This window comes from Bradyrhizobium sp. 142, assembly GCF_023074015.1.
Classification (GTDB): Bacteria; Pseudomonadota; Alphaproteobacteria; order Rhizobiales; family Xanthobacteraceae; genus Bradyrhizobium.
On sequence record NZ_JADPKQ010000051.1, the window covers coordinates 1 to 57,462 of the forward strand.

48 protein-coding genes, 1 other RNA gene and 3 pseudogenes (1 of these 52 only partly in view) are annotated in these 57,462 nt (G+C 64.6%); 36 read left to right on the forward strand and 16 right to left on the reverse strand.

Translation table 11 applies throughout. The features are described from left to right. Positions 1-263 precede the first annotated feature (263 nt). On the reverse strand, positions 264-1,748 hold the full coding sequence (locus IVA82_RS05125; RefSeq protein WP_247385134.1) for a caspase family protein: 1,485 nt from the start codon (positions 1,746-1,748) through the stop codon (positions 264-266). A gap of 143 nt (positions 1,749-1,891) precedes the next feature. After that, positions 1,892-2,812: a LysR family transcriptional regulator gene (locus tag IVA82_RS05130; RefSeq protein WP_247385135.1), complete on the reverse strand. Its 921-nt coding sequence runs from the start codon at positions 2,810-2,812 to the stop codon at positions 1,892-1,894. 96 nt (positions 2,813-2,908) lie between these two features. Between IVA82_RS05130 and IVA82_RS05135 the strand changes: the two genes are divergently transcribed. The 4 genes from IVA82_RS05135 (at position 2,909) to IVA82_RS05150 (ending at position 7,649) form a co-directional block, all read left to right on the forward strand. After that, complete coding sequence (locus IVA82_RS05135) at positions 2,909-3,352, forward strand: DoxX family protein (protein ID WP_247385136.1); 444 nt, start codon at positions 2,909-2,911, stop codon at positions 3,350-3,352. Positions 3,353-3,737: 385 nt separating this feature from the next. After that, on the forward strand, positions 3,738-4,769 hold the full coding sequence (locus IVA82_RS05140) for a TRAP transporter substrate-binding protein (protein WP_247385137.1): 1,032 nt from the start codon (positions 3,738-3,740) through the stop codon (positions 4,767-4,769). A gap of 1 nt (position 4,770) precedes the next feature. After that, entirely contained in the window at positions 4,771-6,645 is a 1,875-nt protein-coding gene (locus IVA82_RS05145; protein WP_247385138.1) for a TRAP transporter large permease subunit, read from the forward strand. A gap of 26 nt (positions 6,646-6,671) precedes the next feature. Next, positions 6,672-7,649 carry a hydroxyacid dehydrogenase gene (locus IVA82_RS05150; RefSeq protein WP_247385139.1) on the forward strand — a complete coding sequence of 326 codons (978 nt, stop codon included), beginning with the start codon at positions 6,672-6,674 and terminating at the stop codon, positions 7,647-7,649. A gap of 311 nt (positions 7,650-7,960) precedes the next feature. On the opposite strand, the pseudogene IVA82_RS05155 reads toward IVA82_RS05150, so the two are convergent. Continuing rightward, positions 7,961-9,117: pseudogene (locus IVA82_RS05155) on the reverse strand (ABC transporter substrate-binding protein). Between the two features lie 340 nt (positions 9,118-9,457). On the opposite strand from IVA82_RS05155, the gene IVA82_RS05160 reads away from it, so the two are divergent. After that, entirely contained in the window at positions 9,458-11,836 is a 2,379-nt protein-coding gene (locus IVA82_RS05160) for an EAL domain-containing protein (RefSeq protein WP_247385249.1), read from the forward strand. An 86-nt stretch (positions 11,837-11,922) separates the two neighbouring features. After that, positions 11,923-13,224, forward strand: coding sequence for an MFS transporter (locus IVA82_RS05165; protein ID WP_247385140.1), 1,302 nt, complete (start codon positions 11,923-11,925; stop codon positions 13,222-13,224). 83 nt (positions 13,225-13,307) lie between these two features. On the opposite strand, the gene IVA82_RS05170 is transcribed toward IVA82_RS05165, so the two are convergent. Then, positions 13,308-13,919, reverse strand: a complete 612-nt coding sequence (locus tag IVA82_RS05170; RefSeq protein WP_247385142.1) for a TetR/AcrR family transcriptional regulator — start codon at positions 13,917-13,919, stop codon at positions 13,308-13,310. A gap of 132 nt (positions 13,920-14,051) precedes the next feature. On the opposite strand from IVA82_RS05170, the gene IVA82_RS05175 reads away from it, so the two are divergent. The 4 genes from IVA82_RS05175 (at position 14,052) to IVA82_RS05190 (ending at position 20,942) form a co-directional block, all read left to right on the forward strand. After that, on the forward strand, positions 14,052-15,284 hold the full coding sequence (locus IVA82_RS05175) for a cytochrome P450 (RefSeq protein WP_247385144.1): 1,233 nt from the start codon (positions 14,052-14,054) through the stop codon (positions 15,282-15,284). Positions 15,285-15,435: 151 nt separating this feature from the next. Continuing rightward, positions 15,436-19,071, forward strand: coding sequence for an AsmA-like C-terminal region-containing protein (locus IVA82_RS05180; RefSeq protein WP_247385145.1), 3,636 nt, complete (start codon positions 15,436-15,438; stop codon positions 19,069-19,071). Between the two features lie 422 nt (positions 19,072-19,493). Beyond that, the gene (locus IVA82_RS05185; protein WP_247385147.1) at positions 19,494-20,618 is read left to right on the forward strand and encodes a DUF2336 domain-containing protein; all 1,125 of its coding nucleotides are present in this window, start codon (positions 19,494-19,496) and stop codon (positions 20,616-20,618) included. Between the two features lie 60 nt (positions 20,619-20,678). Then, positions 20,679-20,942, forward strand: coding sequence for a hypothetical protein (locus IVA82_RS05190; protein WP_247385148.1), 264 nt, complete (start codon positions 20,679-20,681; stop codon positions 20,940-20,942). Between the two features lie 75 nt (positions 20,943-21,017). On the opposite strand, the gene IVA82_RS05195 is transcribed toward IVA82_RS05190, so the two are convergent. The 8 genes from IVA82_RS05195 to ssrA form a co-directional block, all read right to left on the reverse strand. Beyond that, entirely contained in the window at positions 21,018-21,515 is a 498-nt protein-coding gene (locus IVA82_RS05195; RefSeq protein ID WP_247385150.1) for a GNAT family N-acetyltransferase, read from the reverse strand. Between the two features lie 270 nt (positions 21,516-21,785). Continuing rightward, entirely contained in the window at positions 21,786-23,657 is a 1,872-nt protein-coding gene (locus IVA82_RS05200) for a ferrous iron transporter B (protein WP_247385152.1), read from the reverse strand. A 21-nt stretch (positions 23,658-23,678) separates the two neighbouring features. Next, entirely contained in the window at positions 23,679-23,954 is a 276-nt protein-coding gene (locus tag IVA82_RS05205) for a FeoA family protein (protein WP_247385153.1), read from the reverse strand. 115 nt (positions 23,955-24,069) lie between these two features. Beyond that, positions 24,070-24,321 (reverse strand): ribbon-helix-helix domain-containing protein, encoded by a 252-nt coding sequence (locus IVA82_RS05210; RefSeq protein WP_148740610.1) that lies wholly within the window; start codon positions 24,319-24,321, stop codon positions 24,070-24,072. Then, positions 24,318-24,506: a DUF4169 family protein gene (locus IVA82_RS05215; RefSeq protein WP_247385155.1), complete on the reverse strand. Its 189-nt coding sequence runs from the start codon at positions 24,504-24,506 to the stop codon at positions 24,318-24,320. The genes IVA82_RS05210 and IVA82_RS05215 overlap by 4 nt, the downstream gene beginning before the upstream one ends. A gap of 270 nt (positions 24,507-24,776) precedes the next feature. Next, complete coding sequence (fumC, locus tag IVA82_RS05220; protein ID WP_247385157.1) at positions 24,777-26,219, reverse strand: class II fumarate hydratase; 1,443 nt, start codon at positions 26,217-26,219, stop codon at positions 24,777-24,779. A 90-nt stretch (positions 26,220-26,309) separates the two neighbouring features. After that, complete coding sequence (locus IVA82_RS05225) at positions 26,310-26,828, reverse strand: ClpXP protease specificity-enhancing factor SspB (protein WP_247385159.1); 519 nt, start codon at positions 26,826-26,828, stop codon at positions 26,310-26,312. Between the two features lie 116 nt (positions 26,829-26,944). Beyond that, positions 26,945-27,321, reverse strand: a transfer-messenger RNA (tmRNA) gene (ssrA, locus tag IVA82_RS05230). Positions 27,322-27,404: 83 nt separating this feature from the next. On the opposite strand from ssrA, the pseudogene IVA82_RS05235 reads away from it, so the two are divergent. The 11 genes and pseudogenes from IVA82_RS05235 (at position 27,405) to IVA82_RS05285 (ending at position 37,124) form a co-directional block, all read left to right on the forward strand. Further along, positions 27,405-27,999 (forward strand): annotated as a pseudogene (locus tag IVA82_RS05235) (chromate transporter). Next, positions 27,996-28,526, forward strand: coding sequence for a chromate transporter (locus IVA82_RS05240; RefSeq protein WP_247385161.1), 531 nt, complete (start codon positions 27,996-27,998; stop codon positions 28,524-28,526). The pseudogene IVA82_RS05235 and the gene IVA82_RS05240 overlap by 4 nt, the downstream one beginning before the upstream one ends. 94 nt (positions 28,527-28,620) lie before the next feature. Continuing rightward, positions 28,621-29,382, forward strand: coding sequence for a tripartite tricarboxylate transporter TctB family protein (locus IVA82_RS05245; protein ID WP_247385163.1), 762 nt, complete (start codon positions 28,621-28,623; stop codon positions 29,380-29,382). Positions 29,383-29,389: 7 nt separating this feature from the next. Beyond that, positions 29,390-30,955: a tripartite tricarboxylate transporter permease gene (locus IVA82_RS05250; protein ID WP_247385164.1), complete on the forward strand. Its 1,566-nt coding sequence runs from the start codon at positions 29,390-29,392 to the stop codon at positions 30,953-30,955. Positions 30,956-31,187: 232 nt separating this feature from the next. Continuing rightward, positions 31,188-31,982 carry a thymidylate synthase gene (locus tag IVA82_RS05255; protein ID WP_247385166.1) on the forward strand — a complete coding sequence of 265 codons (795 nt, stop codon included), beginning with the start codon at positions 31,188-31,190 and terminating at the stop codon, positions 31,980-31,982. 5 nt (positions 31,983-31,987) lie between these two features. Further along, on the forward strand, positions 31,988-32,473 hold the full coding sequence (locus IVA82_RS05260) for a GNAT family N-acetyltransferase (RefSeq protein WP_247385168.1): 486 nt from the start codon (positions 31,988-31,990) through the stop codon (positions 32,471-32,473). After that, positions 32,473-32,982: a dihydrofolate reductase gene (locus IVA82_RS05265; RefSeq protein ID WP_247385251.1), complete on the forward strand. Its 510-nt coding sequence runs from the start codon at positions 32,473-32,475 to the stop codon at positions 32,980-32,982. The genes IVA82_RS05260 and IVA82_RS05265 overlap by 1 nt, the downstream gene beginning before the upstream one ends. 164 nt (positions 32,983-33,146) lie before the next feature. Continuing rightward, entirely contained in the window at positions 33,147-34,283 is a 1,137-nt protein-coding gene (gene hflK, locus IVA82_RS05270; RefSeq protein WP_247385170.1) for an FtsH protease activity modulator HflK, read from the forward strand. Continuing rightward, the gene (locus IVA82_RS05275) at positions 34,280-35,176 is read left to right on the forward strand and encodes a protease modulator HflC (protein WP_247385171.1); all 897 of its coding nucleotides are present in this window, start codon (positions 34,280-34,282) and stop codon (positions 35,174-35,176) included. The genes hflK and IVA82_RS05275 overlap by 4 nt, the downstream gene beginning before the upstream one ends. A 71-nt stretch (positions 35,177-35,247) precedes the next feature. After that, the gene (locus tag IVA82_RS05280) at positions 35,248-35,454 is read left to right on the forward strand and encodes a DUF2065 domain-containing protein (RefSeq protein ID WP_148740621.1); all 207 of its coding nucleotides are present in this window, start codon (positions 35,248-35,250) and stop codon (positions 35,452-35,454) included. A gap of 146 nt (positions 35,455-35,600) precedes the next feature. Further along, the gene (locus tag IVA82_RS05285) at positions 35,601-37,124 is read left to right on the forward strand and encodes a Do family serine endopeptidase (RefSeq protein WP_247385172.1); all 1,524 of its coding nucleotides are present in this window, start codon (positions 35,601-35,603) and stop codon (positions 37,122-37,124) included. Positions 37,125-37,243: 119 nt separating this feature from the next. Here the strand turns inward: IVA82_RS05285 and serB are convergent, their stop codons facing one another. Then, entirely contained in the window at positions 37,244-38,149 is a 906-nt protein-coding gene (gene serB, locus IVA82_RS05290) for a phosphoserine phosphatase SerB (protein ID WP_247385173.1), read from the reverse strand. An 11-nt stretch (positions 38,150-38,160) separates the two neighbouring features. On the opposite strand from serB, the gene miaA reads away from it, so the two are divergent. The 8 genes and pseudogenes from miaA (at position 38,161) to IVA82_RS05330 (ending at position 46,614) form a co-directional block, all read left to right on the forward strand. Next, on the forward strand, positions 38,161-39,117 hold the full coding sequence (miaA, locus tag IVA82_RS05295) for a tRNA (adenosine(37)-N6)-dimethylallyltransferase MiaA (protein WP_247385174.1): 957 nt from the start codon (positions 38,161-38,163) through the stop codon (positions 39,115-39,117). A 328-nt stretch (positions 39,118-39,445) separates the two neighbouring features. Then, on the forward strand, positions 39,446-41,221 hold the full coding sequence (locus IVA82_RS05300) for an acetolactate synthase 3 large subunit (RefSeq protein ID WP_247385175.1): 1,776 nt from the start codon (positions 39,446-39,448) through the stop codon (positions 41,219-41,221). A 73-nt stretch (positions 41,222-41,294) separates the two neighbouring features. Next, complete coding sequence (gene ilvN, locus IVA82_RS05305; protein WP_028156452.1) at positions 41,295-41,837, forward strand: acetolactate synthase small subunit; 543 nt, start codon at positions 41,295-41,297, stop codon at positions 41,835-41,837. A gap of 3 nt (positions 41,838-41,840) precedes the next feature. Next, complete coding sequence (locus tag IVA82_RS05310) at positions 41,841-42,536, forward strand: class I SAM-dependent methyltransferase (protein ID WP_247385176.1); 696 nt, start codon at positions 41,841-41,843, stop codon at positions 42,534-42,536. A gap of 49 nt (positions 42,537-42,585) precedes the next feature. Further along, complete coding sequence (locus IVA82_RS05315; protein WP_247385177.1) at positions 42,586-43,461, forward strand: EamA family transporter; 876 nt, start codon at positions 42,586-42,588, stop codon at positions 43,459-43,461. A 7-nt stretch (positions 43,462-43,468) separates the two neighbouring features. Beyond that, positions 43,469-44,071, forward strand: coding sequence for a LysE family translocator (locus tag IVA82_RS05320; protein ID WP_247385178.1), 603 nt, complete (start codon positions 43,469-43,471; stop codon positions 44,069-44,071). 133 nt (positions 44,072-44,204) lie between these two features. Further along, positions 44,205-45,224: a ketol-acid reductoisomerase gene (ilvC, locus tag IVA82_RS05325; RefSeq protein ID WP_148740630.1), complete on the forward strand. Its 1,020-nt coding sequence runs from the start codon at positions 44,205-44,207 to the stop codon at positions 45,222-45,224. Between the two features lie 539 nt (positions 45,225-45,763). Continuing rightward, a pseudogene (locus IVA82_RS05330) lies at positions 45,764-46,614 on the forward strand (SDR family oxidoreductase). 9 nt (positions 46,615-46,623) lie between these two features. Here the strand turns inward: IVA82_RS05330 and IVA82_RS05335 are convergent. Further along, positions 46,624-47,244, reverse strand: a complete 621-nt coding sequence (locus tag IVA82_RS05335; protein WP_247385180.1) for a hypothetical protein — start codon at positions 47,242-47,244, stop codon at positions 46,624-46,626. 107 nt (positions 47,245-47,351) lie between these two features. Here IVA82_RS05335 and IVA82_RS05340 point away from each other — a divergent pair, with 107 nt between their 5' ends. Continuing rightward, positions 47,352-48,005: a TetR/AcrR family transcriptional regulator gene (locus tag IVA82_RS05340; protein ID WP_247385182.1), complete on the forward strand. Its 654-nt coding sequence runs from the start codon at positions 47,352-47,354 to the stop codon at positions 48,003-48,005. Positions 48,006-48,197: 192 nt separating this feature from the next. Next, positions 48,198-49,910 (forward strand): sulfatase-like hydrolase/transferase, encoded by a 1,713-nt coding sequence (locus IVA82_RS05345; protein ID WP_247385183.1) that lies wholly within the window; start codon positions 48,198-48,200, stop codon positions 49,908-49,910. A 47-nt stretch (positions 49,911-49,957) separates the two neighbouring features. Here IVA82_RS05345 and IVA82_RS05350 read toward each other — a convergent pair whose 3' ends face one another. Beyond that, a complete protein-coding gene (locus tag IVA82_RS05350) occupies positions 49,958-51,517 on the reverse strand; it encodes a glycine betaine ABC transporter substrate-binding protein (protein WP_247385185.1) in 1,560 nt (519 codons plus the stop codon). After that, entirely contained in the window at positions 51,514-52,296 is a 783-nt protein-coding gene (locus IVA82_RS05355) for an ABC transporter ATP-binding protein (RefSeq protein WP_247385187.1), read from the reverse strand. Before IVA82_RS05355 ends, IVA82_RS05350 begins: the two co-directional genes overlap by 4 nt. 133 nt (positions 52,297-52,429) lie before the next feature. Between IVA82_RS05355 and IVA82_RS05360 the strand changes: the two genes are divergently transcribed. The 5 genes from IVA82_RS05360 to IVA82_RS05380 form a co-directional block, all read left to right on the forward strand. Beyond that, positions 52,430-53,248 carry an ABC transporter ATP-binding protein gene (locus IVA82_RS05360; protein WP_247385189.1) on the forward strand — a complete coding sequence of 273 codons (819 nt, stop codon included), beginning with the start codon at positions 52,430-52,432 and terminating at the stop codon, positions 53,246-53,248. Next, on the forward strand, positions 53,248-54,036 hold the full coding sequence (locus IVA82_RS05365; RefSeq protein ID WP_247385191.1) for an ABC transporter permease: 789 nt from the start codon (positions 53,248-53,250) through the stop codon (positions 54,034-54,036). The genes IVA82_RS05360 and IVA82_RS05365 overlap by 1 nt, the downstream gene beginning before the upstream one ends. Before the next feature lie 709 nt (positions 54,037-54,745). Beyond that, the gene (locus IVA82_RS05370; RefSeq protein WP_247385192.1) at positions 54,746-55,771 is read left to right on the forward strand and encodes an ABC transporter substrate-binding protein; all 1,026 of its coding nucleotides are present in this window, start codon (positions 54,746-54,748) and stop codon (positions 55,769-55,771) included. A 29-nt stretch (positions 55,772-55,800) separates the two neighbouring features. Next, positions 55,801-56,505 carry an NUDIX hydrolase gene (locus tag IVA82_RS05375; RefSeq protein ID WP_247385194.1) on the forward strand — a complete coding sequence of 235 codons (705 nt, stop codon included), beginning with the start codon at positions 55,801-55,803 and terminating at the stop codon, positions 56,503-56,505. Positions 56,506-56,599: 94 nt separating this feature from the next. Continuing rightward, positions 56,600-57,462, forward strand: the 5' portion of a protein-coding gene (locus tag IVA82_RS05380; RefSeq protein ID WP_247385195.1) for an ABC transporter substrate-binding protein. It continues 448 nt past the right edge of the window; the window shows 863 of its 1,311 coding nt (coding positions 1-863); its start codon is at positions 56,600-56,602; the stop codon falls past the right edge of the window.

The window sequence follows — 57,462 nt, forward strand, 5'->3', positions numbered from 1 at the left end:
CGCACGCTCCGGCGCCGCAGCCAGACCGATGGCATGAGGTGGGAGACGATCAGTCGCCTCGCCTGTGACTGCCTCCCCAGGCCCAACATCCGTCATCCTTGGCCGCGAGCACGCTTCGCCGTCACTCACCCGAGGTGGGAGCCGTATGCGGGAAAGCCGCACGTACGGATCTGTGCGGGGGGCGCTCAGCAATGAGCGTCCCTACCGCGACCGCTGCGCTCGCAATGACGGAGGACATATTTGTCCTCCGCCTCGCGGCAGCCTTAGTACCGGCCGCGGTCGTTGTGATAATCGCCGCCGCGGCCGCCACCCATTCCCATGCCGATCCCGATACCAATCCCGACGCCTTGCATCACAGCGCCGGGCGGCGGGCCGCGATCCGGCGGCGGCGCGCGCTCGTAGACGACTTCGTCGGGCGGCGGCGGCCGGCGCTTGGGCGGCGTCTCGACGACCTTGCGCTTGGGCGGCGTGTCGTCGACGCGCTTCTTGATGATGGGGGCGACCGTCGGGTTGATCGGCGTTGCCGGTGTCGTGGGCGTCGAGCACGGGCAGGTCGGTGCCAGCGCGACCGCGATCGGAGCTGGGGCCGCAGCGGCCGCAACGGGCAAAGCGTAATTGCGGTTCTGCACGCGGAGCAGCAGCCTGCGCGCTGTTGCCGCAAGGTCGCTGTTGTCCCAGTTGGCAAGGTAGGCCTCGAACGAGGCGCGGGTGTTGATCGCGGTGGCCCGCTCCCACGCCAGCATCTGGCGCCGGCGCTCCAGGATCGTGCGCAGGCGCGGCGTGAACGACGCCTGCGCGTACAGCTCGACATAGGCCTGATAACCCGGCACGGTATCGTCGGCGATCACGAGATCATAGGCGGCCTTGGCATCTTTGCCCTGCAAGTCCTTGCGCCAGTCCTCGACGCTGCGCGTGGCGCTTGCAAGCGCCATCGAGCCTGCGCCCGGGACGGAAGGTTGCTGGCCGCTGCTGTCGCCGAAGAACTTGAAGTCGGTGGTGAGCGACGAACTCTCCCAGGGGATCTGCCGCCCATCGGTCGATTGCGCCACGGCGATGCGGATGCGCTTGAACGCTTCCTCGATCGGCAGGTTGGGCTGCTTGGCGACACTCAGCGCCGCGGTGGTATAGGGGCTGTCGATGCCGGAGCCGTCCTCGGCTTCGGAGCCTGGCGAGGTCGAATAGGAAATGAAGGAGCCGGGCGCGCCGGCCTTGGTGTCGACGATCGCAAGCCCGTGGCCGGCGCCGCTCAGCGCCGGGAACGGATTGTTGCGGCAGGCATCGAGCATGAAGATGCGCGCCCGCGTCGGCAGCGCGCCAAGCGTGTTGAGAAGGTCGTTCAGCCGCACGCCCTGCAAGGGAATGTCGGCCTCGCGCTTGGGATCGAGATCGACCGGCACCAGATAGTTCTCGCCGTCGATCTGCAGGCCGTGGCCGGCATAGAACACCAGCGCGACGGTGTCGGCGCCGCTGGCGCTGACCTTGCCGGCGAAATCCGAGATCGCCTCGCGCATCTCGTTCTGCGCCAGATTGGGGGCGGTGGTCACGGTGAAGCCGGCGTTGCCGAGCAGCTCCGCCATACCCTTGGCATCGTTGGCGGCATTGGGCAGTTCCGGCACGGTGCGGTAGGCGGATTGGCCGATTACCAGCGCAAGCCGCGCTTCGGCCGCGGCCTGCGTCGTTGTCATGAGTTGTGTGAGAGCAAGGAGGCCGGACGCAAGAAACAAACTGCAAAAGGCTGGACGGCGCATGGTGTTACCTCCGTCGGCAATGCGCGCGATGATGTCACCTTTTCTAGTCGCCCGCCATGACCCTGTCTGTGCACTGGATCACGCTCGCCGGGCTGCGGCAAAATGGGGAGGTCCCCGGAGTTGAAGCGATCCGCCGTGCTGCGTCAGGACAGTCCGCGGTCCCAAGGCGGTTCGGGCGCGAAGCAACCTGCGAGAAAGTCGATGAAGGCGCGGACCTTGGCCGGCGGTCGGCGGTCGGGCAGGTAGACCGCATGCACAGCCGAGGTCTGGATTTCCGGCTGGTCTAGCCCAAGCGCGACGAGTGTGCCGGCGCGCAAATCATCGGCGATGATGAAGGTTGGCTGTCGCGCGAGACCAAGGCCGCCCAACGTCGCGGCGCGCAGCGCATCGCCATTGTTGGCGCGCAGATTGCCCTTGACCTGGACCCGGATCTCGCCGTTCGCCCCGAACAGCCATTCCGCCGCGCTCGCCTGCTGCGAGAGCGTGTAGCCGAGACAATTGTGGGCGGCGAGGTCCGCCACGCTACGCGGCGTGCCATGCTTCGCCAGATAAGACGGTGCGGCGCAGACGACCATGCGGTTCGGCGCGAGCCGCCGCGCCACCATGCTGGAGTCGCGCAAGGTGCCGATGCGGATCGCAAGGTCCCAGCCTTCATCGGCGAGATCGACCAGGCGGTCGTTGAGGCCGAGTTCGATCGTGACCTCGGGATGGCGTTCCGAGAACTCTGAGATGAGCGGAGCGATCTGCCGGGTGCCGAACACGACGGGCACGTTGACGCGCAGCAGTCCGCGCGGCTCGACGCGCTCGCGCGCGACCGCTGCGTCGGCGACTTCCATGTCGGCAAGGATCCGTTCGGAGGATTCGAGATAGCTGCGTCCGGCCTCCGTGATGGACAGCCGCCGCGTGGTGCGGTGGAACAGTTTGACGCCGAGCCGAGCTTCGAGAGAGGCCACATGCTTGGTGACCATGGTCTGCGACAGGCTCATGGCCCTGGCCGCGCCGGACAAGCTGCCGATCGCCGCCACCTTGGCAAAGACTTCCAGGCTGGTCAGCCGGTCGAGCATCTATTTCACTCTATCGGTGTGAAGTATATTTTCACAATACCGGATTATCATTCGATTGAGAATAGATCATAGCTCGGTCCGACAAAGGAGACCGCCATGATCGATTCCCGTACTGCTCCCTATGCCGCGCTGGTGCTGCGCGTGACACTGGGCGTGCTTTTCCTGGCCCACGCCAGCCTGAAACTGTTCGTCTTCACCCCGGCCGGGACCGCAAAATACTTCGGCAGCCTCGGCTTCCCGCCCGAACTCGCCTATGTCGTGATGACCGTGGAAGTGCTGAGCGGCGTCGCCTTGATCCTCGGCATCTGGACCCGCTACGCGGCGCTGACCGGCATCCCGGTCCTGCTCGGCGCGATCTTCACGGTGCATGGCGCCGCCGGCTTCTTCTTCACCAACCCGAAGGGTGGCTGGGAATTCCCCGCCGTCTGGGCGATCGCGCTAGTGGCGCAGGCGCTGCTTGGCGATGGTGCCTACGCGCTGCGTCCGTCGCGCGATGTCGAGGCGGGGAGCGGCCAATTGAGCGGCGCGCATTCGCGCTGATTTCGAAGTCCAGCCGTTCCAAAACGAGGAGCTGCGGGATCGCGGAGAGCGATCCTGCGGCTCTCGCTTTTCCGGTTGCGTGTCAGCGCGCCGAGCGCTGGCGAATCTATCAAGATGCGTTTGGCATTGATCGATACCTGAATTGGATCGATCCGCGCTATTCTTGCGCCGGAGCCTTTCTGCCGCCGCGCCATTGCGCGGCGTCGCCGAAATCTCGGAAAACATAGCCATTTCGGTTCGGGCCGCCGCCGATGCGCTCGCCGCTGGGACCGTTGCGCAACGAGGTCTGCAACCCTTGCCTGCGCTGTCGCTTTGGCCATACAGTCGCGCCAACACGCTGCGACAACGATCGCGGCTGCAAAAAAAATCTGGGAGAGACCGCGCCATGATCATCGCGCCCGTCAGCCGTCGCACGTTCATCAAATCGTCGACAGCGCTCGCCGCCGGCCTCGTGCTCTCCCCCGCCATCATCGGCCGCGCCGAGGCCGCGACGTTGAAGCTGAAATGTTCCTCCTCGCTGCCGAACGATCCGAAATATGCCAATGGCCGCGTCTACTACGACAATCTCGTCAAGAGCCTGAAGGCAAACGGGCTCGGTGAGCAGATCGAGGTCGCCTTCTTCCCCGACAACCAGCTCGGGCAGGAGATCGACGTCATCAATTCGGTCAAGCTCGGCGTCATCGACCTGATGGTGTCGGGCTCGTCGATCTCGGCCAATCTGGTGCCGCTGATCGGCACCTTCGATCTCGGCTACCTCTTCGCGAGCTTCCCGCAGCAGACCAAGGCGTTCGATGCCGGCGCTGCCAAGCCGATCGAGGACGCGCTGCTCAAGGGCGGCAACATCCGCATCATCGCCTGGGCCTATAATTTCGGCTCGCGCAGCGTGCTGGCGAGGAAGCCGGTGAAGACCCCGGAGGATCTCGCCGGGCTCAAGATCAGGACGCTGCCCAATCCGGTGATCACGGAGTGCCTGCGTCTGATGGGCGCGGCCGCGACGCCGCTGGCGTTCGGCGAAATCTACACGGCGTTGCAGGCCGGCGTGCTCGACGGACTGGAGCACGATCCGCCGACGATCCTGGCCAGCAAGTTCTTCGAGACGGCAAAATTCTATGCGTTGACGCAGCACAATTTCTCGCCTCTTGCGATCTACTTCAGCGACATGACCTTCAACCGCATGGATCAGAAGCTGCGCGACGGCTTTCTCGATGCCGCGAAGAAGGCCGCGGCCGACACGCGTTCCCACGGGCTTGCGGTCGAGAAGGAAGCGCTGGCCGCGTTGACCGAGAAGGGCGTGACGGTGGCGGAATGCGACCGCGACGCCTTCCGCAAGCGCGTCGCGCCGCAGACCGAGAATTTCATCAAGGCGCGGCCGGAGTCCAAACCCGTCATCGACATCATCCGCGCGACCCAAGCCTGAGATGGCCAAGCCTGAGATGGCGTTGACGGGCGCGGTGTCGCTCTCGGGCGGCCGTCACGCAAGCGTCACCCTCCTGCTCCGCGTGAGCGACGCGGTCGCGGCCGTCCTGCTCGCCGCCGACCTCGTGGTGGTGTGCGCCTCCGTGCTGCTGCGCTTTCTCTTCAACGCGCCGGTCGAATGGTCGGACGACGTCGCGCGCGGGCTGATGGTCGGATCGGCGTTCTTCGGCGCGGCGAGCGCGCTGGCGCGCGGCGAGAATGTCGGGGTGTCCTTCTTCCGCGATCTGGCGCCGGTGCGGCTGCGCGCGCTGATCGATGCGGCGAGCGCGCTGTTGGTGGTGCTGATCTCTGCCTATGTCGCCTATCACGCGATCAAGCTGGGCTCGCTGACGGCGGGACAGACCACCGGGTCCGGGCTGCCGCTGGAGCTCACCTTCTACCCGATGGGCCTCGGTGCGCTGTTCATGACGGTGTTCGCCGTCGATCAGCTCTGCGCAAGGCCGCTTCCCGATATCGTCAGGGGCGTCGTTGCCATTGCCGTGCTGACCGGCCTCTACCTCGCCTGGGATTATCTGTCGCCATCATCGGTGCCGTCGGCGGGCACGCTGATGCTGATCGGCTTCTTCGCAACGTTGTTCGGCGGATTGCCGATCGGCTTTGCGCTGGCGCTGGCCGCGCTGATCTTCATCTGGGTCGAGGGCGCGCTTCCCGGTGTCATCTTCGCCCAGCAGATGGCGCGCGGCATCGATAACTTCGTGCTGCTGGCGATCCCGTTCTTCATCCTCGTTGGCTACCTCATGGAAGCCAACGGCATGTCGGTGCGCCTGATCGAGCTGTTGCAGCGTGCGGTGGGACGCATGCGCGGCGGGCTGAACGTGGTGATGGTGGCCTCGATGGTGCTGTTCTCGGGCATCTCCGGCTCGAAGATGGCCGATGTCGCTGCCGTCGGCTCCGTGCTGATCCCGGCGGCGCGCCGCTCCAGACAAAATCCGGGCAGCGCGGTGGCGCTGCTTGCGGCATCCGCCGTGATGGCGGAGACCATTCCGCCCTGCATCAACCTGATCATCCTCGGCTTCGTCGCCAATCTGTCGATCGGCGGGCTGTTCGTCGCCGGTCTGCTTCCGGCGGCGCTGATGGCGCTGGTCCTGATCGTCGTCTCGATCATCTTCGGCAAGCGTCCCGCCGCGGTCGAGGAGATCGAGCCGCAGATTCCGGTGTCCGGCCTGTGGAGCGGCGCGATTGCCTCGTTCGGCCTGATCTTCATGATCTTTTTCGGCTTCAAGAGCGGCTTTGCCACGGCCACGGAAATCTCGGCTTTCGCCGTCGCCTACGCGCTCGTCATCGGCGCGCTCGTGTTCCGCGAGCTCAGCTTCAAAACGGCCGCGCACAGTTTCGTCCAGGCGGCGACGCGGGCGGGTCTGGTGCTCTTCATTGTCGCCGCCGCGCAGTCGCTCGCTTTCACGCTGACGCTCCAGCAGGTGCCGCATGCGGTCGGCGATTTCATGCTCGGGTTGTCCAAGACCAGCGGCGTCTGGCTGTTCATGCTGCTGGCGATCGCCGTGCTGATCGTAATGGGATCGGTGCTGGAAGGCGCAGCTGCGCTCATCATCTTCGGGCCGCTGCTGTTGCCGGTCGCCGTGCAGCTCGGCGTCGATGCGCTGCATTTCGGCGTCGTGCTTGTCATAGCGATGGGCATCGGCCTGTTCGCGCCGCCGCTCGGGCTCGGACTCTACGGCGCCTGCCTGATCGGCAACGTGCCGATCGAGCAGACTGTGAAGCCGATCATGGGCTATCTGGGCCTGTTGCTGCTCTGCCTGCTGGTGATCGCGTTCGTGCCGTCGCTCTCGACCGCGCTGCCGCGCGCGTTCGGCTATTGAAGGAGTCTTGTCATGAAAGTCTTGCCGTGAAGGTCCTGTTGGCTCACACGCCGGAGATGCGCCGCAATTACTACGGCGATCGCAGCCTGAACGGCCTGCGGGCGATCGCCGAGGTGATCCTGCACGAGGGCGATCAGCCCCTCGGTGCAGCCAGCCTCGTCGACGCGGCCAGGGAGGCCGACATCATCGTCGCCGATCGCATGACGGAAGGCCGCGGCGAGATCTTTTCGCGATTGCCGCGCTTGCGCGCCTTTGTCCGCTGCGCCGTCGACATCCGCAACGTCGATGTTGATGCGGCCTCGAACGCCGGCGTCCTGGTGACCCGCGCCGGCCCCGGCTTCGTGCAGGCAGTCGCCGAGCTCGCGCTCGGCTTCATGGTCGATCTGTCGCGCGGCGTATCGCGGGCGACCGCCGACTACCAGGCTGGCCGCAAGCCGGAGGCGCTGATGGGCCGTCAGCTCGCGGGCAGCCGGATCGGCATCATCGGCTATGGCAGCATCGGGCGCTACCTCGCCGAGGTGGCCAAAGTGCTGCGCATGGAGGTGCTGGTGTCCGATCCCTTCGCCGCCGTCAGCGATGTTGCGATCAGGCAGGTCGCGTTAGACGAACTGCTCGCCGCCTCCGACTATGTCGTCTGCCTCGCCGTCGCCAACGAGCAGACGGAGAATTTGATCGGCGAGGCGGCGCTGGCACGCATGCGGAAGCATGCCGTGTTCATCAATCTGTCGCGCGGCAATCTCGTCGATGAGGCGGCGCTCGCCAAGGCCCTGATGGAGGGCCGCATCGCGGGTGCTGCAATGGATGTCGGCCGCGCGCCCGACCAGATGCCGACACCGGAGCTGGCAAAGCTGCCGAACGTGATCGCCACGCCGCATGTCGGCGGCCTGACACCGCAGGCGATCGAATATCAGTCGCTGGAAACCGTGCGCCAGGTCGAGGCGATCGTCAAAGGCGAAATCCCGCCGGGCGCGGTGAATGCCGAACGCTGGACGCGGAGACCTTAGCACACCTAACTCATGCTTTCTCTGCTCCCTCCCCGCAGACGGCAGGGCAATCGCATATGGGTGCACGATGCGGCGACATCGGCAGTGGGTTCCCTCTCCCGCTTGCGGGTGTCTCCGCGTCGGGATTGTTGAGATTGGGGAGGATATCCCGCCGTGGCGAGAGCCCTCACCCGCCGCGCTCTGCGAGCGCGTCGGCCTCTCCCGCAAGCGGGAGAGGCGGAGCAAGCCCGCGGACAATCCTCGTGAAATCCACATGCGATTGCTGAACGCACCTCATTCGGAGCAGCAGCCGTGTGTTATTCGATCGCGCCCTAAAGCCGATCGACAGCCCTGAACGTTCCGTCCTTCTGGATCACCGTCAAAAACACCATTGGCGGCGTGTCGATCATGCGCGGGCCGACCGTGACGAGGCTGCCGCTGATGTCGAAGCGGCCGATCTCGTTGACGACTCGCAACAGCTCGGCGCGCGTCGGGTTCGGCCCAGCCTTTTCCAGCGCCGCGGCCGCGAGGCGGCCGGAGAGATAGCCTTCCAGCGACACGAAGTCCGGCGTCAGCGCTGGGTCGAACGCCTTCTGCGCCGCCTGGTAATCCGCGACGAGTCCCAGCGAGCGATCCCAGGGGAACGGCACCACCTGCGAGACGATGACGCCTTCGCCCTCGGGGCCGAGCTCTCCGGCGAGGGCAACGGCGCCGACGAAGGAGATGTTGACGAAGGTCGGACGCAAGCCGCTACGGTGCGCGAGCTTGATGAATTCGGTGCAGGGACCGTAGGTCCCGACCATGACGATGGCCTCCGGCTCGGCGCGCTTGAGCATCCGCCAGGCCGAGGCGAGCGCGCGGGTGTTGCGCTCGAAGGTGCCTTCGGCGGCGAGCTCGAGGCCGCGCTTGGCCAGCGCGCGCTTCACGCCGGTGAGACCATCGCGTCGTCCTGGTAGAAGATGCCGATCCGGGTGAAGTGACGGTCTTCGGTCAGGTGCTTGATCCAGGCCTCGGCCTCCGCGCCGTAGCTCGCGCGAATGTTGACGACGTTGGAGAGCTCGAGGTCGCGCAGGAATTCGGCGCCGCTGAACGGACCGATGAACGGGACGCCCCGGGCGCTGGTGATCGGAATCGTCGCGATCGCGGTTGGTGTGCCGACCGCGCCGATCAGCGCAAACACCTTGTCCTCCTCGATCAATCGCAACGTCTGCGCCACCGAGCGATCGGGATCGTAGCCGTCGTCGCGGCTGAGTAGTCGAAGCTTGCGGCCGTGGACGCCGCCCTTAGCATTGATTTCGGTGAACGCGGCGACGATGCCCTGCCGCATGCGCTGTCCGAGCGCGGAGGAGGGGCCCTCGAGCGCGGCGGCCTGGCTAAACAGGATCGCATCGTCGCTGACGCCGGTCTCCTCGCCTCTGGCCGAGAGCATGGTCGCGGCCAGCAGCGCGATGGTCAGGATGATGGGTGTTGCTAATCGAAATCGATACATCAAGAAGTCGCCGAGTGCGGGAGAAGCTCCGGGAGAGATATCCCGGCAGCATGAATCGGTGATGTATCGGCGGGTCCGTACTACTCCGGGGAAAACCGGCAACTTACTTTCATAAGTTTCGCGCCAATCCAGCACTTCATTAACTAAGCCGGGCAATGCGAAACAGCCGGGTTCCGAAATTCTCAAGTTCTTAACCTCGGCCCTGTTCCGATAGTGGCTCCGGCGGCTCAACCACAGGTTCGGTCCGTCGCGGGAAGGGGACGACGGCTTGGGGATGAGCGATCACGATCAGAATGATCAGGATCGGGGACGTATGACCGGGCGGTGACGGCTTGCGCCGCTGCTTCGGCTGTATCGTCCTGCGCTGGTCGCGGCTAGCGTCGGTCTGCTGTTCTCGCTGGTCGGCGCCGCCGCGGTCGCGCGATGGGAGGATCGCGTCAACAGGATCGAGTTCGAGAACGCGGCCGAAACCCAGTCCCTCATCATGCAGAACTGCATGAACGAGTATATCAGCCGGCTCGTTGCGCTTCGCACGCTGTTCGAATCGGCCAACGAGGAAATCACCCGCAGCGAATTCGAGACCTTCAGCGCCCGCCTGTTCGAGCGCCATCCGGGCATGCTGCGCGTTGCCTGGCTGCCGCGGGTCAATCGCAGGGAGCGTGCCGACTACGAGGCAGCCGCCGTTGCGGACGGCGTCTCCGGCTATCGCATCAGGTCGCTCCAGGGTGAAGGCTTTGCAACCGCGCCGCAGAGCGACGAATATTTTCCGGTCTTCTATTCGACGCAGCCGAAGACCTCGCTCGTCTACGGCATGGATTACGCAACCGTCCCGGATCGCCGTGCTGTGCTCGAGCGAGCACGCGACAACGATCAGATGGCATCGCTGCGGGCCAGGCTCTATGGTCCCCGCGAGAACGGCCAGTTGCCGAACGCCCTCGTGGTGGTGCCGGTCTACGCCAAGGGCACATCCCGCGACACGGTTGCCGACCGGCGCCGCAATCTGGCGGGCTTCGTCGTCGGCGTTTTCGATCTGCCGCTGCTGATGCAATCCATTCGCGTGACGACCGGGGCCAGCTCGGCGGTCAGCATGAACGTCTATCCGCCCTTCACGGGGCAAATCGTCAGCCTGGCGCACGCGTTGCCGGATTATTCCTCGGCAGCCAACGCCCCACAGTCGATGCGCGACGTCACGCAAGGCCTGCACTGGTCGGGTCAGCTCAAGATCGGCGATACCGACTGGCAGGTCCGCGCGATGCAGACCCCGAGCGGTCCGCTGGAGATGGCTTACGACCGCGCGGTCGCGGTGCTCATCGTCGGCATGCTGCTGACGCTGTCGCTTGCGACCTATCTGATGCTGGCAAGCCGCAATTCGCGGCGGCTGTCGCTGGCGAACAGGCGCGTGCTAGAGGTCGCCCAGACCGATATCCTGACCGGACTGCCGAACCGCGCCTTTTTCCTCTCACGGCTCGACGAGATCAACGGCCAGTTGAAGGATGGCGGCGTCACGTTCTCGATCCTGATGCTCGATCTCGACCGCTTCAAGAACGTCAACGACTCTCTTGGTCACGGCGCTGGCGATGCGCTGCTGCGCCAGGTGGCGCAGCGCTTGAAATCGGCGTTGCGGGCGAGCGACGTGCTGGCGCGACTTGGCGGCGACGAATTCGCCATCATCCAGCAAGGCTGTATCCAGCAAGGCTGTGAGGATCAGCGCGCCGGCTCGACCGAGCTGGCGGGACGGATCGCCAAGCTGGTGGCCGAGCCGTTCCTCCTGCCCGGACACCGCGTGGAGATCGGCACCAGCATCGGCATTGCGATCGCGCCGGATCACGGCAGCGATCAGGAACAGCTCTTGAAGAAAGCGGACCTCGCGCTCTACCGCTCGAAATCGGCCGGCCGCAACTGCTTCACCATCTATGACGAGGCGATGTCGGCGGAACTGGAAGCGCGCAACACGCTGGAAGGCGATCTGCGCGATGCCATCGCGCTTTGCCAGCTCGAAGTGCATTACCAGCCGTTCGTCGATGCTCTCTGCGGTGCGCAGCGCGGCTTCGAGGCGCTGGTGCGCTGGCGGCATCCGACGCGCGGCTTGATTCCGCCGGACCAGTTCATCGCGCTTGCGGAGGAGACCGGGCTGATCGTGCCGCTCGGCGAATTCGTGTTGCGGCGCGCCTGCCCGGATGCGGCGAGCTGGGCTTCCGATTTGATGGTTGCTGTGAACCTGTCGCCGATCCAGTTCAAGGAAGCGGATCTGTTCGACATGATCTCGGCTGCGCTGAGGGATTCCGGGCTGCCGCCGCAACGGCTCGAGATCGAGATCACCGAGTCGGTCCTGCTTGAGCGCGGCGCCGAGAATCATGCCTTCATGGAACGGCTCAAGAGCGCCGGTATAGAGCTTGCACTGGACGATTTCGGCACGGGCTATTCCTCGCTGAGCTATCTCACCGCGTTCCCGTTCGACAAGATCAAGATTGACAAGTCGTTCATCCGAAACCTCACCCATCAGCCGCGCAGTTCCGCGATCATCTCCTCGATCGTGACGCTGGCGCGCGGCCTCGACATGTCGGTCACCGCCGAGGGCGTCGAGACCCGCGAGGAGTTCGAGCGGTTGAAGGCGCTTGGCGTCAACTTCGCGCAAGGCTATCTGTTCGGCCGCCCGCAGCCGATTGACCGGATTCTGTTCGACGCGCCCGTCAAACCTTCACAGCTCGACGCCGCCTGAGTTGGCCGCCCGGCGGGCATGCGCGGAAAGCGCTTGACCCGGATATCCCGAGATGGTCCGAAGGATCGTCCAGGGATGAAACAAAAATGCGGCTTCCGTTCTTCTACGGCTGGGTCGTGGTCGCGGTGACCTTCGTCACCATGGCCATCGGCATCAACGCGCGCACCGCCTTTTCCCTGTTCTTTCCTCCCATCATCTCCGAATTCGGCTGGGAGCGCGGCATCACCGCCGGCGCCTTCTCCTTCGGCTTCGTGGTCTCGGGCGCGGTCAGTCCGCTGATCGGCCGGCTGATGGATCGCGCCGGTCCCCGCGCGGTGATGGAGCTCGGCGTCGCGCTGATGGGCGGCGGGCTGCTGCTTGCGCCACTCACCAGCGAACCCTGGCATCTTTATGTGACCATCGGCGTCATGGTCGGCGCCGGCAGCGTCTGCCTCGGCTATTCCGGCCAATCGCTGTTCCTGCCGAACTGGTTCATCCGCAAGCGCGGCTTTGCGATCGGCATCGCCTTTGCCGGCGTCGGCATCGGCTCGGTGACGCTGCTGCCGTGGGTGCAGCACATGATCGAGCAGACCGGCTGGCGCACCGCCTGCACCGCGATGGGGCTGATGATCCTGATCGTACTGGCGCCGATCAATTTGTTCCTGCACAAGCGGCCCGAGGACATCGGCCTTCGGCCGGATGGCGACGCCGCGCCGTCCGCCGGCGCCGCAAAGCCCGTCTCCAACATCGTCGATCCGGTCTGGGCCGGCACCGACTGGACGCTGAGGCGGGCGCTGGCCACGGCGCGGTTCTGGTGGATCGCACTCGGCTATTTCTGCGGCCTGTACATCTGGTACGCGGTGCAGGTGCACCAGACCAAATTCCTGCTCGACATCGGCTTCAGTTCGAACGTTGCGGTATGGGCGCTCGGCGTCGTCAGCCTGCTCGGCATTCCCGGCCAGATCCTGCTCGGCCACGTCTCCGACCGGATCGGGCGGGAGTGGGTCTGGGCTTTGAGCTGCGCAGGTTTTGCGATCTGCTTCGCGGCGCTGATCGCGTTGAAATATCAGCCCTCGTTCTGGCTCGTCTATCTGATGGTTGTCGCGCAAGGCGCGCTTGGCTACGGCCTCACCTCGATCATGGGCGCGGTCGTGTTCGAGATTTTCCAGGGCAGGCACCAGGGCAGCATTTTCGGCACGATCATGCTGGCGGCACTGGCCGGCGGCGCGGCCGGTCCGTGGCTGACAGGCGTGCTCTATGATCGCGCCGGCGACTACACGCTGGCCTTCGCCATCGCCATTACGGTGAGCGGCTTGTCGGCGCTGTCGATCTGGCAAGCCGCCCCCCGCAAGGTGCGAGCCGTGGCCGGCCGGCTGCACAAGCTCCGTGCCCCAACCGGTGCTGGATAGGTTCCGGACCCACCGAATTGCCGTCGCCTCTTTTGCGGATTGTTAGGTGCGGTTGCGGTGAAGCGGTCGGCGTAAGGCGCGCTTTACTCCGGCGCTAACCCCGTTCGCCGCCTCAAATCCGTAATCGCGCGCAGAAAACTGTCGGCCGGCGTCGTCTCCGGATCGATCAGCCGGTGCAGGCGAAAGCCGTCTTCCAAAGCCAGCACGACTGAAGCCATCCAGGGCGGGTTCAGCGCGTCGTTTTTGCCGTTGCTCTTTAGCGTAGCCTCGATGATGTCGGCGACAAGCTTGCGCCGCGCGCGCAGGCGCTTTGCAAGTTCGGGGCGGCGCTTCTTGGCGCGCGCGACGTAGAGGATCATTTCCATGTGCAGCAGCGGGAAGCGGCCGAGCGGATCCTGCCGGCTGCGGTCCATCGTCTTCAACGCCGCGATGAAATCGTCGAGGTTGCCATGCTGCGCCAGGATGTCGAGGTTGCGCCGGATCGATTGCTCGACATGGTCCTCGAGCATGGCGATGATCAACTCGTCCTTGCTCTTGAAGTTGGAATAGAACGCCCCGCGGGTGAAGCCGGCCGTAGCCGCGATCGCCTCGATGCTGGCGCCGCCGATGCCTTCCGCTTCGAATATTCGGGCGGCCGCCTCGAACAGCTTGTCGCGCGTGTCGTCCCTGGTCGGCCTGGTTCTCACCCTTGACATCGGACCAGTTTAGGGCAAAATGCAACTCGATACAACAATGTATCGAGTTGAGAATTTCAGGGATGGTTACGCTGCGCGGGTCAGGGAGCAACCGGCGTATTCGTGTCATGCGGCAACCGATGTGAGGTCACCATGAACGAGCAAGTGCCAGGCGCAAACGGCGATCCGTTGTTCAACCCGCTGTCGCCGGACTTCATCCGGGATCCCTATCCGCATTACGCGCGGCTGCGCACCACCGAGCCGATCCATGTAACGCAGTTCGGATCGTTCGTGACCAGCCGCCATGCCGAGGTCAGCCTGGTGATGCGCGACAAGCGTTTCGGCAAGGATTACGTCGAGCGCTCCAAGCGCCGCTACGGCCCGCAGATCATGGACGAGCCGGTCTTCCGCAGCATGAGCCACTGGATGCTGCAGGCCGATCCGCCCGACCACACCCGCCTGCGCGGCTTGGTGGTGAAGGCCTTCACCGCCCGCCGGGTCGAGGACATGCGATCTCGGATCCAGGAGATCGTCGACCAGACCATCGATGCGGCGATCGATCGCGGTCACATGGACCTGATCGAGGATTTCGCCTTCCGCCTGCCGGTCACCATCATCTGCGACATGCTCGGCATTCCCGAGGACCATCGCGAGGTCTTCTACAACAGCTCGCGCGACGGCGGACGGCTGCTCGACCCCGTGCCGCTCTCGCCTGAGGAGATCGCCAAGGGCAACGCCGGAAACCTGATGGCGCAGATGTATTTCCAGCAGCTGTTCGAACTGCGCCGCCGCAATCCCGGCGACGATCTCACCACCCAGCTCGTGCAGGCCGAGGAAGACGGCAACAAGCTCACCAACGAGGAGCTGACCGCCAACATCATCCTGCTGTTCGGCGCCGGCCACGAGACCACCGTCAATCTGATCGGCAACGGCCTGCTCGCCCTGCATCGCAATCCGGACCAGCTCGCGCTGCTGAAGACGCGGCCGGAGTTGATTACCAACGCGATCGAGGAGTTTTTGCGCTACGATTCGTCGGTGCAGATGACCGGGCGCGTCACGCTGGAGGACATCGACGATCTCGGCGGCGTCAAAATCCCCAAGGGCGAGACCGTGCTCTGCCTGCTCGGCTCGGCCAACCGCGACCCGGCCGTCTATCCCGACAACCCCGACAGGCTTGATATCACCCGGCTGAACGTCAGGCCTCTATCGTTCGGCGGCGGCATTCACTTCTGCCTGGGGGCCCAGTTGGCGCGCATCGAGGCCGAAATCGCCATCGCCACGCTGCTGCGGCGGCTGCCGGATTTGCGCATCGACAACGTCGAGAACCCGCAATGGCGGCCGACCTTCGTGCTGCGCGGGCTGAAGCAGCTGCCGGCGAGCTGGTGAGGCCCGTCGTTAACCTCCGCGCGCAACAGTCGCTGTGACTTCGCCACACTTGCCCCTATATAAGGGGCAGTTCCGGCGCGCCTGAAGCCTCTGCGGCCAGGGTTTGGGGGTCAAGATTTGGCCCGGTGCCGGCTTGGCCGAGGGGAGACCCGTGCAGACGACGCTGCTCGGATTGGCGATTGCCTTCATCTTAGCGCTGCTCGCCGCGCTGATCGGGCCGTACTTCATCGACTGGAACCAGTTCAGGCCCCAGTTCGAGGCGGAGGCGACCCGGATCATCGGCGTGCCGGTGCGGGTGGCGGGCGAGCTCGACGCGCGGCTGTTGCCGGCGCCGACGCTGCGGCTGCGCTCGCTCACCTTCGGCGGCAACAATGATCTCGGCCGGCTGCGCGCCGACAAGCTCGACGTCGAGTTCAGCCTGAGCTCCCTGATGCGCGGCGAATGGCGCGCCGCCGAGCTCACGGTCAACGGCATGGCGGTCGATCTCGGCCTCGACTCCAGAGGACGCGTCGATCTGCCGTCCACCGCGAGCGGCAGCTTCAACTTGGCCTCTCTCGCCATCGAGCGGCTGAACCTCACCGGCCGTATCGCCCTGCATGACACTGCCAGCCGCTCGACGCTCGAGCTGAGCGACATCGCCTTCTCCGGCGACGTGCGTTCGCTTGCGGGCGCGGTGCGGGGCGACGGCAATTTCACTGCGGCCGGCACCCGCTATCCGTTCCGCATCTCCTCCGGCCCGAGCGCCGACGGTAGCGCCACCCGTCTGCATCTCAGCATTGATCCCGGCGAGCGCGCCATTCAGGCCGATCTCGAAGGGGTGCTCGCCTTCGACAACCGCCTGCCGAAATTCGACGGCGCGCTGACGCTGGCCGTTCCCCAACTCAAGAAGCCTGGCGAGGCGGCGCCGACGCCCTGGAAGCTCACGGCCAAGCTCAAGGCCGATCCGGCCGGAGCAAAATTCGACCAGATCGATGCGAGCTTCGGCAGCGAAGATGCCGCGCTGAAGCTCGGCGGCGTCGGCGATCTCAGGTTCGGCGCCTCGCCGCTGCTCCGCGCGGTGCTGTCGGCGCGCCAGGTCGATGCCGACAAGCTGGCCGGAAAGAACGACACCGAGCCGCTGCGCATCCTGCCGGCGCTGCGCGCAGGCCTCGCGGCGATCCCACAGGCGCCTATCCCAGCGCAGATCGAGTTCAACTCCGACCAGATCATGCTGGGCGGACGTGCGCTCCAGAACATCGCGGCTGAGCTCAAGAGCGACGGCAAATCCTGGACCTTCCAGCGGCTCGAGCTGCGCGCGCCCGGCATGACGCAGCTCTCGCTCAACGGCGCGACGCCCGGCGCCGACCGCTTCAGCGGCCGTCTCACCGTCGAGTCGTCCGATCCCGATACGCTGGTGGCCTGGCTCCTGGGCCGCAGCGAGGTCAACCGCCGCAGTACGCGGCCGCTGCGCCTTGCCGGCGACGTGACGATCGCCGCCAACCATCTCGCCATCGAGAAACTGAAGGCCGAGATCGAAGGCGGTGCCATCGAGGGACGGATCGATTTTGCCCAGAACGGCGCGAGCAAGGGCTCGCGGATCGATGCCGATATCAGGGCCGACCGTCTCGACCTCGATGCCGCCGCGAGTTTCGTGCGCGCGCTCGCCGGACCGCAGGGCGAATGGCCCGAGGAAGCAAAACTTTTCCTCGACGTCGGTCGCGCGATCTCGGCCGGCCAGGAGCTGCGGCCGTTCGCGGCAAAGCTCGGCTATGGCCCTGCGACGCTGGCGCTGGAGCAGTTGCGGTTCGGCCAGGCCAGCGGCGTGACCACGGAGGCGAGCGGCAGCTTCGACCGCGCCAGTACAACCGGCAAGCTTGCGCTGACATCGTCGGCCAATTCGTTGCGCCAGCTCACGGCATTGATCGAGCCGTTTGCGCCTGCGGCCCGCGCCCGCTTCGATGCGCCGCCATCGTTGCCCGGTGCGACGCGCCTGAAGCTCGACCTCAGTCTCGACAAGAACGCCGAGCACGCCGATCGTAGCGACGCGCGCGCCGTGCTCGAGCTCGATGCGCCGCAGCTCAAGGCCAGTGCGACGCTGGCGGCGCAGACTCCGGCCGCGGCGGTCAACGGCATCGATCTTGACCGCTTGCGCGACAGCGAATTCACGCTGGACTCGAAACTGTCGACACCGCAGGCGGGCGCGCTGCTGGCACTGCTCGGCCTCGATCGCGTGGTGACGGCGGGCGAGGGCGCCTCGCAGTTCGAAGGCAAGCTGAGCGGCGCGTGGCGCCGGCCGCTGCAATTGAACGCAAGGCTCAGCGGCGGCGGGCTGGACGCGGATGCGCTGGGCAGTGTCGAATTGTCGGCGCCGGAGCCAAAGGCCAGCGTGAATTTGCGGGTGCGCAACGCCAACCTGGCGCCGCTGTTCGGCACCAGCGCGGCCGACAAGTCGATGCAGGCCGTCACCCTGTCCTCGCGCGTCGGCCTGTCCGGCAACCGTCTGACCTTCGACGATCTCGACGGCACCGCTTCCGGATCGCATTTGCGTGGCCATCTCGCAATGACGCTCGATCAGGACAAGACCGTCGATGGCGAAGTCGGCCTGGACTCGCTCGATCTTGCGCCGGCACTCGCGATGGCGATCGGTGCGGCCGGGCACAATTCCGGCGAGCCGCTGAGTGCGGGCCTGCTTGGCGGCTGGCGCGGCCGGATCGCCTTCCAGGCGTTGCGCGGGAGCCTGCCTGATGGCATCGAGCTGCGCCCCGTCGGCGGCACGATCAGGAGCGACGGCCAGTCGCTCGCGCTCGATGGGCTCAAGGGCGGCGTCGGCGGCGGCGAGATGTCTGCAAGTCTGGATGCGAGAACCGGCGCCAACGGCCTCGCACTGAGCGCGCGTCTCGAACTGACCAACGTCGATGCGGCGACACTGCGCTACCGCGATCTCGCTCTGCCGAAGGGACGCGCCTCGCTGCAGATGGCGCTGACGAGCCAGGGCCGCAGTGTTGCGGCACTGATTGGCGCGCTCGCCGGCAACGGCACGGTGACGCTCGACTCCGCCGAGATCGGCGGGCTCAATCCGCGCGCCTTCGAGATCGCCATCCGCGCCAGCGACGGCGGCCAGGTCAGCGACGACAACCGGCTGCGGCAGCTGGTCGAGCCCGCGCTGTCGGCAGGTCCCATCGCGGTCGCCTCGGCGCAGATCCCGTTCACGATCCGCGACGGCCGCCTGCGCGTCGGCGCGACGCCGCTGGAGGCGAAGAACGCCCGCGCCATCGTCTCCGGCGGTTACGACATTCCCGCCGACCAGGCCGACATCCGCGCCAGCCTGACGCCAATCATGACCGGGCTGTCCGGTGCCCCGCCGGAAATCCAGTTGTTTGCGGCCGGTCCCCCCGACAAGCTCAATCGCACCGTCGATCTCGCGCCGCTGTCGTCATGGCTCGCGGTGCGCACGATCGATCGCGAGACGCGGCGACTGGACGCCATCGAGCGCGGCGAGCCGCCGCCGGCCACCGCGGCGCTGCCGACGCTGGTCTCGCCAGATACCGCACCGGAGCCGTCGCTGACCGATGTGCCGATGCCCGGCCGCGATCCGCGCCGCGCGCCGCTGCCGAAGCCCAGGGTGGAGCCCAAGGCCGCACCGATGCCGAAGGCGCCGCAGGCAGCTCCCGCCGCGCCGAGCCCGCCGCTCGCAAGCCAGCAGCAACTGGCGCCGCTGCCGCCGCCGATCGAGGTGAGGCCGGCGCCGGGCCCGCCGCCAAAACCGAAGCCGAAGCCGCCGCTGGTGCTGACGCCGTCGAATCCGTAAGGGCGGGTTTTGGTTTGCATCAATGGGGCCGCGGGCTGGCTTAACCTCTCACGCTTGCGGGAGAGGTCGGCGCGAAGCGCCGGGTGAGGGCGCTCTCCACATCGGGATTTTCGCCGCAAATCTCGGACAATCCCGATGTGGAGACACCCCACCCTAGCCCTCCCCCGCAAGCGGGAGAGGGAGCGCACTTCCTGCATGGCGGCAACCAAGCCTCACCAAGGTCTCGTGACCGCGTTCCGCACCGCCCACGAAGCGTGCGCAACCCTGAATCCATTCCCCCGCATTTTAATGAATTTTCCCCGGCAAAACTGATCTGCCGGTTTTACCGGATTCTCGCGTTTGTTCCCTAGGGTCGATTCCTGAGGAATCCGGCGGCCTGCCACTTGCGGCAGGACGACTCGCCAAGAACTGGGGTGATCGAGATGAACGGGGCAAAACCGCTGCTACAGGATCTGGACGACGCGATCGCGCGCGGCACCGACGAGAGCCGGGCGAAGGCGTTGTGGCACGCAACCGACATTCTGATCACCGGCCGCTACAGCGACGACGAGATCAGCATGTTCGGCGAGGTGATCGGGCGTTTGGCCGACGAGATCGAGGTCGTCGCGCGCGCGCAGCTTTCCGAATTGATGGCGGCCTGCGACCACGCCCCGCTCAACGTCATCGAAAAACTCGCCCTCGACGACGCGATCGAGGTCGCCGGTCCCGTGCTGCGCGACTCCGATCGTATCGACGAGAAGATGCTGATCGAGAGCGCGTTGACCAAGGGCCAGTCGCATCTGCTCGCCATCGCCCAGCGCAAGTCGATCGGCGAGGCCGTGACCGACGTGCTGGTCAAGCGCGGCAACCAGGAAGTCGTGACGTCCGTCGCCAGGAATGAGGGCGCGCGCTTCTCCGGCTCCGGCCTGTTGCACATGGTCAGGCGCGCCGAGGGCGATTCGATCCTTGCCGAGCAGCTCGGCCTGCGCAGGGACGTGCCGCGCCACATCTTCCAGCAGCTCATCTCGAAAGCGTCCGAGGACGTCCGCCGCCGGCTGGAGACCGAACGCCCCGAGATGATGGCGCAGATCCAGAGCTCGGTGACCGAGGTCACCGGCGATCTGCAATCCAAGTTCGGTCCCTCGTCGCGCAGCTATTTCGTCGCCAAGCGCACGGTGACGACGCAGCACAGGCTCGGCAATCTCAATCAGGACTCGATCTCGAACTATGCGCGGCAGCACCGTTTCGACGAGGTGCAGATCGGCCTGTCGCTGCTCTCGGCGCTCCCGGTCGACGTGATCGAGCGCGCGCTGATGGACCGCAACCGTGAGATGATCCTGGTGCTGTGCAAGGCGCTCGACTTCTCCTGGGACACCACCATGTCGCTGCTGTTCCTCGGTGCCAAGGATCATCTGATCACGGCGCGTGAGCTCCACGACAATGAGCGCGATTTCGGTCGGCTCAAGATCGAGACTTCGCGCAGCATTCTGAAGTTCTATCAGTCGCGCAAGAACAGCGCCGGCACCGACTCCGCCCAGGGTCGTCAGCCCGAGCTCCAGGTACACTGAACGAGTACACTGAAGAGGTGCACTGAGCATCATCCGGGAATTGGCAGGGGAGTATTTGCAATGTTGCCTCAATTCGGCACTGCAGTTCGCAAGAATCCGAACAAGAATCCGAACAAGAACCTCAACAACAGCCGCGATGCCGATGCCGGCGGATCGGCTCCGGACAAGGCCTCGGTCGACGCCGCATGGCTGGTGCTGGAAGCCGCCAACGATCTCGGCGATCACGCCGCGATCGAAGCCTGCCGCCGCGTCATCGATGCCGAGCTCAACGGCACCGTGGCAGCCAGCTCGGATATCGATCTGATGCTGGGGTACTTCAGGTAGCTTCGGACAGCGAAGCTCCTGCGAAATGCATCGATCGCTGGCGAAGCTGCGCCTTACCGTCTCACGCGCTGTCTTTCACCGTCGGGCGCGGTAAATCACGACGTCTTCTCCGTGACGGTGCGTGCTGCGCTCGAGGACATAATTCGATTTCTCCAGCACGCGGCGGGACGCGGCGTTTCCGACGAAGACCAGGCCGATCAGCGACGGCAGCTTGAGTTGTGACAATCCGACGTGCGTCAGCGCGGTCGCGATTTGGCTCGCAAGTCCCTGGCCCCAGAGACTGCGTTTGAACGCGTAGGCAATCTCGATTTCGTCCACGTCATCCACGAGGATGTGCCGGATGCCCGCCCGCCCAGCGAACGCTCCGTCGCTCGTTCTCAGTGCCCAGAGTCCGAAACCGTGCTGGTCCCAATGGGCCATGTTGACGGCGAGATAAGCCTTGGTCCTCTCGGCCGAGCGTACGCCGCCGATATAGCGGGACACCTCGGGATCGAGGTGGAGCGCGACGAGGTCCGCGAGGTGATCCTCGCGCAGTCTCTCGGCAGTGAGGCTGGTGGTGGTGAACTGATCCATGGAGACGGATGGCCGGTCACTGTGCCGGCAAGGGCAGACGATGCCATCGTGCTCCTGTTTTGCCCGACGGGTCAACGGGCGCGCCGTTCGTTGTCCGTAGCCCGAATGGTGCGTAGCGCATCCGGGGCCGGCGATGCGTCGTGCAAGAATTCCGGATTTCGCTTCCGCTCCATCCGGCTACCTGCTGCGCACACGCGTAAGCCATTGATTCTCCTATCCCCGTCTACTGTGCATGGGGTTGTTTTCGCGCTTTCAATTTCGAGAGGGGCGCTATCCTGCGCCGAGCGCGACGGCGACGTTGTACGTCACCAGGCTGGCCGCATAGGCGAGCACCAGCATGTAGGTGAAGGTCACCGCCATCCAGGTCCAGCTGCCGGTTTCGCGCCGGATCACCGCCAGCGTGGATGCGCATTGCGGCGCGAAGATGTACCAGGCCAGCATCGACAGCGCGGTTGCAAGCGACCATTTCGTCGCCAACACCTGGCCGATCTGCTCGGCAGCCTCCTTGCCGCCTTCGATCGCATAGACGGTGCCGAGCGCCGCGACCGCGACCTCGCGCGCCGCCATGCCCGGGATCAGGGCCACCGCAATCTGCCAGTTGAAGCCGACCGGGGCGAGCAGCGGCGCGATCGCCTTGCCGATGATTGCGGCCAGGCTGAATTCGATCGCCGGCTCGGTGGCACCTAGCGGCGGCTGCGGGAACGAGGCCAGAAACCAGATCAGCACCATCATCGAGAAGATCGTGGTGCCGGCGCGGTGCAAGAACATTTTTGCGCGGGTGTAGACGCCGATTGCGATCGATTTCGGCCGCGGCATCTTGTAGTCGGGCAGCTCCAGCATGAACGGCGCCGGCGCGTAGTCGCGCAGCATGAAGAACTTGATCAGGAAAGAGACCAGCAGCGCACTGATGATGCCAGCGGCGTAGAGGCCGAACATCACCAGGCCCTGGAGGTTGATGAAGCCCCAGACGTCCCTGGCCGGAATGAAGGCGGAGATGATCAGCGTGTAGACGGGAATGCGCGCCGAGCAGGTCATCAGCGGCGCGATCAGGATCGTGGTCAGCCGGTCGCGCTTGTTGTCGATCACGCGCGTCGCCATGATGCCGGGAATGGCGCAGGCAAAGCTCGACAGCAGCGGAATGAAGGCGCGGCCATGCAGCCCGGCGCCGCCCATGATGCGGTCCATCAGGAACGCGGCCCGCGCCATGTAGCCGAAATCTTCCAAGAGCAGGATGAACAGGAAGATGATGATGATCTGCGGCAGGAACACGATGACGCTGCCGACGCCGGAGATCACGCCGTTCTGAAGGAAGCTCTGCAGCAGGCCGGCGGGCAGGGTGGCGTGCACGAACTCGCCGAGCGCATCGAAGCCGGAGTTGAGCAGCTCCATCAGCGGCTGTGCCCAGGCGAACACTGCCTGGAACATCACGAACAGGATCAGCGCGAGCACCAACAGCCCGGCGACGGGGTGCAGCACCACCGCGTCGATCCGCGCGGTCCAGGTGTCGGGCCGGCTCGGCAGGCTGACGCAATCGACGATGATCCGGTCGGCCTCGCGCTGGGTGGCGCGCAGTTCGGCGACGCTGAGCGCGCGCCAGCTATTCTCCTGCGGCTCGGCTGCGAGCCCAGCCGAGATATCGTCGGTCAGCGTCAGGAGGTCGGCGGTGCCGCCCTTGCGCACCGCGATCGAGGTGACCACGGGCACGCCGAGTTCCTTGGCGAGCCGCTCCACGTCGACATTGATGCCGCGGCGGGCCGCGATGTCGAACATGTTGAGCACCAGCACCATCGGCCGGCCGGTGCGCTTGAGCTCGAGCAGGAGGCGGATGGTCAGCCGCAGATTGGTCGAATCGGCCACGCATAGCACGAGATCGGGCACGGACTCGCCGGAGGCCTTGCCGAGCACGAAGTCGCGCGTGATCTCCTCGTCCGGGCTGCGGCCGCGCAGCGAATAGGTGCCGGGCAGGTCGACCACCGAGACCTGACGACCCAGGGGCGTGACGAAGAAGCCCTCCTTGCGCTCGACGGTGACGCCCGGATAGTTCGCGACCTTCTGCCGACTGCCGGTCAGCGCATTGAACAGCGATGTCTTGCCGCTGTTCGGCGTGCCCACCAGGGCGAGATGCAGCAGGGGTGTTTCCATGGGATCAAATATCCGGTCGCCTCAGGCAACGATGATGGCCATGGCTTCGCGACGGCGCACCGCGATGGTGATGTTATCGACCCGCACGGCGATCGGATCGCGCGCCACCAGCCCCTCGTGCAGGACCTCGACCCTGGCACCCTCGACGAAGCCGAGCTCGATCAGCCGGCTCTCGAGCTCGATGTCCGAGAGCGCCGAGCCCGCGTCCTTGGCGGACAGGTGTTGAATGATGCCGCTATAGCCGCGCTGGGCCAGACCCAGCGGCATCTGCGGGCGCGTCTCGTTGGTATCGGTCATGCCCTGTATTTTCAACGCAGGGCATTGAGGTCAAGCGCGCTCGCTCGCCGAAGCTGCACCTTAGAGTGATTTTAAAGTGCGGGCGGCTGCCGAGCCAGGGAAAGTGCCTCGGCGGCTATTGGGCCGGAACCTTTTCCGGCTGGACGGCCATGGCGCGGCTCTTGAAGTAGTCCAGGACGAACAGACGGATTGCCGACGACAGATTGCCTTGCTGGCGACTGCTGTCGATCTCGCCGACGAGCTCGGACAGCGTCATGTTGCGCAGCCCCGAGATCTCCTTCATGCCGTTCCAGAACGCCTCTTCCAGGCTGACGCTGGTCTTGTGGCCAGCGACCACGATCGATCGCTTCACGACGGGCGACTTCATGGCTGCTCCTCGCGATCGATCCGGTGCTGGTCCAGATGCTCCTTCGCCTGGTCCGCGCGTGTCTCCTCCGCCGACCGCTCCGCCTTCGTGCGGCCGAACTTCGCCCGATTGACGTCCGCCTGCTTCGCCGAGACTTCCCGCTCGGCGCGCTTCCTGAAACGATTCAGGTTGATGACGTTCCCCATGCCGCGTCTCCATCATCCGATCCTCCGCAGGCAGGATGAAACATTCAGAAACAGGGTGCAGCGCTGCGCCCCACAAGATTCGATCGCCATTCGCTCGTCCTCGTCAATCGGCCCTGGGGGCCATCAAACGATGAATTTGGCCCCCGGAGAGAGCGGCGTAGCACGCATCCTCCCCGAGACCTTGACGGTAATCAAATCCTGTCCTTTAAGCCTCTATAAATATGCCGTTTTGGCTCCGTATCATTACGGATGACTATCGGAATCCGGAAATCAACCGGGCCGCGTCATCTTCTCCGGCTGCACGAGGCGGTCGAACTCGTCCGCCGAGACAAAGCCGAGGCGGAGCGCCTCCTCTTTCAGCGTGGTGCCGTTGGCATGCGCCGTTTTCGCCACCTTGGCCGCGTTGTCGTAGCCGATCCTGGGCGCGAGCGCCGTCACCAGCATTAGCGAGCGCTGCATCAACTCCTTGATGCGCTTTTCATCGGCGCGAATGCCACTGACGCAATGTTCGGTCAAGGAGCGCGCGGCGTCCGCGAGCAGGCGGATCGAATGCAGCATGTTGTAGGCGAGCACGGGCTTGTAGACGTTGAGCTCGAAATGCCCCTGGCTGCCGGCCACCGTGATTGCGGTGTGATTGCCGAACACCTGGCAGCACACCATGGTCATCGCTTCGCACTGCGTGGGATTGACCTTGCCCGGCATGATCGATGAGCCCGGCTCGTTCTCCGGCAGGATCAGCTCGCCGAGGCCCGAGCGCGGGCCTGACCCGAGCAGGCGGATGTCGTTGGCGATCTTGAACAGCCCCGTCGCCACCGAATTGATGGCGCCGTGCGCCAGCACATAGGCGTCGTTGGAGGCCAGTGCCTCGAATTTGTTGGCGGCGCTGGTGAAGGGCAGTTTTGTGATCCCGACCACGTGCCTGGCGAACAGTCTTGCGAAACGAGGGCTCGAGTTGAGGCCGGTGCCGACGGCGGTACCGCCCTGTGCCAGCGGATAGAGATCCTTCACCGCGACCTTGAGGCGGGCAATCCCGCTTTCGACCTGCGCGGCATAGCCGGAAAATTCCTGGCCGAGCGTCAGCGGGGTCGCATCCTGGGTGTGGGTACGGCCGATCTTGACGATCCTGGCGAACTCTTTTTCTTTCTTGAGCAGCGCGCGCAGCAATTCGCCGAGCGCCGGAATGAGATCGGCGGTGATGCGGTTCGCGGCCGCGATATGCATCGCGGTCGGAAACGAGTCGTTCGACGACTGGCTCATGTTGACGTGATCGTTGGGGTGGACCGGCTTCTTGGCGCCGAGCCCGCCGCCGAGCAGCTCATTGGCGCGGTTGGCGATCACCTCGTTGAGGTTCATGTTGGTCTGCGTGCCGGAGCCGGTCTGCCACACCACCAGCGGAAAATGATCGTCGAGCTTGCCCTCGATCACCTCGCGCGCGGCGCGGATGATGGCGTTGGCGCGGCGCTGGTCGAGCAGCCCGAGTTCGCGGTTGGACTGTGCGGCCGCGAGCTTGACGATGCCCAGCGCATGCACGAGCGCGATCGGCATGCGGTCGGTGCCGATGCGAAAGTTCTGGCGCGAGCGCTCGGTCTGCGCGCCCCAATAGCGATCGGAGGGGACCTCGATGGGACCAAAACTGTCGGTCTCGACGCGGGTCGCGGAGCGTGAGGAGCGGGCAGTCTTTGATCTAGCGGTCTTGGCCATGAGCATATCCATTCTGCCGCACGGAATGCCGCGCGGCCTCTTGATGTGCTCATCTATATAGGCAGTTCGGCGCCGCGCGACGGCCGTGCGCGCCAGCCTGGATCATTTCTTGCGGAAACGGTCGAGCCGCACGACTTCCGCGCCGCCCTGGTTCGGGGGCGTCGGCTCCTCGGCGCTTTCCACCGTCTCGGCGGCGGGTGCGGGCACCGCTACGGCCGACGGGGCAGGCGCCGCCGGCAGGGTTTCGGGCGCGATCTCGGCAACGTCGGAGGTGTCGAACGAGAGTCCGAATTTCACGGACGGATCGAGGAAGCTCTTGATGGCGCTGAACGGCACCACCAGCCGCTCCGGAATGCCGCCGAAGGACAGCCCGACCTCGAAGCGGTCCTCGAGCACGGTCAGATCCCAGAACTGGTGCTGGAGGATGATCGTCATCTCTTCCGGATATTGCGCGAGTAGTCGCGGTGAGATCTTCACGCCCTCGGCCTTCGATACGAAGGTAATGAAGAAATGATGCTCGCCGGGCAGTCCATGGGACGCGGCATCGGTCAGCACCTTGCGGAGCACGCCGCGCAGCGCGTCGCGGGCCAGCACATCGTATCGGATATGATCGGTCGCCATGGTGGTCCTGTTGCATTCCTGAAGGCGGGCCCTGCCGGCCCGACTCGCCAAGCCGCAATAGTACCGCGCCTGACGGGTCAGCAGGAGTCCCCGCCGGGAAGGAAATTAATAAGGTAAGTGGAGGCTTCTGTTGCCAGGTGCCTCCGAACCCCGCCTAACGGAGCTTAACCCGTTAGGACTTCAGAATGGTCTTTCAAACTGCGTTACGCAGCCTGAGCAACCGGAGCAAAGTTGTCGTTGGCAACTATTGCAGTAGCCCGATAACGGCGGAACAATACCGGGAAAAAGCACGCCCTTTACGCCCTCGTCGATCCTATTTCGCCCCCGCCAAAGCCCGCATTTCGGCGGGCTGAAGCCCGTTAATCGGTGGGCTTTGGTGGAGGCGCCGGGTACCGCCCCCGGGTCCGAATGGTTTATTACGACGACCATTTATTTCCATAGCCGGCGAACCGGCACCCCCAATATAGGGGGCAAAGCTTTCAAATAACAGGGGTTTGGCGGGGCCATGGCGAGGTTCCTTTGGATAGGTTCCGGATGACCTTGGCCGCGCCATCGCCTGCGTTCTAAGCTCCTGACATGCCCTCGAATTCCTCACCGGCCGCGCAAGAGCCGGACGATTCAGCTGCGCCCAGCCTAGTCGCGCTGTTCCTGGCCTTTGCCCGGATGTCGCTGGCCGGCTTCGGCGGGGTCCTGGTGTTTGCCCGGCGGGCCATCGTCGATCAGCATCGCTGGATGACGCCGGACGAATTCAACGAGACGTTTGCGCTCTGCCATTTCCTGCCTGGGCCTAATATCGTCAATTTGTCGATGGTGTTCGGGGCGCGGCTGCGCGGGATCGCAGGCGGTGTTTCCGCTTTTGCCGGGCTGCTAGTGCCTCCGACGCTGATCATGACCGTGCTCGCGATCATCTATGCCAAATTCGGCGAGGTGGATCTGCTGCGCCACAGCGTTGCGGGCATCTCCTGCGCCGCGGTCGGCCCTTTTGATCGCGGTCGTGCTGCGCATGATGACGCCGCTGCTCAAGAAGGCGGACATCGTCGGGCTGGTCCTGATGCTCGCCGTGTTCGCCGCCATCGGCGTGCTGCGCCTGCCGCTCCAGGCGGTGCTGCTGGTCGCGATTCCCCTCAGCGTCGCCGTGACGTTCCTCCTGCGGCGGAAGGTAGCAGCATGACCAGCGAGAGCCCGATTTGGGTGCTGATCTCCACCTTTGGCCTGATGTCGCTGTTCGCGGTCGGCGGCGCTGCGGCAGCGGTGCCCGAGATGCATCGCATCGCGGTCGATGTGCGCCACTGGATGACCGACAAGCAGTTCGCCGACGCCTACGCGATCGCGCAGCTCTCGCCCGGTCCCAACGTCCTGATCGTTACGTTGATCGGCTATGCCGTCGCCGGCATCCCCGGCGCGCTGGCGGCGACGCAAGCGATGTGCCTGCCGACGGCTTTGCTTGCCTATTTAGTCAGCCGGCTCCTGAACCGGCCCACCCAATCGCGCTGGCCCGGCCTGATTCAGGCTGCACTGGTTCCGCTCTCGATCGGATTGATGGCAGCGAGCGCCCTGATCTTGGCGCAGTCGACCGATGGTAGCGTTACTGCTTTGCTAATAACCGCGGCGGTTGCGATCCTCGCGACGCTATCGCGTGTCAATCCGCTGTGGCTGCTGCTCGCCGGGAGCCTGTTTGGTTTTGCTGGCATTGTGTGATGAAAATCGCTAGGCAGTGATCCGGGCGGGGATCCATTTTCCAGCCGATTAGAACAACAGTGCTCGTGACTTACGGGTCGCGGAGGAGACATGCATGGCCGATACGATGGGCCACTCAGCGACAGCCAACCGCAACACCTCGGTGGCGATCGGCTTTTGTCTGCTGGCCATTGCGCCGCAGATGTTCGAACTCGTCTGGTCGATCGGGACGATCTTCGGCTGGGGCGCGGGGCGCGGTCCGGCCACGGTCCTGATCAGCCACGCCACCGCGCTGCTCGCGAGCGCTCCCGGCGCGCTGATCGGAGCGATCGGCGGTGACACCAAGAAGGCGTCATCCGACGTGCTGCTGGCGCTGATCTATTCCTATCCGATTTTTGTGGTGGCAATTCTCACGCTGTTCATGACGATCAAGTCGGCACAGGACTATATCGGCGGTATCGTGCTGATGGCGCTCGCCTTGTTTGCGCTGTGGGCCTCCAGCGATTTGCAGGGGATGCGCGGCTTCTCCTTTGGCGCGGGTACGGCGCCGCGGATGTTCGGCGGGCTGCTCGTCGCACTCGGCGCCGGCATCGCGTTGACCGGGCTGCTGACCGATGGCCCGGCGATGGCGCATTATGCCTGGCGCGGGCCTCTGTTCGTGATGGTCTCGATCGTCTTCTTCGCCCTCGCGATCCGTCCGCTCGGCGTGGTGGTTACGGCCTTCGCGAGCTTCCTGATCGCGGCGATGGGCACGCATGAGACACGTTGGGTCGAAGCGATCATCGTCGGCGCCTGCCTGACGCTTGGCTGCGCGCTGCTCTTCCCGTACGTGCTCGGGCTGCCGATGCCGATGTTCCCGCGCTTCCTGGCTCAGTGAGGATGTGATGTTCGATCTCTTCCACAATCTGGGCCTCGGTTTCGGTGTGGTGTTTCAGGTCTCCTGGTGGTCACCCTGGTGGCTCTATGGCCTGTCTCTCCCGATCTCGATCAATATTCTGATGTGCCTGATTGGCGCATTGGTTGGCACGCTTGTCGGCGTGCTTCCCGGCATCGGCACCGTCGCAACTGTGGCGATGCTCCTGCCGATCACGTTCGGATTGCCGCCCGTTGGCGCGCTAATCATGCTCGCCGGCATCTATTACGGTGCCCAGTATGGCGGCTCGACGACCTCGATCCTGGTCAATATTCCCGGTGAGGCGACATCGGTCGTCACCGCCATCGACGGCCACCAGATGGCGAAGCAGGGCCGCGCCGGTCCGGCGCTGGCGATCGCGGCGATCGGCTCGTTCTTCGCCGGCTGCGTCGCGACCGTTTTGATCGCAGTCCTCGGCGCGCCACTCACAAAACTCGCGCTGGCGTTCGGTCCGGCCGAATATTTCTCGCTGATGGTGCTCGGCCTGATTTTCGCGGTGGTGCTGGCCAAGGGCTCGGTGTTGAAGGCGATCGCGATGATCGTGTTCGGCCTGCTGTTGTCGATGGTTGGCTCGGATATCGAGACCGGCGCCTCGCGCATGGCGTTCAACATTCCGGAACTGGCCGACGGCCTGGGCTTCGCGACGGTGGCGATGGGCGTCTTTGGCTTCGCCGAGATCATCCGCAATCTCGACGCCGGCGCCGAGATGAACCGCGATCTCGTGCAGCAGAAGATCACCGGCCTGATGCCGACCAGGAAAGACCTGATCGACTCGACGCCTGCGATTCTGCGCGGCACCGTGCTGGGCTCCATCCTCGGCATCCTGCCGGGTGGCGGCGCTGTCATCGCGTCCTTTGCGTCCTATACGCTCGAGAAGAAGATCGCCAAGAACCCGTCGCGGTTCGGCCGCGGCGCAATCGAGGGCGTGGCGGCGCCGGAAAGCGCCAACAACGCGGCGGCGCAGACCTCGTTCATTCCGTTGCTGACGCTCGGCATCCCGCCGAACGCGGTGATGGCGCTGATGGTCGGCGCGATGACCATTCACGGCATCGTGCCGGGCCCGCAGGTGATGCAGAAGCAGCCGGACCTCGTCTGGGGCATGATCGCCTCGATGTGGATCGGCAATCTGATGCTAATCATCATCAATCTGCCGCTGGTCGGAATCTGGGTGCGGCTGCTGCGCGTGCCTTACCGGCTGATGTTCCCCTCGATCGTGATCTTCTGTGCGATCGGCATCTACTCGGTGAACAACGCACCGGTCGACGTCATCCTCGCCGGCGTGTTCGGCCTGGTCGGCTACTGGCTGATCAAGCACGACTTCGAGCCGGCGCCGCTGCTGCTCGGCATGGTGCTAGGACCGCTGATGGAGGAGAACCTGCGCCGTGCGCTGCTGATTTCGCGCGGCGACTGGAGCGTGTTCCTAACGCGCCCGCTGTCCGCCGTGTTGCTGGCGATCGCGGCATTCCTCCTGGTACTCACCGTGCTGCCCGCGTTGCGCGCCAAGCGCGACGAGGTGTTCACCGAATCCGAGAGCTGAGCCGAGGCAGCGCGCAACCCGAAAAGTTAGCCCGCAGGATCAAGCCGATAGGCGAGGGGTGGAACGCGAGTTCCGCCCCTTGTCATTGGAATCGGGAACGCTCACTTTTTCGGGTATAATCCGTGCCAGCTGGCGAATCGCCGCTGTCGGAGCGCGGGGCCGGCCGTTAAGTTCGCCGTCCTCCCAAAAGGCTGCCGTCTTCCTAAAGGTTTTTGCTAAAGGTTTTTGGCACATGCACCAGTATCAGGACCTGCTCGAGCGGATTCTTTCAGACGGCGCCGAGAAGACTGATCGGACCGGCACCGGCACGCTGTCGGTGTTCGGCCATCAGATGCGCTTCAACCTGTCCGCCGGCTTTCCGATGTTGACTACCAAGCGACTGCCGCTGAAGGCGATCGTGCATGAGCTACTGTGGTTCCTGAAGGGCGACACCAACGTCAAATATCTGCGCGACAACGGCGTCACCATCTGGGACGAGTGGGCGGACGCGAACGGCGATCTCGGCCCGGTCTATGGCCATCAATGGCGGTCGTGGCCTGCGCCGGACGGGCGCAGCATCGACCAGATCGCGAATGTCGTCGACATGATCAAGCGCAACCCGGACTCGCGCCGCTTGATCGTCTCGGCCTGGAATCCGGCCGAAGTCGACAAGATGGCGCTGCCGCCGTGCCACTGCCTGTTCCAGTTCTACGTCGCGAACGGCAAGCTGTCGTGCCAGCTCTATCAGCGCTCGGCCGACGTGTTCCTCGGCGTGCCCTTCAACATCGCCTCCTACGCACTGCTCACCATGATGGTCGCGCAGGTCACCGGCCTGAAGCCGGGCGATTTCGTGCATTCGTTCGGCGATACCCATCTTTATTCCAACCACCTGGAACAGGCGCGGCTCCAGCTCACGCGCACGCCGCGCGCGCTGCCGATGATGCGGATCAACCCTGACGTGAAGGACATCTTCTCCTTCCGCTACGAGGATTTCGAGCTGGTTGGCTACGATCCGCACCCGCACATCAAGGCGGCGGTCGCGGTCTGACGCAGATGTCGCTCAACATCCGCCGCGCGCGCCCCGGCGAAGCCGGGCTCGTTCTCTCTTTCATCCGCGAGCTCGCCGCGTACGAAAAGCTTTCGCATGAGGTTGAGGCAACCGAGGCGATGATCGCCGACGCGCTGTTCGGCAGCGATCCGCGGCTGTATTGCGCGATCGCCGAGTGGAACGGCGAGCCGGTCGGCTTCGCGGTTTGGTTCGTCAATTTCTCGACTTTCAGCGGCCGCCATGGCATCTATCTTGAGGACCTCTATGTGCGGCCGTCGCACCGGGACCGGGGCCTCGGCAAGGCGCTGCTGGTTTATCTGGCCAACGAATGCGTCGAGAACGGCTGGTCGCGCCTGCAATGGGCGGTGCTCGACTGGAACGCGCCGTCGATCGCGTTCTACAAGTCGCTAGGCGCCGTCATGATGGACGACTGGACGTTGTGCCGCGTCACCGGACCCGCGCTGGCACGCCTTGCCGGGAGAGGGGCGTGATGGAGATCGTCTTCGTCGTCGCAATCGCGGAGAACGGGGTCATCGGCGCTGCTGGTGCGATTCCGTGGCGATTGAAAGCCGACATGCAGCGCTTCAAGGCACTTACGGTCGGCAAGCCCGTGATCATGGGTCGCAAGACCTTCGAGTCGCTGCGCCGGCCGCTGCCCGGCCGCACCAACATCGTCGTCACGCGCGATGCAGCCTACCGCGCCGCCGGCGCCGTCGTCGCGACCTCGGCGGAGGATGCGGGCGCGGTTGCGCGTGGTGACGCCCTGCGGCGTTCGGCCGCCGAGATTGCCGTGATCGGCGGCGCCGAGATCTATCGCCAATGGATCGATCGCGCCGATCGCCTCGAAATCACCGAAGTTCACACGCGGCCCGAAGGTGACGCCCATTTCGAGATCGATAAGGCGCGATGGGAGGAAATCAGCCGCCTCCGTCATCCCGCCGGTCCTGACGACAGCGCCGACTTCTCCTATGTGACATATCGTCGGCGACCGCGCCATTAACCGCATTCGTCAATGTTTACATTGACTTTTTCCTGCCCGAGCATAGCTCGAAAGACGGTCAAGGCTGCGTTGTAAGGGACCTGCCGGTCCCCTATAAAGCCGGACCGGACAATGCGGGCCGGGCAAGTTCTAGTTCTGGTCTGGTCTGCCGAGGAGAGTGTCGAATGCCGTGGAAGAATCAGGGCGGTGGCCCATGGGGCTCGGGTCCGAAAGGACCATGGGGCTCAGGCCCGCAACCGGTCGGACCGAGGCCGCCGGATCTGGAAGACCTTCTGCGGCGCGGCCAGGACCGCCTCCAGCAGATCATGCCGGGTGGCTATTTCTCCGGCGTCGGCATCACGCTGATCCTGCTCATCATCGTCGCGCTCTGGCTGTTGTCGGGTTTCTTCCGCGTGCAGTCTGAAGAACAAGGCGTCGTGTTGCGCTTCGGCAAGCACGTGCGGACCGTGGATCCGGGCCTGAACTATCACCTGCCCTATCCGATCGAAACGGTGCTGCTGCCGAAGGCGTTGCGCGTCTCCACCATTTCCATCGGCATGACGCTGATCGAGGATCCGGCCCGGCGCGGCCGCTCCATCCGCGACGTGCCGGAAGAAAGCCTGATGCTGACTGGCGACGAGAACATCGTCGACGTCGACTTCACCGTGCTCTGGCGTATCAAGCCGAACGGCGTCGGCAACTTCCTGTTCAACATCCAGAACCCCGAGGGCACCGTGAAGGCGGTCGCCGAGAGCGCGATGCGCGAGGTGATCGGCCGCTCCAACATCCAGCCGATCCTGACGGGAGCGCGGACGCAGACCGAAACCACCGTGCAGGACTTGATGCAGAAGACGCTCGACAATTACGGCGCCGGCATCCAGATCGCCCAGGTGCAGATGCAAAAGGTCGACCCGCCGGCACAGGTGATCGACGCGTTCCGTGATGTGCAGGCGGCGCGCGCCAATCTCGAGCAGTTGCAGAATGAGGCGCAGACCTATGCCAACAAGGTCGTGCCCGAAGCGCGCGGCCGCGCGGCGCAGATCATGCAGGCGGCCGAAGGCTACAAGGAGCAGGCGGTTGCCGAAGCCAAGGGCCAAAGCTCGCGCTTCCTGAAGGTGTACGAAGAATACAAGAAGGCGCCCGACGTGACGCGTGAACGAATTTATCTGGAGACGATGGAGCGCGTGCTCGGGGGCTCGGAAAAGCTAATCTATGATGGAGGCTCCTCGGGCCAGGGCGTCGTGCCCTATCTACCGCTCAACGAATTGACGACCAAGCGACCCGCCACGACCGGCCAGCAGTCGAGCGGAGGCAGCCGATGAGGTCCCCCGTTACAGGTATCGTCGGACTTCTCGGACTTCTCCTGGTCCTGATTGTCGCCTACATGTCGCTGTTCACGGTGCAACAGACCGAGCAGACCATCGTGCTGCAGTTCGGTAAGCCGGTGGACGTCGTCACAGACCCCGGGCTGCACTTCAAGGCGCCGTGGAACTCCGTGATCAACATCGACAAGCGGATCCTCGACCTGGAGAATCCGTCCCAGGAGGTCATCGCCTCCGACCAGAAGCGCCTCGTGGTCGACGCCTTCGCGCGTTATCGGATCAAGGACGCGTTGCGTTTCTATCAGAGTGTCGGCTCGATCCAGGCCGCCAACCTCCAGCTCACGTCGCTGCTGAATGCGGCGCTGCGCCGCGTTCTCGGCGAGGTCAACTTCATCATCGTGGTGCGTGACGAGCGTGAGAAGCTGATGGGGCGCATCCGCGAGCAGCTCGACCACGAGGCCGACGGCTACGGCATCGAGGTGGTCGACGTCCGCATCCGCCGCGCCGACCTGCCGGAGCAGAATAGCCAGGCGGTCTACCAGCGCATGCAGACCGAACGCCAGCGTGAAGCGGCCGAGTTCCGCGCGCAGGGCGGTCAGAAGGCGCAGGAGATCCGCTCCAAGGCCGATCGTGAGGCGACGGTGATCATCGCCGAAGCCAACTCGACCGCCGAACAGACGCGCGGCGTCGGTGACGCCGAGCGCAACCGCTTGTTCGCGGAGTCCTACGGCAAGGACGCAGACTTCTTCGCCTTCTACCGGTCAATGACGGCGTATGAGAACGGCCTGCGCTCGAATGACACCCGCTTCCTGCTCCGCCCCGACTCGGATTTCTTCCGGTATTTCAGTAACCCGAGCGGCAAAACGGCGACCCAGACACCGGCGAAGCCGTAAGCGAGACGAAGGGCGGAACTTTTGCCGCCCTTGGTCCAGACAAGAACAGCACAACGGGAGGTTCCAATCCGATGAGGTCCATTGCGTTCACCGACTTCCTCATCGGTTTGGGCATCCTGTTCGTGCTGGAAGGCTTGATGTTCGCGGCAAGTCCGGCCTGGATGCGCCGGGCCATGAAGAGCGCGCTTGCGACGCCCGACCATATCCTGCGGGCGGTGGGGATCGCGTCGGCCGTCGCCGGCCTGATCCTGATCTGGGTTATGCGGCGGCCCATTTAGCGGCCGCGCCAACGCCAAAGTGAAGGCGAGGGGCAGTTTTTCGCCGTATTATCCGCGCCTTGAGGTCCGTTAAGCTCCGTGCTTGCGCCCTCGACCCGTTCGAGCGCAGTCTGATGCCGAATCCCTTATTCTCTCTGGAGACCACAATGAACGCTGCCACCATTGCCCCGGCCCGCTTGCGCCATTGCGTGCGCCTTGGGCTGGCTGCGCTCGCCGTCGGCGCTGTAGGCGCGTTCGGCTCGCCCGCTCATGCGCGTGGACCGGATGGCATCGCCGACGTCGCCGAGAAGGTGATCGACGCGGTCGTCAACATCTCGACCTCGCAAACGGTCGAAGCCAAGGGCAGCGGCGGCGGCAGCAACGCCATGCCGCAGCTGCCGCCCGGCTCGCCCTTCGAGGAATTCTTCGACGACTTCTTCAAGAATCGCCGCGGTCCCGGCGGCGGCAGCAAGGGCGGCGAGCGCGGCGACAGCGGCCCGCAGCCCCGTAAGACCAATTCGCTCGGCTCCGGCTTCATCATCGACACCTCCGGCGTCGTCGTCACCAACAATCACGTCATCGCCGATGCCGACGAGATCAACGTCATTCTCAACGATGGCACCAAGATCAAGGCCGAGTTGGTCGGCGTCGACAAGAAGACCGATCTGGCCGTGTTGAAGTTCAAGCCGACCAAGCCGCTGGTGTCGGTGAAGTTCGGCGACTCCGACAAGCTGCGCCTCGGCGACTGGGTGGTCGCGATCGGCAACCCCTTCAGCCTGGGCGGCACGGTCACGGCCGGCATCGTCTCGGCCAAGAACCGCGATATCTCCTCAGGTCCCTATGACAGCTATATCCAGACCGACGCCTCTATCAACCGCGGCAATTCCGGCGGTCCGCTGTTCAACCTCGATGGCGACGTGATCGGGGTCAACACGCTGATCATCTCCCCCTCCGGAGGCTCGATCGGCATCGGCTTCGCCGTGCCGTCGAAGACCGTTGCGGGTGTCGTCGATCAGCTCCGTCAGTTCGGCGAGCTCCGCCGCGGCTGGCTGGGCGTACGGATCCAGAGCGTCACCGACGAGATCGCCGAGAGTCTCAACATCAAGCCGCCCCGCGGCGCGCTGGTTGCCGGCATCGACGACAAGGGGCCGGCCAAGCCCGCCGGCATCGAGCCCGGCGACGTCGTCGTCAAGTTCGACGGCAAGGACGTCAAGGACCCGAAGGACCTTTCCCGCGTCGTTGCCGACACGGCGGTCGGCAAGGAGGTCGACGTCGTCATCATCCGCAAAGGCCAGGAGGAGACCAAGAAGGTCACGCTCGGCCGCTTGCAGGATCCCGAGAAGGTGCAGGCCGCGGTGAAGACCGACGAGCCCGCGCCCGAAAAGACCGTGACGCAGAAGGCGCTCGGCCTCGATCTCGCGGTGCTGAGCAAGGATTTGCGCACGCGCTACAAGATCAAGGACAGCGTCAAGGGCGTGGTCGTCACCAATGTCGACGGGAATTCGGATGCCGCGGAGAAGCGGCTCTCCGCCGGCGACGTCATCGTCGAGGTGGCGCAGGAAGCCGTGTCGAGCGGCGCCGACATCCAGAAGCGCGTCGACCAGCTCAAGAAGGACGGCAAGAAGTCCGTGCTGCTGCTGGTCTCGAATGGCGACGGCGAGCTGCGGTTTGTTGCGCTGAGCGTGCAGTAAAGGAGCACGGTCCAGCTTTCGTCATGGCCGGGCTTGTCCCGGCCATCCACGCGGCACAACGCATGGTGAGAAACGTGGATGCCCGGGACAAGCCCGGGCATGACGACGGAGAGCGGGATTTAGCCCTCCACAAACTCCTCGCGCCGATACCCCTGCGCATAGAGCAGTGCGGTGAGATCGCCATGATCGATCCGCGCCGCCGCGGCGGCCGCGACCGCCGGCTTGGCGTGATACGCAACCCCCAGACCCGCGGCCTGGATCATCGCAAGGTCATTGGCACCGTCGCCGACCACCAGCGAGTCGATGTCGTCGAGATCGCGCGACTCCATCAGGTCGACAAGCGTCGCGAGCTTTGCCGCACGGCCCAAAATCGGCTCCTTCACCTCGCCGGTGAACTTGCCGTCGCGCACGACGAGCTCGTTGGCGCGGTTTTCCTGGAAGCCGATCCTGGCGGCGACCGCGCGCGTGAACAGCGTGAAGCCGCCGGAGACCAGGCAGGCATAGGCGCCGTGCGCGCGCATGGTCGCGACCAGCGTGCCGCCGCCCGGCGTGGGCGTGATGCGTTTTGCAAGGACCTCGTCGACCACGGCGGCGGGCAGGTCCTTCAGGAGGGCGACGCGCTCGCGCAAGGCAGGCTCGAACTCGATCTCGCCGCGCATCGCACGTTCGGTGATCCCGGCCACATGGGCCTTCAGCCCGACAAAATCGGCGAGCTCATCGATGCATTCCTGGCCGATCATGGTGGAATCCATGTCGGCGAGAAAAAGCTTCTTGCGCCGGAAGCCGGACGGCTGCACCACGATGTCGATCGGCAGGTCGCCGCGAAGCTCGCGCAACCGCTGTTCGATAGCGTGACGGTCGCCTCCGAGGTTACTGTCGGCGCCGAAGGGGATGTCGACGGCAACTCCATCGAACAGCCAATGTGCAGGTGCCGCCTGGGGCAGCACGGCGCGGGCACCATCGACGATGGTGCTGTCGAGCGCGGGATTGGCGGGATCGCAGATCAGCGTGGCGACGAGGGACATTTGAGGTTTTCGTGAGCGAGGGGCAAGTCAGCAGAAGGCACGTTGGCAAGGCCGTGCTTATCGCAGGCCCGACCGCCAGCGGCAAGTCGGCGCTGGCGCTCGAGCTTGCGCTGACGACGGACGGCGTCGTCATCAATGCCGATTCCATGCAGGTCTACCGTGACCTGCATATCATCACGGCGCGCCCCACGCATGGCGATGAGGCACGGGTGCCGCACCGCCTCTACGGCCATGTCGATGCCGCCGTGAATTTTTCGACCGGCGCCTGGGTGAGCGATGCGGCGAGGGCGCTCGAAGAGGCGCAAGCGCAGGGCCGCCTGCCGATCTTCATTGGCGGCACCGGGCTGTATTTCAAGGCGCTGACGGCCGGGCTCTCGGTGGTGCCGCCGATTCCTGCCGACGTGCGCGAGCACGTGCGTACGCGGCTGGAGCGGAACGGCGTCGAGGCTCTGCATGCGGAACTCGCGCGTCGTGATGCCCGCGCCGCCGAGCGATTGAACTTGCGCGATCGCAGCCGAATTGCGCGCGCGCTCGAGGTGATCGAGGCGACCGGCCGCTCGCTCTTCGACTGGCACCGCGAGGCCGAGCCGCCACTGTTGCCCAAGGACAGTTTCCGCGCGGTGTTCCTTAGCCCCGAGCGCGACGAACTCTATGCACGCATCGATGCCCGTTTCGACGCCATGCTGGGCGCCGGCGCGCTGAAGGAGGTCGAGCGGCTGGCGGCTCGAAATCTCGATCCGCAGCTGCCGGCAATGAAGGCCCATGGCGTGCCGGCGCTGATCCGGCATCTGCGCGGCGAGTTCAGCCTGGAGGAGGCCGCCAGCATCGGCCGCGCGGACACCCGCCATTACGCCAAGCGCCAGTTCACCTGGTTCAGGCACCAGCTGCCCGTGTTCGAATGGGTGAAGCCGGAGGAGGCGAGGGGGTGGCTTGCAGCCATCGTGAACGCTGCGCGCGCCCCCGATTGACGTGCCATTGTGGCGGCGGCGCCGAATTTACTCTCGCCGAACCGCAGGAACCTCGCTACACTATCGAAATCGCGCGGGAACGGCCGCATTGCCTTGACATCCAGGCTTTGGCCGCTATGTTTCGCGCAACCTTTGGGAAGCCGGGCACCTGCCATGCGTAACATTATTACCAAACTCCTTATCGCCGTCGTACCCAGGCACACCGCCGGGGGTGGCTAGCTGCCATCCACATGACAGGCGGTGTGCATGGGCCCTCTTCGGGGCCTTTTTTATTTGCCGAACCAGACACGAACGAAGCCGCTGACAACAGCGCATCCGGAGCAAGCCAATGACCGACAAGAGCCACGATCCGAACCAGATGACCGGCGCCGCGATGATCGTTCGCGCGCTCATCGATCATGGCGTGACCGACATTTTCGGCTATCCCGGCGGCGCGGTGCTTCCGATCTACGACGAGATCTTCCAGCAGAGCGAGGTCCAGCACATCCTGGTTCGCCACGAACAGGGCGCGGGCCATGCTGCCGAGGGCTATGCGCGCTCGACCGGAAAGCCGGGCGTTGCACTGGTGACCTCCGGCCCCGGCGCCACCAACATGGTGACGCCGCTGACCGACGCGCTGATGGACTCGATCCCCCTGGTCTGCATCTCCGGCCAGGTGCCGACGCATCTGATCGGCAACGATGCGTTCCAGGAATGCGACACCGTCGGCATCACGCGCCCCTGCACCAAGCACAACTGGCTGGTGCGCGACGTCAACGATCTCGCAAAAGTGCTGCACGAGGCCTTCTACGTCGCGACGTCCGGCCGTCCGGGCCCGGTGCTCGTCGATGTGCCCAAGGACGTGCAATTCGCGACCGGCACCTATCATCCGCCGCGCAAGTCCGACGTGCACCGGTCCTATGCGCCGCGCGTGAAGGGCGACGCGACGCAAATCCGCAAGGCCGTGGCGCTGCTCGCAGGCGCCAAACGCCCTGTGATCTACAGCGGCGGCGGCGTCATCAATTCCGGTCCCGAGGCGACCAAGCTGCTGCGCGAGCTGGTCGAGGTTACCGGCTTTCCGATCACCTCCACGCTGATGGGCCTGGGCGCCTATCCGGCGTCGGGCAAGAACTGGCTCGGCATGCTCGGCATGCACGGCACCTACGAAGCCAACATGACCATGCATGATTGCGACGTCATGCTGTGCGTTGGCGCGCGCTTCGACGACCGTATCACCGGCCGCGTCGATGCGTTCTCGCCGGGCTCGAAGAAGATCCACATCGACATCGATCCGTCCTCGATCAACAAGAACATCCGCGTCGACGTGCCGATCATCGGCGACTGTGGCAACATCCTCGGCGACATCCTGCAGGTGTTCAAGGCGGAGGCGAAGAAGCCCGACGTCAAGGCATGGTGGCAGCAGATCGCGCAGTGGCGCGCCCGCAACTCGCTCTACTACAAGAAGAGCAACGACGTCATCCTGCCGCAGCATGCGATCCAGAGCCTGTTTGAGGCAACCCGCGGCAAGGATACGTACATCACGACCGAGGTCGGCCAGCACCAGATGTGGGCCGCGCAGTTCTTCGGCTTCGAGGAGCCGCATCGCTGGATGACGTCGGGCGGTCTCGGCACCATGGGCTATGGCCTGCCGGCCGCGGTCGGCGTGCAGGTCGCCCATCCCGACAGCCTCGTCATCGACATCGCGGGCGACGCTTCGGTGCAGATGACGATGCAGGAGATGTCGACAGCGGTTCAGTACGAGTTGCCGATCAAGATATTCATCCTGAACAACCAGTATATGGGCATGGTGCGGCAGTGGCAGCAGCTGCTCCACGGCAACCGGCTGTCGCATTCCTACTCCGAGGCGCTGCCGGATTTCGTCAAGCTCGCGGAAGCCTATGGCGGCGTCGGCATCCAGGTGCACAAGCCTGCCGATCTCGACGGCGCCATCCAGGAGATGATCTCGGTCAAGCGCCCGGTGCTGTTCGACTGCCGCGTCGCCGCACTCGAAAACTGCTTCCCGATGATCCCGTCCGGCAAGGCGCACAACGAGATGCTGTTGCCGGAGCAGGCGAACGACGAGGCCACGGCAAAGGCATTTGCCGGCGGCAAGGCGCTGGTGTGAGAGCGATGCCGCAGCAGCGAGCCGTCTCCCCTCGAGCGGGCGACGGTATGACGAGAGAATAGAGGGGACGACAATGAACCAGCCCGCATCCGCCTATTTCATCGAGGACCGTCACGATCCCAACGAGACGCACACGCTCTCGGTGCTCGTGCAGAACGAGCCCGGCGTGCTCGCGCGCGTCATCGGCCTGTTCTCTGGGCGCGGCTACAACATCGAGAGCCTCACGGTCTCCGAGACCGAGAGCCAGAAACATCTGTCGCGCATCACCATCGTCACCACGGGAACGCCGATGGTGATCGAGCAGATCAAGCATCAGCTCGATCGCATGATCCCGGTCTACCGCGTCGTCGACATGACGCTGACCAAGCGCTCGATCGAGCGCGAGCTTGCCATGGTGAAGGTGCGCGGGCAGGGCGAGCACCGCGTCGAGGCGCTGCGCCTGGCCGACGCGTTCCGCGCCCGGGTGATCGACGCCACCACCGAGAGCTTTGTGTTCGAGATCACAGGCAATACCGACAAGATCAACCAGTTTATCGACCTGATGCGCCCGATCGGCCTCGTCGAGGTGTCGCGCACCGGCGTTGCCGCGATTGGCCGCGGGCCCGAAGGAATGTGAACCATGCTGGCGCGCGACTGGTACTACAACGAGCGGAACCGGATGGGCATCGGGCCCGCGGTCGCCTCTATTTACGACAGTCACGATGACGCCGATCTGCGCGCGCGCGCCGCGCTGAGGATGCTCGGGGTGCAGCGCGGCTGGCGGATCGCCGACATCGGCTGCGGTCATGGCGTGCTGGCGACGGAAGCGGCGCTGATGGGTGCGCAGGTCGACGCCGTCGACATCTCGCCGGCGATGCTGGCGCTCGCCGAAATCTATGCGCGGGACCGCAAAGCAAAGGTCGCGACGCAGTCGGCGGGCCTGCTCAGCTTCGCCTACCAGGCGGAATCCTACGACCTGATCGTCAGCGAATTCACGCTGCACCACCTGCCGGATTTTTGGAAGGCGGTGGCGATGTCGCGGATCTATCGCGCGCTGAAGCCGGGTGCGAGCTTTTACCTGCGCGACATCGTCTACGTATCGATGCCGGACGCATCCGAGCGGGACATCGAGCAATGGGCCGACTACCAGATCAAGAACCACGATTTCTCACGCGAGAGCGTGGTCACACATATGCGTGATGAATATTCCACCTTCGGCTGGGTGATGGAGCGGCTGCTGACCGACGTCGGTTTCACCCTGGTCTCGGCCGACTACCACGCGCCCATGCACGGCACGTATCTGCTGCGAAAACCGAAAGCCGGCGAGCAAGGCTAGACCAGAACAACAAACAGGGCTGCACGACAAAGCAGAACCGAGAACAACAATGAAGCCGGCCGACATTCTCATCGCCCTCATGGTGGCGATCACCTGGGGCCTTGCCTTCGTGGCGAGCCGGATCGCGCTCGACGAACTTTCACCGGAGTTGATGACGGCGCTGCGGTTCATGATCGCGGCGGCGCCGTGCCTGTTCATCCGCAAGCCGAAGATCGCCTGGCCGCTGCTGATCGCGATCAGCTTCACGCTGTTTCTCGGCCAGTTCCTGAGCCAGGCCTATGGCATCGCCCGTGGCGTACCGGTGGGGCTCACCAGTGTCGTCGTGCAGAGTCAGGCGCTGTTCACCATCGGCTTTGCCGCGGTCGCATTCGGCGAACGTCCGACACCGGCGCAGACGCTAGGCATCGTCATCGCAGCAATCGGCCTTCTGATGATCTGCGGCACCGTCGGTTATGATTTCAGCGTCGGCGCCTTCGCGATTCTGATGGTCGCGCCGGTCAGCTTCGCCGTCGGCAATCTCCTGCTCCGCGGCGCCCGCGGCGTGCCGATGTTCGATCTGTTCGCCTGGCTGTGCCTTGCATCAGCCGTGCCGCTGTTCGCGCTGGCGCTGATCGCCAATGGCCCGGCGCCGACTTGGGCATCGCTGACCCATATGTCGCCGACCGCCGGTCTCTGCATGCTGGCGCTCGGCGGCATCTCGACCAGCATCGCCTATTGGCTGTGGGGCCGGCTTTTGCGCGACTATCCCGCTGCGCAGGTGGTGCCGTTCGCATTGCTGGTGCCGTTCGTCGGCTCGGCCGCCTCCAGCATCGTGTTCGGTGAGAGGTTCGGGCCTCTGCGACTCGCCGGCATGCTCACCGTGATCGGCGGCATCGCAGTGATGGTCTTGGCGGGGCGTCCTCGGGCGCTGCCGAAAGCTGTGTGAGGTGAATATGTCCCACTCGCTGCTCTATGCCTTCCTCGCCTTCATGGCGGTGATGTACTTCACGCCCGGGCCGAACAACATCATGCTGCTGTCTTCGGGGCTGACTTATGGCTTCCGGCGCACAGTCCCCCACATCGTCGGCATAGTCCTCGGCTTCGCGTTCATGATTGCCGCGGTCGGCCTTGGGCTTGGCATCGTGTTTCTGGCCTATCCGATCCTACAGGCCATCTTGAAATATGCCGGCGCCGCCTACCTGGTTTACCTCGCCGCTGTGATCGCCTTGTCGGGCCCGGCCAAGCCGGGCGAGGCAAGCGGCCGCGGGCCAATGACCTTCTGGGGCGCGGCCATGTTCCAGTGGATCAACGCAAAGGGGTGGGTGATCGTGATCGGCACCATCACCGCCTATGCGGCCATCGCCCAATTCCCGCTCAACATCGCGATCCAGACCCTGGTCAGCCTGCTCGTGGGCGCGGTTTCGACCGTGGTCTGGGCCCTCTTCGGTACCGCGCTGCGACCGGTCCTGACCTCCGAGCGGCTGGTACGCGTCTTCAATATCTTGATGGCGATCCTGCTGCTGGCCTCGCTCTACCCTGTTTTCATGGATGCATGATGCCGCAGTTTTTCATGCAGAAACGGGTTTCCCAGGGGACCGAAAATGCTCTAGACAGCCCCCGAAATCCGCAAATTTCACTCTCCGAGATCTGACCAACGGCCGATTCCGGCCCCTGAATGAGGAAATGACCATGCGTGTTTATTACGATCGCGACGCCGACCTGAACCTGATCAAGGGCAAGAAGGTCGTCATCGTCGGCTATGGCAGCCAGGGCCACGCCCACGCGCTGAACCTGAAGGATTCCGGTGTCAAGGAAGTCGCGATCGCGCTCCGCAAGGGTTCGGCCTCGGCCAAGAAGGCGGAAGCCGCCGGCTTCAAGGTGATGGAAGTCGCCGAAGCCGCCAAATGGGCCGACCTCGTCATGATGCTGACCCCGGACGAGCTCCAGGGCGACATCTACCGCGAGCACCTGCATGACAACATGAAGAAAGGCGCAGCCCTCGTCTTCGCGCACGGCCTCAACGTCCACTTCAACCTGCTCGACCCGCGCGCCGACCTTGACGTGCTGATGATCGCGCCGAAGGGGCCCGGCCACACCGTGCGCTCGGAGTATCAGCGCGGCGGCGGCGTGCCCTGCCTGATCGCGATCGCCAAGGACGTTTCAGGCAACGCCCATGACCTGGGTCTGTCCTACGCCTCCGCCGTCGGCGGCGGCCGCGCCGGCATCATCGAGACCACCTTCAAGGAAGAGTGCGAGACCGACCTGTTCGGCGAGCAGGTCGTGCTCTGCGGCGGCCTGGTCGAGCTGATCAAGGGCGGCTACGAGACGCTGGTCGAGGCCGGCTATGCGCCGGAGATGGCCTATTTCGAATGCCTGCACGAGGTGAAGCTGATCGTCGACCTGATCTATGAAGGCGGCATCGCCAACATGAATTACTCGATCTCCAACACCGCGGAGTACGGCGAGTACGTCACCGGCCCGCGCATCGTCACCGACGAGACCAAGAAGGAGATGAAGCGGGTTCTGAACGACATCCAGTCCGGCAAGTTCGCCCGTGATTGGATGCTCGAGAACAAGGTCAACCAGACCTCGTTCAAGGCGACCCGCGCCAAGCTCGCCGAGCACCCGATCGAGGAAGTCGGTGCCAAGCTGCGCGACATGATGCCCTGGATCAAGAAGGGCGCGCTGGTCGACAAGAGCAAGAACTAGGTCGTCGTGCCCCGGACGCAGCGCAGCGTGTGAGCGATGCGCTGCTGATCCGGGGTCCATGCGGCCCCTGGGTCCCGGCTCTGCGTCGCGTCGCGCCTTGTCCGGGACACGAGAGCCAAAAACACAAGCTTGGCTCATCAAAACCAAATTTTAAACCTTCGCGACTATATCTGAACAATATCGCAAGCCAGCGGTCTCGCTCTTTTCAGCTCGCGCCAAGCATTGCTGCTTCATTCAAATTCTTCGCGTGTTGAAGCGTCGTCGGAGCGCGAAGAACTGACGCTTAATCCACATTCTTGGTCTCGCGTCGTTTTCAGAATTTTTTCAGAAAGTCGCGATCGCTAAAAGCGCAGCGTCTTCAGAGTCAACGATTCGGCTCTTCATCCGCGTTTTCAGGATGCAATCAATCTTCATTTCGCGACGTTGCGCGCCGCTTCATCTTAAGAACCAAGTTCTGCTGCGTCGGCCTGAGAGCTGGGCGGCATTGCGCACCGCCACCTTCCTCCTGCATGATCCCGGGAACTCGAGGTGAGAAGGCCATGCGATCTGTCGTTGTCACCGGCGCGTCCACCGGCATTGGCTGGGCCACGGCAAAATTTCTGATCGGGCGCGGCTATCGCGTCTTCGGCAGCGTCCGCAAACAGGCCGACGCCGACCGGCTCAAAGGGGAGTTCGGCGCCAATTTCACGCCGCTGCTGTTCGACGTTACCGACGAGGCCGCCGTGCTGGCGGCTGCGCGCCAGGTGCGTGAGGCGCTGGGCGGTTAGACGCTGGCCGGCCTCGTCAACAATGCCGGCATTGCGGTCGCCGGACCCGTCCTCGAACTATCGGCCGATGATTTCCGCCGCCAGATGGACATCAACGTCATTGGCCCCGTCATCGCCACGCAGGCGTTCGGACCGCTGCTCGGCGCCGACCCGTCGCTGAAGGGACCGAAGGGGCGGATCGTGATGATCAGCTCGGTCGCAGGCAAGAACGGCAACCCGCTGTCGGCGCCCTACTGCACCTCCAAGCATGCCATCGAGGGATTGTCGGAGAGCCTGCGGCGCGAGCTGATGCTGTTCGGTATCGACGTGATCATCGTCGCCCCGGCGCGGTGAAGACGCCGATCTGGAGCAAGGCCGAGCAGATCGATCTCTCAGTCTACCAGAACTCGCCCTATCTGCCTGCCCTCAACAAGGTCATGGCCTTCATGATGGAGCTCGGCGCAAAGGGCTTGCCCGCCGAGCGGATCGCCGAAATCGTGTTCGAGGCGTTGACGGCCTCGAGTCCCAAGGTGCGCTACCAGATCACGCCGGACCGGCTGCGCTATCTGATCGGGGCTGTGTTGCCGAAGCGGACGCTGGACCGCATCATCGCCAAGCGGCTCGGGCTGCTGCCGCAGGGCTGAGCCTGGCGCTCAGCTTGCCTCGGCAATCCGTCCGCGCGGATGGGCGGCCATCGCGATCAGCCGCAGGGCCATCACGGCGAGCAGCGGAATGAGGAATGCGGCATAGAGCGGCATAGCCGGGACGCGCTTACCGAACGACACCATGAACTGGAACCAGAGATAGTAGCCACCTGTGAGGTGCAATGCGCGCCAAGCGCGTGGCCCGATCAGTGCGGCCGTGCGGTCGAATGAGGTCGTGCTCATGGCGATGATGAAGGCATAGCCGATGCCGCCGAAGATGTAGGAGGCGGCCGAGGTGGCCTCCGCGAAGCCGGCAGGATCCATTTTGGTGAATGCGACGATCGCAACCGCGTGGATGGCATGGGAGGCCGCGAAGCTCAGGCCCAGGTAGCGCCGGTTGCGGCACTGCCAGCGTGTCCAGCCATTGGGCCAAAGCCGCGCCAGCGAAGCGGCGCCGAAGGCGAGGCAGAACAGAATGAGCGAGCTTCGTGCCGTAAACCGGATCACCATGCGCACGCCGTCGATCTCGAACTGCCGCATCGATGCAATCCACAGGCTCAAGGCGATGAGGCTCAAGGCGAGGGCGGCAAGCAGCCGCCAGCCCTCGAACCAGCTTTGACGTTGCGGCATAGTGATGTCTCCCCGTTATGTAATCATCGATTACATTTCGGGGCCGCGTGGTCGTCAATGGTGTAATCGCTGATTACATTCACGTTAGGGTGATGCTAGAAAGCTTCATGCCCACCGGCCCCACACCCAAGCTTCGCCGCGGCCGCAGCGCGGCCGAGGCCCGGCCCTACCACCACGGAGACCTCCGCCGCGTCCTGATCGACGCTGCGCTGCAACTGGCGGCCGAGGGCGCCAAGGTCTCGGTCCGCGAGGCGGCGCGCCGCGCTGCGGTGTCGCCTGGGGCGCCATTCCGGCACTTCCCCACCCGCGATGCGCTAATGGCGGCGGCGGCCGAGGAAGCGCAGCAGCGCTTCCGCACCGAGATCGAGGCGGCGCTGGGCCAGGCGTCGCCGGCAGAGCCACTGGCTCGCTTCCGCGCCTTCGGCCTCGCTTACTTGCGCTGGGCGATGCGCAATCCCGCGCATTTCGAGATCATCTCGACCGGGAGCTACTTCGCCCATGGCAGTTCGGCCGAACTGACGCGCGACAATTCCGAATTGATCGCGCTGACGGAGCGAATGCTGGCTGACGCGGCGGAGCAGGGCCTGCTGCGGTCGGACGACCTCAAGCGCATCCAGATTGCCGGCCGTGCCCTGGTGTACGGTTTTGCTAGGATGAAGCTCGATGGCCACTTTCAGCGCTGGGGTGTGGAGGAGGGCGAGATCGAGCGGATGGCGGAAGGGGTGATCGATCTGTTCATTGCAGGGATCACCAAGCGCTAGCGCCCTGGCCTGTGCGGCCCATTCGCTCGTCACTAACATTAAGCGAAGGTCGGACCGCGACCTGCGTTGCTTGTCGATGACCGTTCAATTACAGTTTTATGACACGGTGCAGACTTCCGGCTGCGCCGAACGCCGCAGGCCGGTCTGACAGGCTCGGCATTAGCCCGCCGGACCAGCTGTTGCGTGTTGTCGATGGCGTCCGCGCCCAATCCAGGTCCCTCTGCCGCCACCGCCGTTCTGGCGAGCGTTGCCGCGCTCGGCATCTGGCGCCTGCTTGCGGTTGCCGCGCCGCATCTCGCAGCCCTGGCCCTGATGTACGAGACCGAGACCGATTTCGGCGCGCGGCTGTCCTTCGTGCTGGCCTGGGGCATCCTCAACTTCTTCTGGATCACGCTGCTGCGGCGGCCTGCGCTTTCGGGCGCGCTGTCGCTGACCATGGTCGTCGTGCTCGTGCTGTTGTCACGGCTCAAGCACGACGTCGTGCAGATGACCGCAAACTTCATCGACCTGATGATGATCGACCGCGACACGGTCGCGTTCCTGTTCACGATTTTCCCGAACCTGCGCTGGTCGGTGATCCTGACCGGCTTCGTCACGCTGCCGCTGATGTATGCGCTGTGGTGGCTCGATCCGTTCCGCATCCGCCGTCTGCCGGCGCTCGCCTGCAAGCTCGCTTGTCTCGCCGCGCTCGTTGGCTATTCGCTCTATCATCCGGACGAGGCCTGGCGCGGCTATTACGACGACGGCTATCTCTCGAAGTTCTTCCGCTCCGGTGTCAGTGCGGTCTCCGACTTCGCGCAATATGGCTTCATGGAATCGGCGGCGTCGACCAACGAGCGGCTCAACATGCCGCTGGTTGATGCCTGTCATCCCGCGGGCCGTCGGCCGAACATCATCATGATCCATGATGAGTCGAGTTTCGACATCCGCGCTGCTCAAGGCATCAAGGTGCCGCCGGGCTATGGCAGCCATTTCAAATCCTACGACGGCAAGCAGCGCACCTTCTTGGCCGAGAGCAATGGCGGGCCGAGCTGGTTCACCGAGTACAACGTGCTCGCCGGCCTCTCGTCGCGCTCGTTCGGCCGCTTCGCCTATTTCGTGACGCGCATCGCGACGGGCCGCGTCGAGCGGGGCCTGCCGCTGGCGCTACGCCGCTGCGGCTATGATACGATGTCGCTCTATCCCGCCTATGGCGCCTTCATGAGCGCACGCAGCTTTCAGCTCACCACCGGCATCGAGCGCTTCTATGACGCCAAGGATCTCGGCGCAAAGGATGTCGAGCCGGACGGCTTCTTCTACGACAAGGCGCTGCAGTTGATGGGAACGCGGTCGCCGAACAAGCCACTGTTCACCTTCATCTATCTCGGCGCCAATCATTTCCCATGGGAAACGCGCTTCCGCCCCGAGCTGATGCCGAACTGGCGCGCGCCTGGCAATACGCCCTCCATCGACGAATATCTGCGCGGGCAAGCCATCAGCGCCGAGCAGTACAGGACCTTCATCGCCGGCCTGAAAAAGACCTTTCCAGGGGAGCCCTTCCTGATCGTGCGCTACGGCGACCATCAGCCGGAGTTCGCACCGCAGATCCTCGAGCCCGGGCTCGACGAAGGCGGCCTCGGCAAGAAGCTCGATGCATACGATCCGCGCCTCTATGGGACCTATTACGCGATCGATGCCGTCAATTTCGAGCCGGTGAAGAGCGATGCGGTGATGGACACGGTCGACGGTCCCTATCTGCCGCTGGTGATCCAGGAAGCCGCCGGCATCCCGCTCGACCCGTCCTTCGCCGAGCAGAAGGAGATCATGCTCCGCTGCAGGGGTATTTTCTACGGCTGCAAGGATGGCGCCGAGGCGAAGCGGCTCAACCGGCTGCTGATCAATGCGGGGATGATCCGGGGACTTTAGTGCACTGACGCGCTTCGCCAGGACGACACTGAACGAACGGCATGTCTCTACTGCTTTCCGATCTTCCCCCACAGCCACTTCGCCACCGCATCTGGTGATGAGGTCGCGTCATTGCCGGCCGCGCGCAAATTCGCCTCGCGCATCGTGGTGATGTCGATCTTGCCGAGCAGCGGCTTGAGTGCCGCTTGCAATTGCTCGTCCCCGGTGCGCTTCGGCGCCAGCAACAGGATTGCATCGTAAGGCGGAATGGCGTTCCTGGGATCGTCGAGCACCACGAGATCGTATTTCGCGATCAGCCCGTCGCTGGTGTAGCCGGCGATCACGTCGATTTCGCCGCTGGCGACCGCTGCATACATGAAGTCCGGCTGCATTTGGCGCTGGGCGCGGAACTGAAGGCCATACGCCTTCTGCAGCGCCGCCCATTCGGGCCGCGAGAAGAACTCGTAGTCCCCGGCGATCGACATCGTCGATGCATGCCCGACGAGATCGGCAATGCTATGGATGCCGAGTGCCTCGGCGCGCTGCTTCGGCATCACCAGCGCATAGGCATTCTCGAAGCCGAGCTCACCGAGCAAGGTGACGTTTTCCTTGGCGAGTGAGGCCTTCAGCTCCGCGAGCAGCTCCGCGCGTGGCTTGATATCCGTACGGTGCAGCTGGTTGGCCCAGAGCGTGCCGGAATAATCGACGTAGAGATCGATGTCGCCGGCCTTCAGCGCACCGAAGATGACGCTCGAACCGAGGCCGGAGCGCGCAGTGGCGGGGAGACCGGACGCCTGCAGGCGCTCCCTGAGCAGGGCCGAGAGCACATATTGCTCGGCAAAGGTCTTGGCGCCGACCACGTATCCCGGCGATGAACGCGCCACCCACGGCACCAGCGTTGCCGCTACCAACGCCAGGATGCCCGCGGCACCGAGCCCGGAGCGCAGGCGGCTGCGCAGGCGCAGTCCATTCTCGATCAGGCCGAGCAGTTGATCGACGGCGAGCGCCAGCAGCGCCGAGGCGACGCAGCCGAACAGCACGAACACCCAGTTCTGGGTCTGGAGCCCGGCGAAGATGTAGTTGCCGAGGCTGGTCTGCCCGATCGGTGTCGACAGTGTCGCGGTGCCGATCACCCAGACTGCGGCGGTGCGGATGCCGGCCATCATCACCGGCAGCGCCAGCGGCAGCTCGACCATGACCAGAGATTGTCGTGCGGTCATGCCGACGCCTTTGGCGGCTTCGATCAGCGCCGGGTCGATGCCGTTCAAGCCGGTGATGCCGTTGCGCAGCACCGGCAGCATCGAATAAAGCGCGAGCGCCAGCATCGCGGGCAGGAAGCCGAACGCGGAGAAGGAGGCGCCGAACAAGGCGAGCGACACGGACGCCGCCGCCAGCAGCAGCGGGTAGAACAGCGCGAGCAGCGCCAGTCCCGGCACGGTCTGCACGATGCTGGCGAGCGCGAGCAGGACGCCGCGCGGCGCGGGGCGGTTGCGCGTCAGGATTGCCAGCGGCAGGCTGACAATCAAGCCGAGCGCCAGCGCGGCGAGGCTCACGCGCACGTGGTTACCGAGATAGTCGGGCAGATGCGACAGCGCCTCGCCCCAACGCGGATCGCCGATGAAGCTCATGCCGCACCGCTCTGTGGCAACAGCGCATTCAGCCGCTCGACCTGGCGCCGTGGCGTCCGCAACAGCTCCAGCACGTAATCGTCGCCGCTCTCCGTGAGTTCCGCCGGGGTGCCCTGCGCAAGCAGCGTCCCGCTGCGCATCACTGCGATTCGGTCGGCAAGCAAAATGGCTTCCGTCATGTCATGGGTGATCATCACGGTGGTCAGACCGAGCTTGCGATGCAGTTCGCGAAAATCTTCGCCGAGCGCGTCGCGGGTGAGGGGATCCAGCGCGCCGAATGGCTCGTCCATCAGCACGATGCGGGGGCGTGCCGAAAGTGCCCGTGCCACGCCGACGCGCTGGCGCTGGCCGCCGGAGAGCGTCTCGGGCAGACGGTCGCGATGCGCGCTGCGGTCGAGCTGCACGAGCTCGAGCAGCTCGTCGACGCGCGTCACGATGTCGGCCGCGGGCGCGCCGAGCAGCTTTGGCGTGATCCCGATATTGTCGGCGACGCTCAGATGTGGGAATAGTCCGCCGCTCTGGAAGACGTAACCGATCCGCCGCCGCAGCGCGACGGGATTGATGTTGTGCACGTCCTCGCCCTCGACCGTGATCGTGCCCCCATCGACCTCGATCAGCCGATTGGCGAGCCGCAGCAGTGTCGTCTTCCCCGAGCCCGAGCTGCCGACGACGGCCACAAACTCGCCCTCGGCGATGTCCAGCGACACGTCGTCCACGGCCTTGGTGGGGCCGAAGCTCTTGCTGACACGCGCATAGCCAATCATCGGCCTGGAATGCATCGGGCGGGGCTCACTTCGCTGATCCGCCCATGGACGGCGGGGATGGCAAGACCCCATGCATAGCACGCTTGGCCGGTTCATTGAACTTGCCCGCGCCAGAGGCTAAGGCATCATCCGGGTTCGGAGGAAACACATGACAATGCCCACGGCAGTGGCCCTTGAGGATGCCAAAGTCGCGTTCCGGCTGGGGGACGGGCGGGTCTACACCGCGGTGGAGAAGGCCCATCTCACGGTGGCGCAGGGCGAGTTCGTCGCCATCGTCGGGCCGACCGGCTGTGGAAAATCGACGCTGCTCAACGTTGCGGCCGGCCTCTTGAGGCCCGCCGCCGGCAGCGTCAACGTGTTCGACCGGCCGCTCGCAGGGCTGAACCGGGATGCCGGCTATCTATTCCAGGCGGATGCACTGTTCCCCTGGAAAACTGCGCTCGACAACGTCGCGATCGGGCTGGAAGTCAGGGGCACCCCGCGCGCCGAGGCGCTTCCGCGCGCGCAGAAATGGCTGACTTCGGTGGGTCTCGGGGCGTTTGCTAATCGCTATCCGCACATGCTCTCGGGCGGCCAGCGCAAGCGCGTGGCACTGGCGCAGGTGCTGATCCGCGATCCAAAGATCCTCTTGATGGACGAGCCGTTCGGGCCGCTCGATGCGCAGACGCGTCAGGTGATGGGCAATCTGCTGCTCGATCTCTGGAACGCCGACCGCAAGGCCGTGCTGTTCGTGACCCATGATCTGGAAGAGGCGATCGCGCTCGCCGACCGTGTGGTGATCATGTCAGCCGGGCCGTCCTCGCGCATCATCGGCGACTGGTCTGTGACGCTGCCGCGCCCGCGCGACATCTTCGAAGTGCGGCTGGAAAAGGAGTTCCATGCGCTTCATCGCGAGATCTGGAGCGTGCTCAAGGATGAGGTGATGAAGGGCTACGCGCAATCCACGCAAGCGGCGGAGGCGGTCTGATGACGCGCGTGACGTTGCTCTCGCTGCAAGTGCTGGTCGCGGTCGTCTGTCTCGTGCTGTGGCAATTGCTCTCGACTGTTCCCATATTCGGCAAGGTTTTGCTGCCGCCGTTCTTCTTCTCGAACCCGGTCGACGTATTCAGCCAGATCGTCAAATGGTTTTCTTCCGGCGTGATCTGGAAGCACCTCTGGATCACCTTGGTGGAATCGATTTTGGCCTTCGTGATCGGATCGATCGGCGGCGTGCTGATCGGCTTCTGGTTCGCACGCCAGCCGCTGGTTGCTGCGGTGTTCGATCCTTACGTGAAGATGGTCAACGCGCTACCGCGCGTCGTGCTGGCGCCGATCTTCGCGCTGTGGCTGGGCCTCGGCATCTGGTCCAAGGTCGCGCTCGGCGTGACGCTGGTCTTCTTCATCGTGTTCTTTAACGTCTATCAGGGCGTCAAGGAGGTCAGCCGCACCATCCTGGATAACGGCCGCATGCTGGGGATGAGCGAGCGGCAGCTGATGCAGCACGTCTATTGGCCCTCGGCGCTGTCCTGGATGTTCTCCTCGCTGCACACCTCGGTCGGGTTTGCCGTGGTCGGCGCGGTCGTCGGCGAGTATCTGGGATCGGCCGCAGGTCTCGGCTATCTGATCCAGCAGGCCGAAGGCGTGTTCGACGTCGCCGGCGTGTTCGCCGGCATGTTCGTGCTGTCGGCCTTCGTCATCCTGATCGATTTCGGGGTCTCGCTGGTGGAGCGGCGTTTGCTGGTGTGGCGGCCGACCGCGTCGGATGGACGGGGCTGAGCACGATGAAAATTGGTTTCTGATTGCGAGCCACACCCAAGGTGCGCTCCCTCTCCCGCTTGCGGGCAGGGCTATCGCATATGAGGAAAAGCGTGGCGGGCAGCTTGCTTGCGGCCCATCCTTCGAGACGCCCGCCTACGGCGGGCCCTCAGGATGAGGTCGCGTTTTGCGGCGAGATATTAGACCCTCATGGTGAGGAGCCCGCCAAAGCGGGCGTCTCGAACCATGCAGGCCGAGCTCATCCGGCAGCCTCCCGCTGTCATATGCGATAGGCCTACGCTTGCGGGGGAGGGCTGGGGTGGGGTGCCTCCGCAGCGAGAGCCCCCAAGAGGAGAGAACCCTCACCCGGCGCTTTGCGCCGACCTCTCCCGCAAGCGGGAGAGGTGAAAGCAAGAGCTCAATCCAAGAGCTTGGTGTCGTCGGGGCCTGCGGCGGCGTCTTGATCGCGATCGCCTTGACCTGACCGCTGATCGGCTTGGTGCCGCCATGCGGCGGCCGCTTCGGGATGATGACGAGATCGCCGGGCTTCAAAGGCTGTGGCGATCGACGGCCCGACTGCAAAGCGATTCATGGATGATCCTCCCCCTCACAAAATTGTTGTTGTGCGCCCATGCTATTGCGCCGAAAGGCCGATGGCCGCTGCCTTAAGCCATGCTTCTCAAGCCAGTCCCGCTGCTCTATGGTGCCGCCAGCCGAACGGAGGAAACCAATGAAGAACACGATTGCCAGGCTCGCCGGTGCGCTGCTCGCACTGACGCTCACCACCGGCCTTGCCGCGGCGCAAAGCAAGATCACCATCGCAGTCGGCGGCGGCTCCTGCCTGTGCTATCTGCCGACGGTGCTGGCCAAGCAGCTCGGCGAGTACGACAAGGCCGGCCTCAGTGTCGAATTGGTCGACCTCAAGGGCGGCTCGGATGCGCTGAAGGCCGTGCTCGGCGGCAGCGCTGACGTCGTCTCCGGCTATTTCGATCATTGCGTCAATCTGGCCGCCAAGAAGCAGGAGCTCCAGGCCTTCGTGGTCTATGACCGCTATCCCGGCCTCGTGTTGGTGGTCTCGCCGGCGCACACCAACGAAATCAAGTCGATCAAGGACCTTGCCGGCAGGAAGGTCGGTGTCAGTGCGCCCGGCTCCTCCACCGACTTCTTCCTCAAATACATGCTCAAGAAGAACGGCCTTGATCCCGCCGGCACTGCGGTGATCGGCGTCGGCCTTGGCGCCACCGCGGTCGCCGCGATGGAGCAGGGGCAGATCGACGCAGCCGTCATGCTCGATCCCTCCGTCACCGTGCTCCAGGGCAGCCACAAGGACCTGCGCATCCTCAGCGACACCCGCACGCAGAAGGACACGCTCGAGACGTTCGGCGGCGAATATCCGGGCGGTGCACTGTACTCGACCGCGGCCTGGGTCAACGGTCACGAGAAGGAGGTGCAGGCGCTCACCAATGCGATCCTGGGCACGCTCGCCTGGATCCACTCGCACTCGCCCGAGGAGATCATGGCGAAGATGCCGGAGGAGACGGTCGGCAAGAACAAGGATCTCTATCTTGCCGCGCTGAAGAACACGATCCCGATGTTCTCGCAGACCGGCAAGATGGACCCGAAGGGCGCGGACGCCGTGCTCGCTGTATTCAGCGTCGGCTCGCCTGACGTGGCCAACGCCAAGATCGACGTCAGCAAGACTTTTACCAACAAGTACGTCGAGCAGGCCAAGAAGACCACGGGGAGCGCCAAATAACTGACGCTTTGGCATTGTAGTCAGGCGTCATGACGTCACCGGTCATCCATCGCGTCACGACGCTTGACCTTGCCGTGAGGCCGAGCGTTTGGCCGTTCGCCGAGGAGCGTCGGGCCGAGATCGCGGCGCATTTCGCCGAGAAGCAGCGCGAGCGGCCGAAGATATGGAACGGCCGCGTCCTGCTCGGGCGCGATGCCGTTTTCACGGGCGGCCATCTTTCCGCGACCTATTTCGAGACCGATTTCGCGAGTTTTCTTGCCTGGCGCGACTGGGGCTTTCCTGATCCTGCCGTGTTCAACGGCTTTGGCATGGGCGCGCTGCTTGCTTCGGACGGCGCCTTCGTGATGGGCGAGATGGGGCAGCACACTGCCAACGCGGGCCGCATTTACTTCCCCTCTGGCACGCCGGATCTCGACGACGTCAAGGACGACGCGCTCGACATTCCCGGCAGCGTCGTCCGGGAGATCGCGGAGGAGACCGGCCTGACCGCCGGCGACTACCGGGCTCAGCCGGACTGGCACTGCGTGGTTACCGGCCCCACGATTGCAATGATCCAGGTTCTCAACCTGGATGTACCGGGCGAGGCCGCTCGCGTCCGGATCGAAGCCAGTCTCGCGCGCGAGGCCGAGCCGGAGTTGTCGGCCATTCATCTCGTGCGCGAGACGAGCGATCTGACGCCGTCCATGCCGCGATTTGTCACGGCCTTCGTCGCGCAGCAGTTCGCCTCGCGCTGACGCGCGAGGCTTGACATCGCTTCGCTCAGCCCATGTGATGGGCAAAAGCCAAAAGCAAGACGAATGCAATGCACAATCGTCCAGGGAGGTTTTGATGCGCCTGCGCATGGCTGCCCGATTGGTACGTGGGCTGTTGGTCGCGATTACCGCGACGGGCTTGATGGCTTCGGCACAGGCTCAGGAGAAGAAGATCAAGATTGGCGTGGTGTTCGACCTGACCGGACCGCTCGCAGGCGGCGGGTCCGAGCTCAACTATGTCGGTGCAAAGATCATCCTCGACCATTTCGCCAAGACCGGCGTCGAGGGCTACAAGATCGAGGCGGTCTACGCCGATGCGCAGAGCAAGCCCGACATCGCCATCAACGAATCCGTCCGCCTGCTCGAACAGGAGAAGGTCGACATGGTGCTCGGCTTCTTCTCCTCGGCGCAATGCGTGCCGGTCGCGGCCCGCGTCGAGCAGCTCAAGAAGTTCATGTGGATGACGACCTGCATCTCGTCGGCCGTGTTCAACGAGAAGGGTTACAAATACGTGTTCCGACCGCAGGCGAGCGGCGACCAGTTCGGCATGATGACGATGGATTTCATCGCGCAGAACGCCAAGGCGAAGTTCGGCAAGGAGCCGAAGGATCTGCGCGTCGCCATCATCCACGAGGACGGCGCCTATGGAGTCGACGTCTCTAAGGGCAACGAGGCCGGCGCGAAGAAGGCTGGCTTCAATGTGGTGATGAAGGAAGGCTATTCGGCCACCGCGCCGGATCTATCGGCGCTGGTCACCAAGCTGAAGCGCGCCAAGCCCGACGTGATCTTCCACACCGGTTACAATCCCGACATCACGCTATTGTTGCGCCAAGCCCGCGAGCAGGGACTGAAGTTCGGCGCACTGATGGGGCATGGCGCGGGTTACGGTGTCTACGAGAAGCTGAAGGAGGGCATGGGCGCGGACGCTACGTACATCTT

Coding starts and splice junctions, on each gene's coding strand:
- serB (WP_247385173.1), bottom strand. CDS start 38,149: ATGTCCCTCGTCGCCACGCTGATCTGCGATCCCGCCAATCCCGCGCTC.
- IVA82_RS05350 (WP_247385185.1), bottom strand. CDS start 51,517: ATGAGCTTCATCGGCGATCCGCGTTGGGGCGAGGCGCTGTCGCATCTG.
- IVA82_RS05320 (WP_247385178.1), top strand. CDS start 43,469: ATGTCCCACTCGCTGCTCTATGCCTTCCTCGCCTTCATGGCGGTGATG.
- IVA82_RS05310 (WP_247385176.1), top strand. CDS start 41,841: ATGCTGGCGCGCGACTGGTACTACAACGAGCGGAACCGGATGGGCATC.
- IVA82_RS05200 (WP_247385152.1), bottom strand. CDS start 23,657: ATGGAAACACCCCTGCTGCATCTCGCCCTGGTGGGCACGCCGAACAGC.
- IVA82_RS05170 (WP_247385142.1), bottom strand. CDS start 13,919: ATGTCAAGGGTGAGAACCAGGCCGACCAGGGACGACACGCGCGACAAG.
- ilvN (WP_028156452.1), top strand. CDS start 41,295: ATGAACCAGCCCGCATCCGCCTATTTCATCGAGGACCGTCACGATCCC.
- IVA82_RS05125 (WP_247385134.1), bottom strand. CDS start 1,748: ATGCGCCGTCCAGCCTTTTGCAGTTTGTTTCTTGCGTCCGGCCTCCTT.
- IVA82_RS05280 (WP_148740621.1), top strand. CDS start 35,248: ATGAGGTCCATTGCGTTCACCGACTTCCTCATCGGTTTGGGCATCCTG.
- IVA82_RS05145 (WP_247385138.1), top strand. CDS start 4,771: ATGGCCAAGCCTGAGATGGCGTTGACGGGCGCGGTGTCGCTCTCGGGC.
- IVA82_RS05255 (WP_247385166.1), top strand. CDS start 31,188: ATGCACCAGTATCAGGACCTGCTCGAGCGGATTCTTTCAGACGGCGCC.
- IVA82_RS05375 (WP_247385194.1), top strand. CDS start 55,801: ATGACGTCACCGGTCATCCATCGCGTCACGACGCTTGACCTTGCCGTG.
- IVA82_RS05130 (WP_247385135.1), bottom strand. CDS start 2,812: ATGCTCGACCGGCTGACCAGCCTGGAAGTCTTTGCCAAGGTGGCGGCG.
- IVA82_RS05365 (WP_247385191.1), top strand. CDS start 53,248: ATGACGCGCGTGACGTTGCTCTCGCTGCAAGTGCTGGTCGCGGTCGTC.
- IVA82_RS05285 (WP_247385172.1), top strand. CDS start 35,601: ATGAACGCTGCCACCATTGCCCCGGCCCGCTTGCGCCATTGCGTGCGC.
- IVA82_RS05195 (WP_247385150.1), bottom strand. CDS start 21,515: ATGGATCAGTTCACCACCACCAGCCTCACTGCCGAGAGACTGCGCGAG.
- IVA82_RS05210 (WP_148740610.1), bottom strand. CDS start 24,321: ATGAAGTCGCCCGTCGTGAAGCGATCGATCGTGGTCGCTGGCCACAAG.
- IVA82_RS05215 (WP_247385155.1), bottom strand. CDS start 24,506: ATGGGGAACGTCATCAACCTGAATCGTTTCAGGAAGCGCGCCGAGCGG.
- IVA82_RS05345 (WP_247385183.1), top strand. CDS start 48,198: ATGGCGTCCGCGCCCAATCCAGGTCCCTCTGCCGCCACCGCCGTTCTG.
- IVA82_RS05190 (WP_247385148.1), top strand. CDS start 20,679: ATGTTGCCTCAATTCGGCACTGCAGTTCGCAAGAATCCGAACAAGAAT.
- IVA82_RS05355 (WP_247385187.1), bottom strand. CDS start 52,296: ATGCATTCCAGGCCGATGATTGGCTATGCGCGTGTCAGCAAGAGCTTC.
- IVA82_RS05205 (WP_247385153.1), bottom strand. CDS start 23,954: ATGACCGATACCAACGAGACGCGCCCGCAGATGCCGCTGGGTCTGGCC.
- IVA82_RS05315 (WP_247385177.1), top strand. CDS start 42,586: ATGAAGCCGGCCGACATTCTCATCGCCCTCATGGTGGCGATCACCTGG.
- IVA82_RS05260 (WP_247385168.1), top strand. CDS start 31,988: ATGTCGCTCAACATCCGCCGCGCGCGCCCCGGCGAAGCCGGGCTCGTT.
- IVA82_RS05245 (WP_247385163.1), top strand. CDS start 28,621: ATGGCCGATACGATGGGCCACTCAGCGACAGCCAACCGCAACACCTCG.
- IVA82_RS05135 (WP_247385136.1), top strand. CDS start 2,909: ATGATCGATTCCCGTACTGCTCCCTATGCCGCGCTGGTGCTGCGCGTG.
- IVA82_RS05165 (WP_247385140.1), top strand. CDS start 11,923: ATGCGGCTTCCGTTCTTCTACGGCTGGGTCGTGGTCGCGGTGACCTTC.
- IVA82_RS05225 (WP_247385159.1), bottom strand. CDS start 26,828: ATGGCGACCGATCATATCCGATACGATGTGCTGGCCCGCGACGCGCTG.
- IVA82_RS05250 (WP_247385164.1), top strand. CDS start 29,390: ATGTTCGATCTCTTCCACAATCTGGGCCTCGGTTTCGGTGTGGTGTTT.
- IVA82_RS05240 (WP_247385161.1), top strand. CDS start 27,996: ATGACCAGCGAGAGCCCGATTTGGGTGCTGATCTCCACCTTTGGCCTG.
- IVA82_RS05140 (WP_247385137.1), top strand. CDS start 3,738: ATGATCATCGCGCCCGTCAGCCGTCGCACGTTCATCAAATCGTCGACA.
- IVA82_RS05300 (WP_247385175.1), top strand. CDS start 39,446: ATGACCGACAAGAGCCACGATCCGAACCAGATGACCGGCGCCGCGATG.
- IVA82_RS05265 (WP_247385251.1), top strand. CDS start 32,473: ATGGAGATCGTCTTCGTCGTCGCAATCGCGGAGAACGGGGTCATCGGC.
- IVA82_RS05275 (WP_247385171.1), top strand. CDS start 34,280: ATGAGGTCCCCCGTTACAGGTATCGTCGGACTTCTCGGACTTCTCCTG.
- ilvC (WP_148740630.1), top strand. CDS start 44,205: ATGCGTGTTTATTACGATCGCGACGCCGACCTGAACCTGATCAAGGGC.
- IVA82_RS05360 (WP_247385189.1), top strand. CDS start 52,430: ATGACAATGCCCACGGCAGTGGCCCTTGAGGATGCCAAAGTCGCGTTC.
- IVA82_RS05370 (WP_247385192.1), top strand. CDS start 54,746: ATGAAGAACACGATTGCCAGGCTCGCCGGTGCGCTGCTCGCACTGACG.
- IVA82_RS05335 (WP_247385180.1), bottom strand. CDS start 47,244: ATGCCGCAACGTCAAAGCTGGTTCGAGGGCTGGCGGCTGCTTGCCGCC.
- IVA82_RS05185 (WP_247385147.1), top strand. CDS start 19,494: ATGAACGGGGCAAAACCGCTGCTACAGGATCTGGACGACGCGATCGCG.
- IVA82_RS05175 (WP_247385144.1), top strand. CDS start 14,052: ATGAACGAGCAAGTGCCAGGCGCAAACGGCGATCCGTTGTTCAACCCG.
- fumC (WP_247385157.1), bottom strand. CDS start 26,219: ATGGATATGCTCATGGCCAAGACCGCTAGATCAAAGACTGCCCGCTCC.
- hflK (WP_247385170.1), top strand. CDS start 33,147: ATGCCGTGGAAGAATCAGGGCGGTGGCCCATGGGGCTCGGGTCCGAAA.
- IVA82_RS05340 (WP_247385182.1), top strand. CDS start 47,352: ATGCCCACCGGCCCCACACCCAAGCTTCGCCGCGGCCGCAGCGCGGCC.